The 40,454-nt window shown below is 73.0% G+C and carries 31 protein-coding genes and 1 tRNA gene; 12 read left to right on the top strand and 20 right to left on the bottom strand.

Annotated features, from left to right (window positions below; genetic code table 11):
- Positions 1-54: 54 nt before the first annotated feature.
- From rho to ACFUK0_RS25285, 7 genes are all read right to left on the bottom strand, one after another.
- A complete protein-coding gene (gene rho, locus ACFUK0_RS25255) occupies positions 55-2,208 on the bottom strand; it encodes a transcription termination factor Rho (RefSeq protein WP_380253954.1) in 2,154 nt (717 codons plus the stop codon).
- A 567-nt stretch (positions 2,209-2,775) separates the two neighbouring features.
- On the bottom strand, positions 2,776-3,693 hold the full coding sequence (gene thrB, locus ACFUK0_RS25260; protein WP_380253956.1) for a homoserine kinase: 918 nt from the start codon (positions 3,691-3,693) through the stop codon (positions 2,776-2,778).
- Positions 3,694-4,162: 469 nt separating this feature from the next.
- Positions 4,163-5,251 carry a threonine synthase gene (gene thrC / locus ACFUK0_RS25265; RefSeq protein ID WP_380253958.1) on the bottom strand — a complete coding sequence of 363 codons (1,089 nt, stop codon included), beginning with the start codon at positions 5,249-5,251 and terminating at the stop codon, positions 4,163-4,165.
- Between the two features lie 8 nt (positions 5,252-5,259).
- Positions 5,260-6,552, bottom strand: a complete 1,293-nt coding sequence (locus ACFUK0_RS25270) for a homoserine dehydrogenase (protein WP_380253960.1) — start codon at positions 6,550-6,552, stop codon at positions 5,260-5,262.
- A 131-nt stretch (positions 6,553-6,683) separates the two neighbouring features.
- Positions 6,684-8,075, bottom strand: a complete 1,392-nt coding sequence (gene lysA / locus ACFUK0_RS25275; RefSeq protein ID WP_380253962.1) for a diaminopimelate decarboxylase — start codon at positions 8,073-8,075, stop codon at positions 6,684-6,686.
- 123 nt (positions 8,076-8,198) lie between these two features.
- A complete protein-coding gene (gene argS / locus ACFUK0_RS25280) occupies positions 8,199-9,860 on the bottom strand; it encodes an arginine--tRNA ligase (protein ID WP_380253964.1) in 1,662 nt (553 codons plus the stop codon).
- Between the two features lie 141 nt (positions 9,861-10,001).
- Positions 10,002-10,451, bottom strand: a complete 450-nt coding sequence (locus ACFUK0_RS25285; protein WP_380253966.1) for a response regulator — start codon at positions 10,449-10,451, stop codon at positions 10,002-10,004.
- A 192-nt stretch (positions 10,452-10,643) separates the two neighbouring features.
- Here ACFUK0_RS25285 and ACFUK0_RS25290 point away from each other — a divergent pair.
- Positions 10,644-10,715 (top strand) — tRNA-Arg (locus tag ACFUK0_RS25290).
- Between the two features lie 128 nt (positions 10,716-10,843).
- Here the strand turns inward: ACFUK0_RS25290 and ACFUK0_RS25295 are convergent.
- The 4 genes from ACFUK0_RS25295 to ACFUK0_RS25310 form a co-directional block, all read right to left on the bottom strand.
- On the bottom strand, positions 10,844-11,254 hold the full coding sequence (locus ACFUK0_RS25295; RefSeq protein ID WP_380253968.1) for a PPOX class F420-dependent oxidoreductase: 411 nt from the start codon (positions 11,252-11,254) through the stop codon (positions 10,844-10,846).
- Positions 11,255-11,303: 49 nt separating this feature from the next.
- On the bottom strand, positions 11,304-12,266 hold the full coding sequence (locus ACFUK0_RS25300) for a trypsin-like serine peptidase (protein WP_380253970.1): 963 nt from the start codon (positions 12,264-12,266) through the stop codon (positions 11,304-11,306).
- Between the two features lie 239 nt (positions 12,267-12,505).
- Positions 12,506-14,002 carry an MFS transporter gene (locus tag ACFUK0_RS25305; protein ID WP_380254010.1) on the bottom strand — a complete coding sequence of 499 codons (1,497 nt, stop codon included), beginning with the start codon at positions 14,000-14,002 and terminating at the stop codon, positions 12,506-12,508.
- 289 nt (positions 14,003-14,291) lie between these two features.
- Complete coding sequence (locus ACFUK0_RS25310; protein ID WP_380253972.1) at positions 14,292-16,004, bottom strand: DUF885 domain-containing protein; 1,713 nt, start codon at positions 16,002-16,004, stop codon at positions 14,292-14,294.
- Positions 16,005-16,204: 200 nt separating this feature from the next.
- Here ACFUK0_RS25310 and ACFUK0_RS25315 point away from each other — a divergent pair, with 200 nt between their 5' ends.
- Entirely contained in the window at positions 16,205-16,978 is a 774-nt protein-coding gene (locus ACFUK0_RS25315) for a TetR/AcrR family transcriptional regulator (protein WP_380253974.1), read from the top strand.
- A 98-nt stretch (positions 16,979-17,076) separates the two neighbouring features.
- On the opposite strand, the gene ACFUK0_RS25320 is transcribed toward ACFUK0_RS25315, so the two are convergent.
- The gene (locus ACFUK0_RS25320) at positions 17,077-17,928 is read right to left on the bottom strand and encodes a fumarylacetoacetate hydrolase family protein (RefSeq protein ID WP_380253975.1); all 852 of its coding nucleotides are present in this window, start codon (positions 17,926-17,928) and stop codon (positions 17,077-17,079) included.
- Positions 17,929-18,235: 307 nt separating this feature from the next.
- Here ACFUK0_RS25320 and ACFUK0_RS25325 point away from each other — a divergent pair, with 307 nt between their 5' ends.
- From ACFUK0_RS25325 to ACFUK0_RS25345, 5 genes are read left to right on the top strand one after another with little or no spacing between them, the layout of a single operon-like run.
- Complete coding sequence (locus ACFUK0_RS25325) at positions 18,236-19,192, top strand: STM4015 family protein (protein WP_380253977.1); 957 nt, start codon at positions 18,236-18,238, stop codon at positions 19,190-19,192.
- Positions 19,189-20,322, top strand: coding sequence for an STM4014 family protein (locus ACFUK0_RS25330; RefSeq protein WP_380253979.1), 1,134 nt, complete (start codon positions 19,189-19,191; stop codon positions 20,320-20,322). Before ACFUK0_RS25325 ends, ACFUK0_RS25330 begins: the two co-directional genes overlap by 4 nt.
- Before the next feature lie 41 nt (positions 20,323-20,363).
- Entirely contained in the window at positions 20,364-21,200 is an 837-nt protein-coding gene (locus ACFUK0_RS25335) for an STM4013/SEN3800 family hydrolase (RefSeq protein ID WP_380254012.1), read from the top strand.
- Positions 21,197-22,531, top strand: coding sequence for an STM4012 family radical SAM protein (locus tag ACFUK0_RS25340; protein ID WP_380253981.1), 1,335 nt, complete (start codon positions 21,197-21,199; stop codon positions 22,529-22,531). Before ACFUK0_RS25335 ends, ACFUK0_RS25340 begins: the two co-directional genes overlap by 4 nt.
- Before the next feature lie 26 nt (positions 22,532-22,557).
- Positions 22,558-23,442 carry an STM4011 family radical SAM protein gene (locus tag ACFUK0_RS25345; protein ID WP_380254014.1) on the top strand — a complete coding sequence of 295 codons (885 nt, stop codon included), beginning with the start codon at positions 22,558-22,560 and terminating at the stop codon, positions 23,440-23,442.
- Positions 23,443-23,470: 28 nt separating this feature from the next.
- Here ACFUK0_RS25345 and ACFUK0_RS25350 read toward each other — a convergent pair whose 3' ends face one another.
- The 6 genes from ACFUK0_RS25350 to ACFUK0_RS25375 form a co-directional block, all read right to left on the bottom strand.
- Complete coding sequence (locus ACFUK0_RS25350; RefSeq protein ID WP_380253983.1) at positions 23,471-24,670, bottom strand: serine/threonine-protein kinase; 1,200 nt, start codon at positions 24,668-24,670, stop codon at positions 23,471-23,473.
- Between the two features lie 81 nt (positions 24,671-24,751).
- Entirely contained in the window at positions 24,752-25,741 is a 990-nt protein-coding gene (locus tag ACFUK0_RS25355) for an ABC transporter substrate-binding protein (RefSeq protein WP_380253985.1), read from the bottom strand.
- Positions 25,742-25,797: 56 nt separating this feature from the next.
- Positions 25,798-26,607 carry an amino acid ABC transporter ATP-binding protein gene (locus tag ACFUK0_RS25360; protein ID WP_380253987.1) on the bottom strand — a complete coding sequence of 270 codons (810 nt, stop codon included), beginning with the start codon at positions 26,605-26,607 and terminating at the stop codon, positions 25,798-25,800.
- Positions 26,604-27,620, bottom strand: coding sequence for an amino acid ABC transporter permease (locus tag ACFUK0_RS25365; RefSeq protein WP_380253989.1), 1,017 nt, complete (start codon positions 27,618-27,620; stop codon positions 26,604-26,606). Before ACFUK0_RS25365 ends, ACFUK0_RS25360 begins: the two co-directional genes overlap by 4 nt.
- Positions 27,621-27,669: 49 nt before the next feature.
- The gene (locus ACFUK0_RS25370; RefSeq protein ID WP_380253992.1) at positions 27,670-28,620 is read right to left on the bottom strand and encodes an ABC transporter substrate-binding protein; all 951 of its coding nucleotides are present in this window, start codon (positions 28,618-28,620) and stop codon (positions 27,670-27,672) included.
- Positions 28,621-28,745: 125 nt separating this feature from the next.
- Positions 28,746-29,924, bottom strand: a complete 1,179-nt coding sequence (locus tag ACFUK0_RS25375) for an LLM class flavin-dependent oxidoreductase (protein WP_380253994.1) — start codon at positions 29,922-29,924, stop codon at positions 28,746-28,748.
- 719 nt (positions 29,925-30,643) lie between these two features.
- Between ACFUK0_RS25375 and ACFUK0_RS25380 the strand changes: the two genes are divergently transcribed.
- Entirely contained in the window at positions 30,644-31,681 is a 1,038-nt protein-coding gene (locus tag ACFUK0_RS25380) for an amino acid ABC transporter permease (protein ID WP_380253996.1), read from the top strand.
- Positions 31,678-33,633 (top strand): FAD/NAD(P)-binding protein, encoded by a 1,956-nt coding sequence (locus tag ACFUK0_RS25385; protein WP_380253998.1) that lies wholly within the window; start codon positions 31,678-31,680, stop codon positions 33,631-33,633. Before ACFUK0_RS25380 ends, ACFUK0_RS25385 begins: the two co-directional genes overlap by 4 nt.
- On the opposite strand, the gene ACFUK0_RS25390 is transcribed toward ACFUK0_RS25385, so the two are convergent.
- Complete coding sequence (locus tag ACFUK0_RS25390) at positions 33,628-34,488, bottom strand: hypothetical protein (RefSeq protein ID WP_380254000.1); 861 nt, start codon at positions 34,486-34,488, stop codon at positions 33,628-33,630. The two genes, ACFUK0_RS25385 and ACFUK0_RS25390, sit on opposite strands and share 6 nt — an antisense overlap.
- A 133-nt stretch (positions 34,489-34,621) precedes the next feature.
- On the opposite strand from ACFUK0_RS25390, the gene ACFUK0_RS25395 reads away from it, so the two are divergent.
- Entirely contained in the window at positions 34,622-36,919 is a 2,298-nt protein-coding gene (locus ACFUK0_RS25395; RefSeq protein WP_380254002.1) for an FdhF/YdeP family oxidoreductase, read from the top strand.
- A 59-nt stretch (positions 36,920-36,978) separates the two neighbouring features.
- On the opposite strand, the gene ACFUK0_RS25400 is transcribed toward ACFUK0_RS25395, so the two are convergent.
- Complete coding sequence (locus ACFUK0_RS25400) at positions 36,979-38,688, bottom strand: NlpC/P60 family protein (RefSeq protein WP_380254004.1); 1,710 nt, start codon at positions 38,686-38,688, stop codon at positions 36,979-36,981.
- A 274-nt stretch (positions 38,689-38,962) separates the two neighbouring features.
- On the opposite strand from ACFUK0_RS25400, the gene ACFUK0_RS25405 reads away from it, so the two are divergent.
- On the top strand, positions 38,963-40,135 hold the full coding sequence (locus ACFUK0_RS25405) for an anion permease (protein WP_380254006.1): 1,173 nt from the start codon (positions 38,963-38,965) through the stop codon (positions 40,133-40,135).
- A gap of 11 nt (positions 40,136-40,146) precedes the next feature.
- Positions 40,147-40,383, top strand: a complete 237-nt coding sequence (locus ACFUK0_RS25410) for a hypothetical protein (RefSeq protein ID WP_380254008.1) — start codon at positions 40,147-40,149, stop codon at positions 40,381-40,383.
- The last annotated feature ends 71 nt before the right edge of the window (positions 40,384-40,454 follow it).

The raw sequence follows: 40,454 nt of genomic DNA on the forward strand, positions 1-40,454 counted from the left end.
GCCCCGGACCGCGGGTGCGGTCCGGGGCTTCCGGGTACGGCTGCCGATGCTCTGTCAGTCGCCGGACCCGGGGGTCGTCTTGGCGATCTGCATCAGGAACTCGGCGTTGCTCTTGGTCTTCTTCATCTTGTCCAGCAGCAGCTCGATCGCCTGCTGCGAGTCGAGCGCGTGCAGCACCCGGCGGAGCTTCCAGGTGATGGCCAACTCCTCGCTGCCCAGCAGGATCTCCTCCTTGCGGGTGCTGGAGGCGTCGACGTCGACGGCCGGGAAGATGCGCTTGTCCGAGAGCTTGCGGTCGAGCTTGAGCTCCATGTTGCCGGTGCCCTTGAACTCCTCGAAGACGACCTCGTCGGCCCGCGAGCCGGTCTCCACCAGCGCGGTGGCGAGGATGGTCAGCGAGCCGCCGTTCTCGATGTTGCGCGCGGCGCCGAAGAACTTCTTCGGCGGGTAGAGCGCGGTCGAGTCGACACCACCGGACAGGATGCGGCCGGAGGCCGGCGCCGCCAGGTTGTAGGCACGGCCCAGACGGGTGATCGAGTCGAGCAGGATCACCACGTCGTGGCCCAGCTCCACCAGGCGCTTGGCACGCTCGATGGCCAGCTCGGCGACCACGGTGTGGTCCTCGGCCGGGCGGTCGAAGGTCGAGGAGATGACCTCGCCCTTCACCGACCGCTGCATGTCGGTGACCTCTTCCGGACGCTCGTCGACCAGGACGACCATCAGGTGGCACTCGGGGTTGTTGGTGGTGATCGCGTTGGCGATCGCCTGCATGATCATCGTCTTGCCGGTCTTCGGCGGGGCGACGATCAGGCCGCGCTGGCCCTTGCCGATCGGGGCGACCAGGTCGATGATCCGGGTCGTCAGCACGCCCGGGTCGGTCTCCAGGCGCAGCCGCTCCTGCGGGTACAGCGGGGTCAGCTTGCCGAACTCGGGACGGCCGCGGCCGCTCTCCGGGTCCATGCCGTTGACGGAGTCCAGCCGCACCATGGCGTTGAACTTCTCGCGGCGCTCGCCGTCCTTGGGCTGGCGCACGGCGCCGGTGATGGCGTCACCCTTGCGCAGGCCGTTCTTGCGGACCTGGGCGAGCGACACGTACACGTCGTTGCTGCCCGGCAGGTAGCCGGACGTCCGCACGAACGCGTAGTTGTCGAGGATGTCCAGGATGCCCGCGACGGGGATCAGCACGTCGTCGTCGTTGACCTGCACGTCGGGCTGGCCGACGTCGAAGCCGTCACGGCGGGTGCCGCGGCCCCGGCGGTCGCGGTAGCGGCCACGGCGGCCGCGGCGGCCGTCGCCGAACTCGTCGTCGTCGTAGCCGCCCTGCTGGGCCTGCGGCTGGCTCTGCTGGCTCTGCCGGCTCGGCTGCACGTCGCTCTGGGCGGCGGCGGGCTGCTGGCCGGACTGCGGCTGGCTCTGGCCGCCCTGGCTGCTCTGCCCGCCCTGGCGCTCGGCCCGGTCGCGGCGGTTGCGGCGGTCGCGGCGCGACTCGCGGCTGTCGGCGTCCTGCCCGGCCTGCGCCTCGGCGCCCTCCTGGCGGTCAGCGCCCTCGCGGCGGTCACGGCGGTCGCGGCGGTCACGGCGGCTCTCGCTGCGACCGTCCTCGCCGCGGCTCTCGAAGGCGCGGCTCTCGCCCTGGCGGGCGTCGGCCTGCTTGGCCTCCGCCTGCTTCGCCTCGGTGGCCACGGACGCGGCGGCGGCCTCGTCGGCGGTCGGGGCGCCGGCGGCCGAGGTGGCGCGGCGGCGGGTGCGCTCGGCGCGGGCCGGCGCGGAGGCGGTCTCGGCGGCGGCCTGGACCGGGATGTCGATCTGGGCCTGCGCCTCGGCGGCGGGGGCCTCGGCCTGCGCGGCGCGGGTGCGGCGGGCCGGCTTCTCGACCGGGGCGGCGACGGCGTCGGCGGCCGGGGCGGGTGCCTCGGCGGGCGCGGCCTTGACGGCGCGCTTGGCGGCCGGAGCGGCCGGGGCGGCGCCGGCGAGCAGCGGGTCACCGCCGCTCTTGTCCTTGATGGCCTCGATCAACTGGCTCTTGCGCAGACGCCCGGTGCCGCTGATACCCAGCGTCGAGGCGAGCTTCTGGAGCTCGGCCAGGACGAGGCCGTCCAGTCCGGCGGCGGCGGCGCGACGGCGTCGTGCCGGGGCCGCGGGGGCGGCGGCTGCGTCCGGCGCCTCGGCGTCCGGGCGCGCGCCCATCAGATCGGTGGTGTCGCTCACTAAGGGTCCTTCCCTGGAGCGGACGTCGGCCTGTCTGGCTCGGCGACCGGTTGTGCTGTCCTGACCGACGCTCGTCTGCGTCGGCCCGAGGCTGTGGTCCCCCGAATGAAGGTGCCAGTCGGGAGGAGGGTGCGATGTGCGGTGCGTGAAGCACGGGTGGTGCTCATTCGGCGCGGTGGGCCGGTCTCTACCGACCGTGCTGCCTGCGAATCCCGGGCCCCCGTTGTGAGACGGCCGCCCGTGCTCCGCCCTGCCGGGCCTCAGGTAGGAGGCCGCGGGTGGGAGTCAGGTGCCGTCACGGCTTCGGGATGCGGCCTCAATCGCGCAGGCAGGCTGCGTACGCGCTGTGGTGGGCTCCCGGAGAATCGTCGTCCCGTGCATCGCCCTGATTTCACGGAAGCGAAATGCTGGGATAGGGACGCGGCGCACCGAGCCCCGGAGGGCACCTGGTGCAGCAATGAGGTTAACACTACCGACCCCCTCAGACATTCCCCAGCCTTGCGCTTGCCAATCGTGTCCGTACGTCCGGTCCGGCCGGCTCGCCCGCACGCCGGGCGGACCGGCGGTTCAGACGTCGAGCGGGAGCACGGACGCTCCGGTGCGGTCGAGTTCGAGGCGGTGCGCGGCGAAGCCGGGGCCGGCGAAGCCGAGCAGCTTCTCGGCGCTGTCCTCGGTGCCGAGCGCGAGCACCGTCGGGCCGGCGCCGGAGATCACCGCGGGGATGCCCTCGGCGCGGAGCGCTCCCACCAGCCCGGCGCTCTCGGGCATCGCGGACGCCCGGTAGTCCTGGTGCAGGCGGTCCTCGGTGGCGGCGAGCAGCAGCCCGGGCTGCCGGGTGAGCGCCTCGACCAGCAGGGCGGCCCGGCCGGCGTTGGCGGCGGCGTCGGAGAGCGGGACGGTCTTCGGCAGCAGGCCGCGGGCCGTCTCGGTGAGCACCTCGGTGGACGGGATGAAGACGACCGGCACGACCTGCGCGGAGGGCTCCAGCGTCACGGCCTTAGCGGAGTCCTCGTCCGTCCAGGCGATGGTGAAGCCGCCGCGCAGACAGGCGGCGACGTTGTCCGGGTGGCCCTCCAGCTCGGAGGCGAGGGCGAGCAGCGCCTCGTCGTCCAGGGCGGACGGGCCGCCGATGGTGACGGCGCGGGCGGCGACGATGCCGGCGCAGATGGCGGCGGACGAGGAGCCGAGGCCGCGGCCGTGCGGTATCCGGTTCGCGCAGACCACTTCGAGGCCGCGCGGCTGGCCGCCGAGGCGCTCGAAGGCGGCGCGCATCGAGCGGACGACCAGGTGGCGCTCGTCGCGGGCGAGGGTTTCGGCGCCCTCGCCGGCGATGTCGACGGAGAGCCCGGAGTCGGCGACGCGGACGACCACGTCGTCGTACAGGCCGAGGGCGAGTCCGAAGGCGTCGAAGCCGGGGCCCAGGTTGGCACTGGTCGCGGGGACCCGGACCCGGACGGCGGCGGCACGGAACGCAGGACCGGCCATGGGCTGGACCCTCCTGGGGAACTAGGCGCTGTCGCGCGATGGGGGCGTCCCCGGGCGGGGCCCGGGGGAGCGCTGGTGCGAGCTGACGGTGGGGGTGGGCGCTGGCAGGCAGCCCGGCCTGGCGCGGGCGGCGGTCGATCGGGGCGGGGTCTGCGCGACAGGGCCCCGGCGGGGCGGGCGGTCACAGTCGATGCCGCGGCCCTGGGGACGGGTCGGGCCCGGGGCATGTGCCACACGGCCGAACCCAGAGTATCGAAGAGAAGTTCCAGAGCGGTACACCCCACCGCCGATCGGTCCGGTGTGTTGCCGGTTCTGGCCGGAATGCGCGCCGTAACGGCAGGGAGAAGAGCTGGGAAATTGACACAAAAGTGTCATCCGAAGACGCCGGTGGGCCAACCCCCGAAAGAGTTGGCCCACCGGCGCTTTCAGGCCGCCGCAGAGGCGGGCGGCGGCGGCCCGCCGTCGCGGGTCAGTCCAGCAGGCCGAGCCGGCGTGCGGCGGCCTCGGCCTCGATCGGGACGACGGGGGGCTGCGGCGCACCGGCCACCGCCCAGTCCGGGTCCTTCAGGCCGTTGCCGGTGACGGTGCAGACGATCCGCTGGCCCGGGTCGACCAGACCGGCCTCCGCCTTGGCCAGCAGGCCGGCCACGCTGGCCGCCGAGGCGGGCTCGACGAACACGCCCTCCTGTGCGGCCAACAGGCGGTAGGCGGACAGGATCTGACGGTCCGTCACCTTGTCGATGAGGCCGCCCGAGTCGTCCCGCGCGGCGATCGCGTAGTCCCAGGAGGCCGGGTTGCCGATCCGGATCGCGGTCGCGATGGTCTGCGGCTTGAGCACCGGGTGACCGTCCACGATCGGGGCCGAACCGGAGGCCTGGAAGCCCCACATGCGCGGCAGCCGCGAGGAGAGGCCGTCCGCGGCGTACTCGCGGTAGCCCTTCCAGTACGCGGTGATGTTGCCCGCGTTGCCGACCGGCAGGACGTGGATGTCCGGGGCGTCGCCCAGCATGTCCACGATCTCGAAGGCCGCGGTCTTCTGGCCCTCGATGCGCACCGGGTTCACCGAGTTGACCAGCGCCACCGGGTACTTCTCGGACAGTTCACGCGCAAGAGTGAGGCAGTCGTCGAAGTTCCCGTCCACCTGAAGGATCTTCGCGCCGTGCACCAGCGCCTGGCCCATCTTGCCGAGCGCGATCTTGCCCTGCGGCACCAGCACCGCCGACACCATCCCGGCCCGCACCGCGTACGCGGCGGCCGAGGCCGAGGTGTTGCCGGTGGAGGCGCAGATGACGGCCTGCGCGCCGTCCTCCTTCGCCTTGGAGATCGCCATCGTCATACCGCGGTCCTTGAAGGACCCGGTCGGGTTGGCACCCTCGACCTTGAGGTACACCTCGCAGCCCGTGCGCTCGGAGAGCACCTGCGCGGGGACGAGCGGCGTGCCGCCCTCCAGCAGGGTGACCACCGGAGTGGAGGCGCTCACCGGCAGCCGGTCGCGGTACTCCTCGATGAGGCCGCGCCACTGGTGGGTGTGCGCAGCTCTGTCGATCACTGCGTTCATGGTGCTTCCTACTCCCCTTCAACCCGCATGATGCTGGCCACGCCCCGCACGCTGTCGAGTGCGCGGAGCTTGTCTACCGTCGCCGAGAGCGCGGCGTCGGTGGCGCGGTGGGTGACCACGACGAGCGAGGCGTCGCCGTCGCGTCCCTGCTGGCGCACGGTGTCGATGGAGACGCCGTGCTCGGCGAAGGTGGACGCCACCTGGGCGAGCACCCCCGCACGGTCGTCCACGTCCAGGCTGACGTGGTAGCGGGTGACGACCTCGTCCATCGGCTTGGCGGGCAGCCGGGTGTACACGGAGTCGCCGGGGCCGGTCGAGCCGGCGACCTTGTTGCGGCAGACCGCCACCAGGTCGCCGAGCACCGCGGAGGCGGTCGGCGCGCCACCGGCACCGGGCCCGTAGAACATCAGCCGGCCGGCCGCCTCGGCCTCGACGAACACCGCGTTGTACGCCTCGCGGACGGAGGCCAGCGGGTGCGTCAGCGGGATCATCGCCGGGTGCACGCGGGCGGTGACGGACGTGCCGTCGGCCGAGCGCTCGCAGATCGCCAGCAGCTTGACCACGCAGCCCATCTGCTTGGCGGAGGCGATGTCGGCGGCGGTCACCTCGGTCAGGCCCTCGCGGTACACGTCCGCGGCGGTGACCTTGGTGTGGAAGGCGATGCCCGCCAGGATCGCGGCCTTGGCGGCCGCGTCGAAGCCCTCGACGTCGGCCGTCGGGTCCGCCTCGGCGTAGCCGAGCGCGGTGGCCTCCTCCAGCGCCTCCGAGTAGCCGGCGCCGGTGGAGTCCATCTTGTCGAGGATGAAGTTGGTGGTGCCGTTGACGATGCCGAGCACCCGGTTGACCCGGTCGCCGGCGAGGGACTCGCGCAGCGGGCGGATCAGCGGGATGGCGCCGGCCACCGCGGCCTCGTAGTACAGGTCGACACCGGCGTCCGCAGCCGCCTGGTGCAGCTCCGTGCCGTCCTGGGCGAGCAGCGCCTTGTTGGCACTGACCACCGAGGCACCCTGTTTGAAGGCCGACAGGATCAGGTGTTTGGACGGCTCGATACCGCCCACCACCTCGATCACCACGTCGATGTCACCCCGGTTGACCAGGGCCTCGGCGTCGGTGGTGAGCAGATGCTCGGGCACCCCCGGCCGGGCCCGGCCGGCCCGGCGGACGGCGATGCCGGCGAGCTCGACCGGCGCGCCGATGCGCGCGGCGAGGTCGGCGGCGTCTGTCGTCATGATGCGCGCCACCTCGGAGCCCACCACACCACAGCCCAGCAACGCCACCTTCAGCGGCCGCGTACGCATCATCCGACTCCGCTCTGCATTCTTCGTGTGTTCCGGCGCCCGATCGGGTCGGGCGCAGGACTTCGGTCTGTACCAGTCTCCGGGACTTTCCGTACGGATCTACGGTCGTTCCATGATCTGAGACAAGGATTTCGTCATCCGATATCGAGACGCAGGAGATCCTCCTCCGTCTCGCGCCGGACGATCACCCGCGCGGCGCCGTCCCGGACCGCCACCACCGGCGGCTTCAGGGCGTGGTTGTAGTTGCTCGCCATCGAGCGGCAGTACGCGCCGGTGGCCGGGACCGCGAGCAGGTCGCCGGGCTCCAGGTCGGCCGGCAGGAACGCGTCCCGGACCACGATGTCGCCCGACTCGCAGTGCTTGCCGACCACCCGGACCAGCATCGGCTCCGCGTCGCTCGTGCGCGACACCAGCGCGACCGAGTACTCGGCGTCGTACAGCGCGGTGCGGATGTTGTCCGACATGCCGCCGTCCACCGACACGTACGTCCGCAGGCCCTCCAGCGGCTTGATCGTGCCCACCTCGTACAGCGTGAACGCCGTCGGGCCGACGATCGCCCGGCCCGGCTCGACGCTCAGGCGCGGGGCCCGCAGATCGGCGGCGGCGCACTCGCGGCGGACGATCTCGGCCAGCGCGGCCGCGATCTCGGCCGGCTCCCGCGGGTCGTCCTCGCTGGTGTAGGCGATGCCCAGGCCGCCGCCGAGGTCGATCTCCGGCAGCTCGACGCCGTGGGTGTCCCGCACCTCGGACAGCAGCCCGACCACCCGGCGGGCCGCCACCTCGAAGCCCGCCATGTCGAAGATCTGCGAGCCGATGTGCGAGTGGATCCCGCGCAGCTCCAGGCTCGGCTGGGCGAGCACCTGGCGGACTGCCTCGGCCGCCGCGCCGCCGCTCAGCGACAGGCCGAACTTCTGGTCCTCGTGGGCGGTCGCGATGAACTCGTGGGTGTGCGCCTCGACGCCCACCGTCACCCGGATCAGCACCGGCTGGCGCACGCCCTGGCCCGCCGCGATGGCCGCCAGCCGGGCGATCTCCGCGTACGAGTCGACCACGATGTGCCCGACACCGAGCTTGACGGCCTGCTCCAGCTCGTCCGTCGACTTGTTGTTGCCGTGCAGCGCGATCCGCTCAGCGGGCATCCCGCCGGCCAGCGCGACGGCCAGCTCCCCCGGGCTGCACACGTCGAGGTTCAGGCCCTCCTCGTGCAGCCAGCGGACGATGGCCTTCGAGAGGAACGCCTTGCCCGCGTAGTACACGTCCGCGCCCTCGCCGAAGGCGTCCCGCCAGGCCCGCGCGCGGGCCCGGAAGTCGTCCTCGTCCAGGACGTAGGCGGGGGTGCCGAACTCGGCCGCCAGCGCCTTCACGTCGAGCCCGCCCACGGTCGCCACGCCGGCGGCGTCCCGCGCGACCGTCCGCGACCAGACCTTCGGGTCCAGGGCGTTCAGGTCGCTCGGCGGGGCCTGGTAGTGCCCCTCGGGCATCACGTCGCCGTGGCGCGGGCCTGCGGGGTGTGCGGAGCGGCTCATGTCCTCTTCCTCTGACGTACTTCCGGGCGGTTCGGGCAGTTCTGCGGAAACTCGGCCGGCTCTATGGAAAGGGGCGGCGACGGCCCGGATGGACCGTCACCGCCCCGACGCGCGTGGGGGCGGTTACATCCGCTCGGGGGCTGTGACGCCGAGCAGGCCGAGGCCGTTGGCGACGACCGTCTGCGCGGCCTCCACCAGCCAGAGCCGGGCACGGTTCGTGTCCGTCATCTCCTCGTCGCCCTTGGGCAGGAACTGGCAGTTGTCGTACAGCCGGTGGTAGACGCCCGCCAGGTCCTCCAGGTAGCGCGCGACGTGGTGCGGCTCACGCGTCTGGCCGGCCTTGGCCAGGATGCGCGGGAACTCGCCCAGCGCACCGAGCATGTCGCTCTCCCACTGGGTGGCGAGCAGCTCCGGTTTGAAGTCCTCGGCCGCACCCTTATCGACGCCCAGCTCCCCGGCCTTGCGCGCCACACCGCACATCCGGGTGTGCGCGTACTGGACGTAGTAGACCGGGTTCTCGTTCGACTGCCTGGTCAGCACGTTGATGTCGAGCGTGATCGTCGAGTCGGTGGAGGAGCGCGCCAGGGTGTACCGGGCCGCGTCCACGCCGATCCAGTCGACCACGTCGTCGATGGTGATGATGTTGCCGGCCCGCTTCGACATGCGGACCTCCTCACCGTCACGCAGCATCTTGACGAACTGGCCGATCTTGACCTCGATGTTGCGGTCCATGTCGTCGCCCGCACAGGCCGCGATGGCCTTGAGCCGGTTGACGTAGCCGTGGTGGTCCGCACCCAGCATGTAGACCGAGACCTCGGCGCCGCGGTCCCGCTTGCTGAGGTAGTACGCGGCGTCGGCGGCGAAGTAGGTCGTCTCGCCGTCGGCCTTGATCAGGACGCGGTCCTTGTCGTCACCGAAGTCGGTGGTGCGCAGCCAGATCGCGCCGTCCTGGTCGAAGACGTGGCCCTGCTCGCGCAGCCGCTCGATCGCCTTCTCCACCGCACCGGAGTCGTGCAGCGACTTCTCCGAGAACCAGGTGTCGAAGTGCGTGCCGAACTCGGCCATCGACCGCTGGATCTCGGCGACCATCAGCTTGAGGCCCTCGACCCGGAAGGTCTCCAGCTGCTGCTCGACCGGCAGGTCGAGCACCCCGGGGATGCCCTCCACCAGCGCCTTGGCGATGTCGGCGATGTACTCGCCGACGTAGCCGTCCTCGGGCGCGGGCCGGCCGTTCGCGGCGGCCTGCAGCGAGGCGGCGAACTTGGTGATCTGCACACCGGCGTCGTTCAGGTAGTACTCGGTGGTGACGTCGGCGCCGGTGGCCTTGAGCACCCGGGCCAGCGAGTCGCCGACGGCCGCCCAGCGGACGCCGCCGATGTGGATCGGGCCGGTCGGGTTGGCCGACACGAACTCCAGGTTGATCTTCAGGCCCTTGAGCGCGTCGTTGCGGCCGTACGCGGCGCCCGCCTCGACGATCGTCCGGGCCAGGTCGCCCTGGGTGGCGGCGTCGAAGGTGATGTTCAGGAAGCCCGGGCCGGCGATGTCGACCTTGGCGACCCCGGGCAGCTCTCGCAGGCGGGCGGCGACCAGTTCGGCGACGGCTCGCGGCGGCATGCCGGCCGGCTTCGCGAGCTGGAGGGCCACATTGGTGGCGTAGTCGCCGTGGTCCCTGTTCTTGGGCCGCTCGACGGTCACGTGCTCGGGCACGGTGACGGTCAGCTCGCCCGCCTCGATGGCGGTACGCACTGCGGCCTGGACTGCCTGGGAAAGCTCTGCGGGTGTCACGACGCCAAGCGTAGGCGAGACGGGGTGTCCGCCCGCCACCCGTTTACCCGTTGAGACGGCGGACGGCGTGCCGCCCCCCGCGCCCCACCGGCACCCGACCGGCACGCCGTTGACGTTTCGCGCCACCGGCAGCCGTCGCCGTCAACTCCGATCTGTTCGCTGAGAGCGGAATTCCCCGGGCTCCCCGATGCGACCCGCCCCGTCCCCGAGACCGAAGGTGAACCCGGCCGCCCGGGCACCGCCCGCACGCAACCCCATCAGGCGGTGCACCAGGGCCACCAGATCCGCCGGATCGAACGGCTTGCCCAGGTAGCCGTCCACCCCGACCGACTCCCCCCGGTCCAGATCCGACGGCGTGCAGGCGCTCACGATCGCGATCGGCAGCCGGCTCGTCCGCGGCGCCGCCCGCAGCCGGGCCGCCGTGCGCAGCCCGTCCAGCCTCGGCATCATCACGTCGAGGGTCACCACGTCCGGATTCACCGAGCGGACCACCTCAAGGCATTCGGCACCGTCAGCGGCAGTCACCACCTCGAAGCCCTCAAGCTCCAGGTTGACTCTGATCAGCTGGCGGATCACCTCGCTGTCGTCCACCACGAGGACCCGCCCGGACACTCCAGACACCTCACCGAGGGTAGCCGGGCGCCCACCACCCCGTCCGGGCTTTCCGCACTTCCGTCCCCCGGCCCCGACCCGCCCGACGCACCCCCGGCAAACCCGTGCACGGACAGAGCCGGCAGCCTGGTAATGTTCTCCACGTCGCAGCAAGCTCGCGACACACTGCAGGCCCCCGTAGCTCAGGGGATAGAGCACCGCCCTCCGGAGGCGGGTGCGTAGGTTCGAATCCTACCGGGGGCACTTCGCAAGAAGTGCTGAAGAGGCCCAGCCCAGCGGGTGGTTACCGCGAAGCTGGGCCTTCGTCATTCCCGGACGCCCTGCCGGTCTGACGCCCGCTCACCCCGCCGCCGGGCCCGGCACGAGCGCGTTCAGCCGGCGGCGCTGCCGAGGACGCGTACCGGGGTGATGCGGATGACGACGCGGACGTGCTCCGGCGGGAGGTCCAGGTACTCCTGGCCGGCGCCGGGGCCCTCGTACTGTTCGGCGAGGGTGACGGCGAGGCTGCGGCCGAGGTCCTCGGTGACGGTGGCGGTGCCGCGTACCTCGGCGTACTGGAGCGGGTCCTCGCGGTCGAAGACGGTGAGGCTGACCCGGGGGTCGCGGCGGATGTTCTTCTCCTTGCGGCGGCCGGCGGCGCTGGAGACGAGCAGGTCGTCGCCGTCGCGGCCGGCCCAGACCACGGAGGTCTGCGGGGCGCCGTCCGGGTTGAGGGTGGCGAGGACGGCGGAGTTGGGGGCGTCGAGAAGCTTGCGCACGGCGTCGTTGAGAGCGTTCGTCATGGCGCGACCCTAGGGCGCGGGCCGCGCGGCGGTCGAGCGGCCGGACGGGTCAGGACGCCTGGGCGACGGCGGTCGCGTAGAGGCTCGCGACGGTGTGGTCGAAGTAGGCGCTGTAGGAGGTGTCGGGGGTGTCGCCGCCCTCCTGGTAGCCGCCGATCAGGCCGATGACGGCGCCGGTGGCCGTGCTGATCCAGGGGCCGCCGCTGGTGCCGCCGGTGTAGGCGGGGCAGTCGATGGCGCGCTGGTAGGTGTCCTGGCGGGTGGTGGCGTTGACGCAGGTGATCGGGGTTTCGCCGGAGTTGGGGTAGCCGGTCAGCCGGACCTGGGAGGTGAACGCCTCGCCGGTGCCGAGCGGGTTGGCGCCGACGACGTCCTCGATCTCGCGGCCGTCGGCGGCGGTGGCGACCTCCAGGACGGCGAAGTCCTCGTCCTGGTCCTTGCTCCTGTCCCAGCCGGTGGTGGTGTGGACCCGGGTGACCTTCCAACTCCCGTACGGGGCGGTGCCGTCGCGGTAGCCCGGGGCGAAGGTGATGTCCCCGGAGCTGCTCAGGCAGTGGGCGGCGGTGAGCAGCAGGTTCCTGGTCGGACTGTGCACGACGCTGGCCGTGCAGAAGTGCTTGCCGGACTTCACGGCGCCGTCGAACAGCGCTCCGACCTTCGCCGAGGCGGCGTCGGCGGGGGCGTCCGAGGTCGCGCCGAGTTGCGCGGCCGCGGCGGCCTTGGTCGCCGCGGGCGTGGGCGTGGTCGTGGGCGTGGTCGCGGTGGCCGTGGGGTCGGCGGTCGCGGCGGGGGCCGGCGAATCGGCGGGTGCGGGGGTGTCGGAGCCGGGCGAGGCGGTGGCGGTGAGGACCGCGTCCGCCGAGCCGGTGCCGGTGCCGGGCGCGGCGGCCCCGGAGGTCAGGACGTGGGTGCCGGTGAGGACGGCGGCCACGGCCAGGGCGGTGCAGGCGGTCAGCAGGGCCGGGCGGAGGATGCGGCGGCGGCGTGCCTCTCGGCGGCGGTGGTGGCCCATCCGGTGCTCGGCTCCTGCCCTTGGTGGGTGCATTGACCGTCCCGACTATGGGGGGCGGAGCTGGGAGGGCCGTGATGCCCGGCTGAGAGCCTGCTGAGAATCCGCCGCCGGGCCGGACGGGCCGGCAACGGTGCTGGTCGGGCCCCTGCGGGGCGACGGGCGGGCGTGGCCGGGGCGGTGCGGCCGGTGTGCACACCGGCGCTCGCACCACCCCTGCGCGCCGCCGCCCGTCGCGGGCGTCAGGACTCCGATCTCAGCGAGTCGGAGCTCCGGTTCGCACTCCGGGTGGAGAGGGCGTCCGCCCCCTGGGCGGCGGCGTCGGTGCCGTCCGCCGCGGCCTCCCCGGGTGCCTCCGGGTGGCCTTCGGCCTCCCCCGGTGCGGGCCGGTGGTTGATCATCAGGAACGCGATCAGGGCCGCGAGCAGCAGGATCACCATCGCCACCGTCGTCGCGACGGCGTACCCGTGCACCGCCCCCTGCGCCTGGACGAGCGGGTCGGCAGCGGCCCGGGAGGCGATGTACGTCGCCGTGACACTGGCCGCGATGGTGTTCAGCAGCGCCGTGCCGAAGGAGCCGCCGACCTGCTGGGCGGAGTTGATGGTCGCCGCCGCCGCGCCCGTCTCCCGCGGCGCGACGCCGAGGGTGGCCAGGCTCATCGAGGGCATGAACACCATGCCCATGCCGAAGCCGAGCAGCAGTTCGCCCGGCAGCACGGTGGCCGCGAAGGAACTGGTCACCGTGATCTGGGTCAGCACGGCCAGGCCGCCGGCGGCCAGCAGCAGGCCGGTGGCGATCAGGTTGCGCGACGGCACCCTGGTCATCAGCCGCGCGGCGATGCCGGTCGAGCTGATCACGATCGCCCCGGTCATCGGCAGGAACGCGACACCGGTCAGCACCGGCGAGTACCCCTTGATGATCTGCAGGTAGTAGGTCAGGAACAGGAAGACGCCGAACATCCCGATCATGGCCAGGCCCACCGACAGGGCCCCGCCGCCACGGTTGCGCTCGGCGATGATGTGCAGCGGCAGCAGCGCGTGCGGGGTGCGCTTCTCGACCAGCACGAAGAGCAGCAGCATCAGGACGCCCAGGCACAGTGAGCCGAGCACGAGCCAGTCGCCCCAGCCCCGGTTCACGGCCTCGGAGGTGCCGTAGACGATGGCCAGCAGGCCGCCGCAGCCCAGGAAGGCGCCCGGCAGGTCCAGCTTCACCCGGCGGCCCTTGGCGATGTGGTCGGCCTTGAGGAGGTAGAACGCGGCGATCGCGGTGACGATGGCGATCGGCGTGTTGACGAACAGGCACCAGCGCCAGTTCAGGTACTCGGTCAGCAGGCCGCCGGAGATCAGGCCGATCGCGGCACCGCCGCCGGCGATGGCACCGAAGATGCCGAACGCCGTGCTGCGTTCCCGGGGATCGGAGAACGTGGTGGAGAGCAGGCCCAGTGCGGACGGCGCGAGCAGGGCACCGAAGGCGCCCTGGAGGGCGCGGGCCGCGAAGAGCATGGTCGGGCCCTGGGCGCCGCCGCCGAGCGCGGAGGCCGCGGCGAAGCCGAGCAGGCCGATCACGAAGACCCGTTTACGGCCGAAGAGGTCGCCGAGCCGGCCGCCGAGCAGCAGCAGGCCGCCGAAGGCCAGGGTGTAGGCGGTGATCACCCACTGGCGGTCGGCATCGCTGATGCCGAGGTCTGTCTGGGCCGACGGGAGCGCGATGTTCACGATGGTGATGTCGAGCACGATCATCAGCTGGGCGACGGCTATGACCGCCAGGGCCCACCAGCGGCGGGAGTCCGCCGTTCGACCGTCGGGGGGAGGTAGCGAAGACACTGGGAGAGCCTTCCGGAGGGTTCGGAGAGGGCACGCAGTCGCCTTCCAGCCAAACTCTCGGGCGGGCGATTGGCAAGGAAAATTGGGGTCAAATGAGATCAATTGGGACTTTGGCCCCAAACCTCTCATTCCCTGGTCCTCGGCCCCGGGTGGGCGGGGGCCCTGCCCTGCCCCCGCCCACCCGGGTCCACCCGGTCCGCCGGTGCTACAGCGCGGCCAGCTCCGCGACCAGGTCGTCCAGGCCGAGCGAGCCCTGGGAGAGCGCCGCCATGTGCCAGGCCTTGAGGTCGAAGACCTCGCCGCGCGCCTCGTGCGCCGCCTTCGCCGCCGCCCGCCCGCGCAGCCAGGCGCGCTCACCGAGCTTGTAGCCGATCGCCTGCCCCGGCATCCCGAGGTAGCGGACGAGTTCGCTGTCCAGGAAGTCCGCGGACAGGCCGCAGTACTGCCCGAAGAACTCGCGGGCGTCGTCCGGCAGGACGGGCTCGCCGGGCTTGAACGGGGAGTCGGCGGGGAAGTCCAGGCCGACGTGCATGCCGATGTCGACGATGACCCGCAGCGCCCGCATCATCTGGGCGTTGAGGTAGCCGAGCCGGTGGCCGGGGTCGGTCAGGTAGCCGAGTTCGTCCATCAGGCGCTCGGCGTACAGCGCCCAGCCCTCCATCCCGGCGCTCACGCCGCCGAGGCTGACCTGGTAGGTCGACAGCTGGTCGGCGACGTAGTTCCACTGCGCGAGCTGGAGGTGGTGGCCGGGGACGCCCTCGTGGTACCAGGTGGAGACGAGGTCCCAGACCGGGAAGCTGTCCCGGCCGAGGACCGGCAGCCAGGTACGGCCGGGGCGGGTGAAGTCCAGCGAAGGGGCGGTGTAGTACGGCGCCGCCGCGCTGCCGGCCGGGGCCAGCCTGGACTCGACCCGGGTGACGGGCTCGGCCAGGTCGAAGTGGGTGCCCTGGAGGTCCCCGATCGCCTGGTCCATCAGCCCCTGGAGGTACTCGCGGGCCGCCTCCTCGCCCTTGATGGCGGGGCCGTCGCTCTCCAGCCACTGCATCGCCTGCATCGGGGTCGAGCCGGGCCGTACCTTCTCCGCCTCGGCCCGCATCTGGGCGTCGAGGTCGTGGAACTCGCGCCAGGCCCAGTCGTACGCCTCGTCGAGGTCGAGCTCGGAGCCCGTCCAGTAGCGGACCCAGCGGGCGTAGCGCTCCCGGCCGGCCGTGTCCGGGGCGTCGGCGACGGCCGGACCGTACACGTCGTGCAGCCAGTCGCGCAGGTCCGCGAGCGCGGCGGCGGCGGCGACGGCGATCTCGGTGAGACCGGTGCGCAGGTCCTCGGGGGCGCCCTGGACGAACTCGCCGAACCAGCCGCCCGGGGTCCGCGGGTCGAGCCACTCGTCGAACTGGCCGAGCACGGTGGCGACCTGGCGCGGCCCGGAGAGCAGGCCGCGGGCGATCCCCTCCTGCAGGGTGGTGCGGTACTCGGCGAGCGCCTGCGGCAGCCGGGCGAGCCGGCGGCCGATCAGCTGCCAGTCCTGCTCGGTGCCGGTGGGCATCAGCGTGAAGACCTCGCGCACGTTGTGCACGGGGGAGCCCAGATTGCGGACCGCCCGCAGGCCCTCGCCCGCGTCGTGGACGGCGAGTTCGGCGGTGAGGCGTTCGCGCAGCAGCCGGGCGCAGCGGCGTTCGGCGTCGTCGGCCGAGGCGCCGGCGGCCTCGGCCTCGTCGAGTTCGGCCAGTGTGCGGCGGCCGAGTTCGGCGATCGTCCGGTCGCCTGCGGGTGACAGGTCCGGGAGTCTGTCGTCGTCGGGATTGATGCCGAGGTAGACCGCGGTCAGCGGGTCGAGTTCGGCGAGGGCTCGGACATAGGCGTCCGCGATGCGACGGGGGGTGTTGCCGCCTTCGTGGGAGTTGATCAGCTCTTCAACCATCTGGACATCTTTTCGCAGCGGGCCCCGAATGCAAGCCTCTTGAGGCAGACATGACCGCACGACGGCCGACGGTCCGTCGGGCAGTGCCACGCCCGGCACCGCCGCCCGCCGCCCGGGCCGGCCCGGTGCCACCCGGGGGCGCCGGGATGCGGGCCGACGAACAGGGTCGGATCACCTGGTCCGCCACTACGCTGGCCGCCATGGAAGCCAGCTCAGCGCCCGACCCGTCCGCGCCCGAGGCCCGTCCGCGCCGCACCGGTTACCGGCGCCTGCCGGTGCAGCAGCGCCGCGAACAGCTGATCGCCGTCGCCCTGGAGCTGTTCGCCTCCCGGCCCCCCGAGGAGGTCGGCCTCGACGACGTGGCCGCGGCCGCCGGTGCCTCGCGTCCGCTGGTCTACCGCTACTTCGCCGGCGGGAAGCAGCAGTTGTACGAGGCCGCGCTGCGCAGTGCGGCCGAGGAGCTGACCAGCCGGTTCCGGGTGCCGAAGGAGGGCACGCCGACCCGGCAGCTGGCCGCGGTGCTGGACAACTACTTCGCCTTCGTCGCGGAGCACGACGCCGGGTACGGGGCGCTGCTGCGCGGCGGTTCGGTGGTGGAGACGGCGCGGACCTCGGCGATCGTCGACGAGGTGCGGCGCACCGCGCTGCGCCGCACGCTGCGGCACCTGGGCGTGCGGCAGGCGGGGCCGCGGCTGACCCTGTTCGTCCGGTCGTGGATCTCGGTCGTCGAGGGGTCGTCGCTGACCTGGCTGGACGAGGGCCGGCAGATCCCGCCGGCCGACCTGCGGGACTGGCTGGTGGACGAGTTCGTCGCGATGAGCGTGGCGACGGCGCTGCACGATCCGCAGACGGCGCAGGTGCTGGCCGGACTGCTCGCGCTGGAGGAGCCGGACGGGCCGGCCGCGGCGCTCGCCGAGCGGCTGCGGTCGCTGCTGGCGCCGCGCCGGCGGCGCCCTGAGACGGCCGGACCCTGAAGCGGCCGGGCCCTGAGGCAGCCGGGCCCTGAGGCGGCCGGGCCGGTCGCCCCGGCCCCCGTGCCCGGGGCCGGGGTGAGCGCGGTGCGCGGCGCGGATCAGGCCTTGCCGAGCACCTGGCGCTGGCGGCCGAGGCCGTCGATCTCGATCTCCACGACGTCGCCGGGCTGGAGGAACGGCTTGCCCGGGTGGCCCAGGGTGACGCCGGCCGGGGTGCCGGTGACGATCACGTCACCGGGCTCCAGCACCATGAAACGGCTCAGGTAGCGGACGATCTCCAGCACCGGGAAGATCATCTCGGCGGTGGAGCCGTTCTGCCGCTGCTCACCGTTGACCCAGAGCCGCAGCGGCAGCCGCTGCGGGTCCGCCACCTCGTCGGCGGTGACCAGCCAGGGCCCGAGCGGCGTGAAGGTCTCCGCCGACTTGCCCTTGTCCCACTGGCCGCCGCGCTCCAACTGGAAGGCCCGCTCGGTGACGTCGTTCGCCACCGTGTAGCCCGCCACGACGGCCGCCGCCTCCTGGTGCGTCTCCAGGTAGCGGGCGGTCCGGCCGATCACGACGGCGAGCTCCGCCTCGTAGTCGGTCTTCTCGCTGCCGCGCGGCACCAGCACCTCGTCGTAGGGGCCGACCACGGTGTTGCCCGGCTTGAGGAACACCACCGGCTCGGCGGGTATCCGGGCGCCCGCCTCGATCGCGTGGTCGCGGTAGTTCAGCCCGATGCCGACCACCTTGCCCGGGCGGGCCACCGGCGATCCCACCCGCTGCCCGGCGATGTCGGTCACCGGCAGCGCGCCGCCGGCCACCGCGGCGGCCAACCCGGCCGGGTCGAGCCCGGCGAGGAACGCGCCGTCGATGTCGGGCGTCCGGCCCGACAGGTCGTACGCGGTGCCGTCCGGGCCCAGTACGACCGGGCGTTCGGCGCCGGGGAGGCCGACACGGAGGAGCTTCATATGACCGTCACCACCTGGTTCGTCGCATGTCTCCGGGCAGGCCGCACAGCTCACCCGGTCTATGCATCCGAGGTATATCAACTCCCGTGGCCTGCGAACCAGGGAGGAGGGATCGGCGAATTCCTATCAATCGCCACCGGGCGCCGGGCAGCCGAATCAGCCGCCCGTACGGTTGACAACTCCGGACGGGCGGCGGCACGCGGGCGGGCGTGCGGGCGGGGCGCGGTTCGGACCCCGGCCGTTCGAACTCCTGTCGGGGGTGGCTGATAGACAAGGCCCTGCCCGTCACCGTCCGAGGAGAAGCGCCATGGCGATCACCAAGCACATCGAGGAATTCCACGGCCTGCCCGTGTTCAACGTGGCCGGCCCGCTCGCCGACGGCACGCCGCTGCCCGCCCCCGGCGACGTCGCCTGGCGCCTCGACATCGACTTCGACTCCGAGAGCCACTTCGAGGAGCAGTGGAACGCCTTCCTGGCAGCGGTGGACACCACTGAGGTCCGCGCACTGGTCGTCGGCTCCTGGTGGGGCGACGAACCCATGGAGCCGCTGACCGACGCGCTGGCCCTGATCGCGGGCGCGGCCTGGCGGCTGCCCGCCCTGCGGGCACTGTTCCTCGGCGAGGCCACGTACGAGGAGAACGAGATCTCCTGGATCCAGCCGGCCGACCTCACGCCGCTGCTGGCCGCCTACCCGCTGCTGACCGAACTGGTCGTCCGCGGCGCCTACTCGACGTACGGCGAAGTGGCGCCGCCGTACCTCACCCCCCTGCGGCACGAGCACCTGCGGGCCCTGCGGTTCGAGACCGGCGGCCTCTCCGCGACCGTCGTGCGGGCGATCGCCGGCTGCGAGCTGCCCGCGCTGGAGCGGCTCGAACTCTGGCTCGGCATCGCCGACTACGGCGCCGACACGACCCTCGACGACTTCGCGCCGCTGCTCGACGGCACCCGCCTCCCGGCGCTGCGCCACCTCGGGCTGGAGAACAGCGACCAGGCCGACGGCCTCGCCGCCGCGATCGCCGGCTCCCCGCTGGTCGCCCGGCTGTCGGCGGTGAGCCTGGCGCTCGGCACGCTGTCCGACGAGGGCGCGGCCGCGCTGCTCGACGGCGGGCCGCTCACCCACCTCGACTCGCTCGACCTGCACCACCACTACCTCGGCGAGGAGATGCAGCAGCGCCTGCGCGACACCCTGGGCGCGGCGGGCGTCGCACTGGACCTCTCGCAGGCCGAGGGCAAGGACTTCCCCTACGTCGCCAACAGCGAGTGACCGCACGGCCCTCGGCCCCCGCGCCCGGACGGCTGACCGTGCTCGGCATCCCCGGCCACCGGCGGGTGACCCTGTTCGCCGCCGCTGTCCGCGCCGCCGGGCTGCCCGAGCCCGCCGTGCTGCCCTGGCCGGCCGTGCTGCGCGGCACGTACCGGATCGAACCGGGCACCGTGCTGCGGGTCGACTCCCCCGGCGAGGACGAGGCGGTGGACACGCTGCTGCGCGGCGCCGCCCTCGGCGCCGGGTACGCGCCGACCAGGGTCGAGGGCACGGCCGCGTGGTACGCCGGGGTGACCGGCGCGCTCGACGGTGTGGCCCGGGCCGTCCGGCAGGCGCCCGGCGCCCGGCTGCTGGCCGACCCCGCGGAGACCGCCGTGATGTTCGACAAGCGCCGCACCCACCGGCTGCTGGCCGCCGCCGGGGTGCCCGTCCCGCCGGCGCTCGACCAGGCGGCCGGCCCCGTCACGGGCTGGGACGACCTCCGGGAGCGGCTGGCGGCGGCCGGGCTGCGCCGGGTCTTCGTCAAGCCCGCGCACGGCTCCTCGGCGTCCGGCGTGCTGGCCCTGGAGTTCGGCCCGCGCGGGCGGCTGCTGGCCACCACCTCGGCGGCCTGGCAGGACGGCGAGCTGCACAACTCCCTGCTGGTACGCCGCTACACGGACGAGCGGACGGTCGCGGCGATCGTGGACCGGCTCGCACCGGACGGCCTGCACGTGGAGCGGTGGATCCCCAAGTCCTCGCAGGGCGGCCGGTCCGCCGACCTGCGGGTGGTGGTGGTCGCCGGCCGGGCCACCCACGTCGTCGTGCGGACCAGCACCGGCCCGATGACCAACCTGCACCTGGGCGGCGCCCGGGGCGACCTCGGGCTGCTCCGCGCGGCGGCCGGTCCGTACTGGGCCGACCTGCTGGAGACGGCCGAACGCGCGGCCGCGTGCTTCCCCGGCTCCCCGATGGCCGGGGTCGACGTCCTGCCGTCGGCCGGGTGGCGGCGCTACCTCGTCGGCGAGGTCAACGCCTTCGGCGACCTGCTGCCGAACGCCACCGGCCTGCCCGGCGGCCCCGCCGAGGGCCTCGACACCTACGGCGCCCAGGTCGCCGCCCTGCTGAACCAGCCCGGAGCCACCCTGTGAACCTTCCCGCGCACGCCTCCGCGAGCAACGTGATCCCCGACATGAACGAGATCGTCGGCAGTCACGACCTGCTCCTGGTCACCCTCGACACTCTGCGTTTCGACGTGGCCGCGGAGCTGGCCGAAGCAGGGCGCATCCCGAACCTCACGGCCGTGCTGCCCGGCGGGCGCTGGGAGCGCCGGCACTCCCCCGGCAGCTTCACCTACGCCGCACACCAGGCCCTCCTGGCGGGCTTCCTGCCCACTCCGGCAAGCCCGGACGGCCCGCACCCGCGCCTGTTCGCCGCGCGCTTCGCCGGCTCCGAGAGCACCGAGCCCCGGACGTGGGTGTTCGACACTCCCGACCTGCCGTCCGGGCTGGCGCAGGCCGGGTACCGCACCGTCTGCATCGGCGGCGTCGGCTTCTTCAACAAGCAGGGCCCGCTCGGCTCGGTGCTCCCCGGGATGTTCCAGGAGAGCCACTGGGAGCCGGAGTTCGGCGTCCCCTCGCCCGTCTCCTTCGAGGCCCAGGTGGCCCGTGCCGAGGAGGTGGCCGCCGCGCAGCCGGCCGGGCAGCCGCTCTTCCTCCTGCTCAACGTGGCCGCCCTGCACCAGCCGAACTGGTTCCACCTCCCCGGCGCCACCCGCGCCCACGGCGACAGCCGGGCCAGCCACGCGGCGGCCCTGGAGTACGTGGACCTGCACATCGGCCGCCTGTTCACCGCGATGAGCCGGCGCCGCCCCTGCTTCGCGATCGTCTGCTCCGACCACGGCACGGCCTACGGCGAGGACGGCTACACCGGGCACCGGATCGGCCACGAGGTGGTCTGGACGGTCCCGTACGCGCACTTCACCCTGGCCGCCACCACCACGACCGCCGAGGAGGCGCAGGCCCGATGACCACCACCCTCCCGCCGGTGGCGGACTCCCCGTACCGCAGTTACGTCTACGCCTACCCGCACAAGACGGCCTACCGGCCGCTGCCCGACCGCCCGCTGCTCCGCGAGGTCTGGGCGGGCGAGCCGCAGCACGCGCTCTCGCTGTACCTGCACGTCCCGTTCTGCGAGGTGCGCTGCGGCTTCTGCAACCTGTTCACCCGGATCGGCAGCCCGGACGGCCTCACCACCGCCTACCTGGACGCGCTGGAGCGGCAGGCCGGCGCGGTGCGCGAGGCACTGGACGCCGACGCCCGGTTCGCGCTGGCGGCGTTCGGCGGCGGCACCCCGACCTACCTGACCGCCACCGAGCTGGAGCGGCTCTGCGACATCGCCGAGCAGCGGATGGGCGCCGACCTGCGGGCCGTCCCGCTCTCGGTGGAGGCCTCCCCCGACACCGCCACCGCCGACCGGCTGGAGGTGCTGGCCGCCCGCGGCACCACCCGGCTGAGCCTGGGCGTGCAGTCCTTCCTCGACGAGGAGGCGAAGTCCGCCGTCCGCCCGCAGAAGCGCGCCAAGGTGGAGGCGGCGCTCGGGCGGATCCGGGCGGCCGGCTTCCCCGTCCTCAACATCGACCTGATCTACGGCATCGACGGCCAGACCACGGCGAGCTGGCTGCGCTCACTGGACGCCGCGCTCGCCTGGGAGCCCGAGGAGCTGTACCTCTACCCGCTGTACGTCCGCCCGCTGACCGGCCTCGGCCGGCGGGCCGGCGAGCACGGCTCCCGCGACTGGGACGAACAGCGCCTGACCCTGTACCGCGCGGGGCGGGACCACCTGCTGGCGCTCGGCTACCAGCAGGTGTCGATGCGGATGTTCCGCCGGGGCGGCTCGCCGGACGCCGGGACGAGCGAGTACAGCTGCCAGACCGACGGCATGGTGGGCCTGGGCTGCGGCTCCCGCTCCTACACCTCCGGTCTGCACTACTCCTTCGACTACGCGGTCGACGCCGGCGAGGTCCGCTCGATCATCGACGACTACGTGGCCACCACCGACTTCACCCGGGCCGAGGTCGGCCACCGGATGGACGGCCGGGAGGCGCGCCGCCGCCACCTCGTCCAGTCCCTGCTCCAGGCCGAGGGACTCGACCTCGCCGACTACCGGCAGCGCTTCGGCAGCGGCCCCGACGCGGACTTCCCCGCCGAACTCGCCGCGCTGGCGGCCGCCGGCCGGCTCGCCGACGCCCCCGGGCGGCTGCGGCTCACCCCCGAGGGCCTGGCCCACTCCGACGCCGTCGGCCCCGACCTGTTCTCGCCCGCCGTCCGGGCCCTGATGGCCGCCTACGAGGCGAAGTGACCGGGCACCCGGTGACCGACCTCGGCCTGCCCGGCTTCCACCCGCCCGGGCCCGACCCGCTCGACCTGACGGTCCTCTACCGGGGCCCGCTGGCCTCCTGCGACTACGACTGCCCCTACTGCCCGTTCGGCAAGCGCCGGGACACCCCGGAGCAGCTGCGCGCCGACCGCGCCGCACTCGACCGGTTCGCCGGCTGGGCCACCGCCGCCGGGCAGCACGGCGACACCCTCTCGCTGCTGTTCACGCCGTGGGGCGAGGGCCTGGTCCGCTCCTGGTACCGGGAGACGCTGGCCGCCCTCAGCCGGGAGCCGCACATCCGCCGGGTCGCGATCCAGACCAACCTGAGCTTCCGCACCGACTGGCTGGCCGGCGCCGACCTCGGCACCCTCGCCCTGTGGGCGACGTACCACCCGGGCGAGGTCACCCACGAACGCTTCCTCGCCAAGTGCCGCGAGCTGAGCGCCCTCGGCGTCCGGTACAGCGTCGGCGTGGTCGGCGAGCCGGAACACCTGGCACCGGCCCGCCGGCTGCGCGCGGAGCTGCCACCGGAGGTGTACCTCTGGGTCAACGCCGCCGAGGGCCGCACCTACACCGACGCGCAGGCCGCCGAGTGGACGTCGCTCGACCCGCTCTTCGGCTACAGCCGCGACCCGCACCCGAGCGGCGGCCGGGCCTGCCGCACCGGCCGGTCGGTCATCTCGGTGGACGGCGACGGAACGGTGCGGCGCTGCCACTTCGTACGGACCGGGCTGGGCAACCTGTACGACGGCTCGTACCGCGCCGCCCTCGGCCCCCGCCCCTGCGAACTAGCCGTCTGCGACTGCCACATCGGCTACGTGCACCTGGAGACACTGCCGCTGTACGACGTGTTCGCGGGCGGCGTCCTGGAGCGGATCCCGGCGGGTTGGTGAGGCGCACCGCAAACGGCCCGCCGGCGCGTCAGCCGTGCTGGGGGCTGCCGGCGAGCAGTGCGGCGAGGGGTGGCCGGGCGGTGGTGCCGGGGCCCCGGCGGGTGGCCTCGGCCTGCCAGCGGGCGAGGTCGCGGGCGGCGTCCGCGCGGGCCTCGGGGTCGGCGGCGAGGGCGGGGAGCAGGTCGCGCAGGAGGGCGGTGGCGGCGGCCGGTTCGCCGGAGCGGGCGAGCCAGACGGCGAGGTCGTGGCAGGTCCGCAGGGTGCGGGGGTCGGTGCGGCCGCAGACCCGGGCGAAGTCGGGGATCAGCGTGTGCAGCAGCCGGACGGCTTCGGCGGGCCCGCCGTCGACTCCGCGCTGCCAGGCCTGGTCGGCCCGTTCCTTGAGCTCCTCGGGGGTCGGGGCGGGCGGGCCGGCGGCGATCTCCGCGAGCCGGCGGCGGACTTCGGCGGCGTCCGCGGGCCGGTCGGCCGGGTCCTTCGCGAGGAGCTGGAGGATCAGGGCGGACAGTGCGGGTTCGGCGCCGCGCGGCGGGCGCGGGGTCTCGTGGAGGTGCTGGTACATCAGGGAGACGGCGGTCAGGGCACCGAAGGGCCGCTCCCCCGCGGTGAGTTGGTACAGCACGCAGCCGAGCGCGTACAGGTCGGCCCGGCCGTCCACATGGCCACCGGACCAGCGTTCGGGCGACAGGTAGTGCGGGCTGCCGATGACGCTGCCGGTGCTGGTCAGCCCGGCGGCCGTGGTCTCCAGCCGGGCGATGCCGAAGTCCAGCACCTTGGCCTCGCCGGCCTCGGTGATCATGATGTTCTCGGGCTTGATGTCGCGGTGCACGACGCCGGCCCGGTGGGCCGCGTCCAGCGCGCCGCAGACCTGCCCGGCCCACTGCAGGGCCGAACGGCGCTCGGGCACCCCGGACTTGAGGACGTCCGCGAGCGAGCGGCCGCGCACGAGTTCCATCACCAGGTAGTGGGTGACGAGCCCGGCGCCGCGCACCTGCCCGAGGTCGTACAGGGTCACGATGTGCGGGTGCGAGAGGTTGCCGACCGTGCGGGCCTCGGCGACGAAGCGCCGTACCTCCCGTTCGTCGGCCGCGTTCTCCTCGGAGATGACCTTCACCGCGACCGGGCGGCCGACGGTCTCGTCGAAGGCCTCCCAGACCACCCCGAAGCCGCCCTTGCCGATGCCGCCTACCAGTCGGTAGCGGCCGTCCAGCACATCGCCGACCCGCATGCCCTGCCCCCCGAGTCCACCGGATTCGAACGGTGTTCACGATAGCGGGCGGGGCAGGGCTTGCGGGTCGGCGACACCGGGCTACGGCTTGGTCTTCGGCAGGCCGGGCGGGTTGATCTCGGAGGTCTTCACCGCCTCGTTGTCCAGGCCCCAGCGCTTGAGCACCTGGTCGTAGGTCCCGTTCTTGATGACCTCGTTGATCGCCTCGTTCAGCGACTTGACCAGGCCGTTGTCCTTCTTGGTGGTCGCCGCGATCTTGCCCAGCACGTCGGCGCCGCCGCCGGAGTAGGTGCCGATCACCTCGGTCTCACCGGTCTGCACGGCGTGGAAGGCCGCGGCCGGGTTCGGGCCGAGGTAGATGTCGATCCGGCCGGAGGAGAGGGCCAGGTAGTAGTCCGAGGCGCTCTGGAAGTACTTGATGTCGACCGGCTTGAGGCCCGCCTTGACGTTCTGGTCGTTCCAGTCGATCAGCAGCTTCTCCTGGTTGGTGCCGGAGGCGACCCCGATGCTGTGGCCGGCCACGTCCGCCGGTCCGGTGACCTTCCAGCCGCTGCCCTTCTTGGCCTCGAAGCCGAGGATGTCCAGGCGGTAGGTGGCGAAGTCGTACTTCTCCTTGCGGGCCTCGGTGACGGTGATGTTGGTGAAGCCGGCGTCGTACTTGCCGCTGTCCAGACCGACGAAGACGTTCTCCCAGGAGACCGGGTTGAGTTCGACCTTGAGGCCGAGCACGTTGCCGACCAGGTAGGAGAGGTCGGCCTCGACGCCGATGATGGTCTTGTCGTCGGTGGCGTGGAAGCCCAGGGGCGGCACCGTGCCGATCGAGTCGACGACCTGTAGCGTTCCTCGCTTTCTGATCTCCTCCGGCACGAGCGCGGCGATGGTATCCACCTTCGGCGTGGTCACCCGGTTCTGATCAGCCGTCAGGTTCACCGTGACTCCGTTCGGGGCCACCGCGCCCTTCGACGGGGCCAGGTCCGCAGAGGCGTTGGACGAGCTGCCGCAGGCGGCGAGGGTGAGGGCGGCGGCGAGCGAGGCGGCGGCCGAGACGAAGGCGCGACGGGGTAGGGACATGGCGGAACTCCTCTGTGGAGGGCGGGAAAAGGGAGGGGTGTGGCGGAACCGGGGTGCTACAGCACCTTGGAGAGGAAGGCGCGGGTGCGCTCGTGCTGCGGGTCGTCCAGCACGGCGGCCGGGGTGCCCTGCTCGACGATGACCCCGTCGTCCATGAAGACCACGGTGTCGGCCACCTCGCGGGCGAAGCCGATCTCGTGCGTCACGACGATCATGGTGGTGCCGGTGCGCGCCAGGTCCTTGATCACGTCGAGCACCTCGCCGACCAGCTCCGGGTCGAGCGCCGAGGTCGGCTCGTCGAAGAGCAGCACCTTGGGCTCCAGCGCGAGCGCCCGGGCGATCGCGACCCGCTGCTGCTGGCCGCCGGACAGCTGGCGCGGGTAGGCGTCGGCCTTGTCGGAGAGTCCGACCCGGGCGAGCAGCGCGAGCGCCGCCTTCCGCGCCTCGGCCTTGGGCTGCCGGCGCGCGCTGACCGGGGCCTCGACGATGTTGTCGAGCACGGTCAGGTGCGGGAAGAGGTTGAAGTTCTGGAAGACGAAGCCGATGTTGGTGCGCTGGCGCAGCACCTCGCGCTCCTTCAGCTCGTGCAGCTTGCCGCCCGAGCGCCGGTAGCCGATCAGCTCACCGTCGATCGAGACGAAGCCCCGGTCGAGCTTCTCCAGGTGGTTGATGGCGCGCAGCAGCGTGGACTTGCCCGAGCCGGACGGGCCGAGCACCACGGTCACCGAGCCGGCCGCGACGGTCAGGTCGACGCCGCGCAGCACCTGGAGGGCGCCGAAGCTCTTGTGCACGCCGCGGATCTGCACCACGGGATCGGCGGCGGATGCGGCGGCGGATTCGACAGCGGCGGCGGTGGTGGCGGTCATGAGCGGCCTCCGGTGGACGGTGCGGTGCTGGACGGTGCGGTGCGGCGGGTCGCCTGGATGTGCCGGACGAAGCCGCGGGCCCGCTGGAGCGGGGTGGGCGGCGGGGTGCGCTGGGCGCCCCGGGCGAAGTACCGCTCGACGTAGTACTGGCCGACCGACAGCAGCGTGGTGAGCAGGATGTACCAGAAGGTGGCGACCATCAGCAGCGGCACCACCCGGCCGGTCCGGCCGTAGATCACCTGGACCTGGTAGAAGAGTTCGCCGATCGCCATCACGTAGACGATCGAGGTGCCCTTGAACAGCGAGATGACCTCGTTGGCGGCGGCCGGCAGGATGCCCCGCATGGCCTGCGGCAGGACGATCCGCCAGGCCTGCCGGAAGCGCGGGATGCCGAGGGCGGCGGCGGCCTCCAGCTGGCCGGTCTCGACGGCGATGATGCCGCCGCGGATGATCTCGGCGGCGTAGGCGGCCTGGTGCAGGGCGAGGCCGAGCACTGCCGCACCCATCGCGCCGAGGATGCCGATGGTGTCGAAGGAGACCAGCGTGGGCCCGAACGGGATGCCGAGGCCGAGGCGCTTGTACAGGTACGAGAGGTTGAACCAGAAGACCAGCTGCACGATCAGCGGGATCGAGCGGAAGGCCCAGATGTACGCCCAGGCGATGGTCTGCAGGATGGGGCTGCGCGACAGCCGCAGGGCGGCGATGCCGGCGCCCAGCAGGAAGCCCAGGACCGTTCCGTAGAACGTCAGTTGAAGGGTGACCCAGACCGAGCGCAGGATCGTCTCGGTGGTGACGAAGGCCCGGAAGGTCGCCCAGTCCCAGCCGGGGTTGGTGGCCATGCCGTGGATGAACTGGGCGACCACGACGGCGGCGAGGAGGCCGGCGGCCCAGCGCCACGGGTGGCGGGCGGGGACGACCTTGAGCGAGGCCAGGTCCTCCGGGAGCTGTGTTCCGGCGGTCGCCGGTGGTGCGGGGAGCGGTACGGCCGCGGCCGTACCGGTGGTGAGAGTCATGGGGGGATTCCTCCGAAGCGCGGACACGGGATCGAGCGCGGACACGGGATCACGGGTGCTCGGGCGGGCTGATCTGGGACTCCTTGATCGCGGAGTCGGTGACGCCCCACTTCTTCAGGATCCGGTCGTACGTGCCGTCCTTGATCAGCTGGTTCACGGCGCCCTGGAACGCGGGGGTCAGCGGCGAGCCCTTCTTGAAGGCGAAGCCGACGTCGAGGCGGTGGAACTCGCCGAGGAACTTCGTCCCCGAGGCCTCCTGGGACGCCTGGTAGCGCAGGCCGTTGATGGTCGACATCAGGACGTCGATCCGGCCCTGCTGGAGGCCGGTGAGGATCGCGCCGTTGTCGGAGAACGCGCTCACCTCGTACGGCTTCTTGCCGGCGTCGGTGCAGATGTTCTTCTTGCTGTTCAGCGTCGTCTCGAAGGTGGTGCCGGCGCCGGTGCCGATCTTCAGGCCGCAGAGCTGGAGCAGGTCGGTGACGGGCTGGACGCTGGTGTTGTCCTTCTTGACCGCGAAGCCCTGGCCGTCGTCGATGTAGGTGACGAAGTCGATGGTCTTCAGGCGGGCCGTGGTGACGCCGAAGTTGCCGGTGCCGAGGTCGTACTTGCCGCTGTCCAGCGCGGGCAGGATGGTCTCGAACTTGGCCTCCTCGCGCTCGACGGTGAGGCCGAGCACCTTGGCGACGGCGTCGGTGAAGTCGATGTCGATGCCGGCCGGCTTCTTGACCGCCTGGTCCGGGTAGAAGGCGGTCGGCGGGGCGCCGACGGCACTGCCCACCTTGAAGCTGCCCGTCTTGCGGACGTCCTCCGGCAGCAGCGCGGCGATGCTGTCGACCTTGGTGACGGAGGACACCAGGTCCTGGGCGGCGGCGGAGACGGCCTGGCTCCCGGCCGGGGCGGGCTTGGCCTTCGCGGGGTCGGAGCCGCAGGCGCTCAGGGCCAGCACCGGGAGCAGGGCGGTGGCGGCGATCAGGCCGCGGCGGACGGTGGTGGCTCTCACGGAGGTGGCGCCTTTCGGTGGTGGCCGGCCGCTGGGGGGCGGGCCTGGATGCGGGGCGGAGCGGACGTGCGGTGGAGCGGGGGTGCTGCCCGGACGGCGGGTCAGGCCTGGCGGCGGTCGGCGGGTCAGGCCTGGACGGCGATCAGCTGGTGCCGGTCGCGCTCGGCCCGCTCCTGGCGGGCGGCCTCCGCGGCGGCCTTCTGCGCGTCCCGCTTGGCGACCTCCTCGCGGACGATCGGGATGACGTACCGGCCGAAGTCGATGGCGTCGTCGAGCAGGGCGTAGCCGCGCGCGGACAGGATGTCGACGCCGAGGTCGTAGTAGTCGAGCAGCGCCTGCGCGACCGTCTCGGGCGTGCCGACCAGCGCGTTGGAGTTGCCGGATCCGCCGGTGGCGGCCGCGGTCGGGGTCCACAGTGCGCGGTCGTAGCGCTCGCCGGCCTCGGCGATGGCGATCAGCCGCTGCGAGCCGGCGTTCTCCGGCTGCCAGGTCCTGCCCGCGTCGCCGAGGGGCAGGCGGCGGGCGAAGGCGCCGGCCTTCTTGCGCTCGTTGATGACGGCGACCGTCCGGTGGGCCTTCTCCCAGGCCAGCTCCTCGGTCGGCGCGATGATCGGCCGGAACGCCACCTGGATCTTCGGCACGTCGGTGCGCCCGGCCGCGAGCGCGGCGGCCTTCACCGTCTCGATCTGCTCGGCGGTCTGCGCGAGCGGCTCGCCCCAGAGGGCGTAGATGTCGGCCTCGGCCCCGCCGGCCGCGTACGCGGCGGCGGAGGAGCCGCCGAAGGAGACGTTCGGGCGCGGCGCCTGGACTGGGAAGACGTCGGCGACGAAGTCCTTGAAGCGGTAGTACTCGCCCTCGTGGTCGAAGGCCTCCCGGCTCGTCCAGGCCTGCTTGACGATCCGGATGTACTCGCGGGTCCGGTCGTAGCGCTGGTCCTTCGTCAGGAAGTCGCCCTCGCGCTGCTGCTCGTGGTCGTTGCCGCCGGTGATGAAGTGCACGGTGAGCCGGCCGTCGCTGAGCTGGTCGAGGGTGGCGAAGGTCTTGGCGGCGAACGTCGGGTAGGAGACGTTGGGCCGGTGGGCGAGCAGGATCTGGAGCTTGTCGAGCTTGGAGGCGATGTACGCGGCGGCGGGCGCCGGGTCCGGGGCGCCCGCCGCGTAGGCGAACAGGACGCGGTCCCAGCCGTTGTCCTCGTGGGCCCGGGCCAGGCGCAGGGTGTACTCGCGGTCGAAGGCGGCGCCGCTACGGGTGTCGGTCTCCGAGCCGTTGTTGGTGGCGGCGATACCGAGGAACTCCACGGGCATGATGACTGGCCTTTCGGTTCTCGACGCGACTGCGCCGCTGAAGGTGGGGGATGCCGGACCAGGGCGCCGGCACGGATGCGGGCACACCGGAGGAAGCCGTGGCGCGGGCCCGGCGGTGGGTGGCGGGGAGGCGGAATACGCGGCGGGCGGGGTACCCGGACGACGGCGGTACGCGGAGGAGGCGGGCTACGCGGACGGTGGGGCGCGGCGGACGCTACGGCGCGGCCGCACGGGAGGCCTTGGACGGCAACGCGTGACAGTGGAGCGGCTGGAGTGAGGGTGGCGGCAGCGTGCGCCTGTTGGGCCGTCGGCGTACGACGGCTTCCCGGCCCGCGACGGGGCACCGAGGGAGGGGTCTCCGAAGGAGAGAAGGGCCGGTCAGATCAGACGGCCCGCTGCCGAGGTCAGCCGCGACACGCCGCGGACCACACTCGACCGAAGTCGATGTGATCGCGGGTGACCAGGGGCTGCTCGGCGTACATGCGACCTAGTTGAGCAGTCAGAGGTGGAATCCGTCAACCAGCGTCCATTTCCCGGTTTCTGATCGTGACTTCCCAGCTCGGACGGCCGGTCCCGTCTCTTGACACCGACCGATCGGGCATGCGTACGATCCAGGCGGAGTGAGTGCACGCCCGGCCGCGTTGAGGGACGCGGGACGCGGCGTCGGCAGTACGTGACAGCCCCCGCCTGCCCGCACCTCCCCGCCTGGAGCGCCCCTCATGGCCACCCCGCAGGACGTCCTGCCCGCCGCCGGCCCACGGCCGCTGCCCCTCGTCAAGGCACCCGCCACGCCCGCGGACCACCTGCCGGACCCGCTGACCGACGCCCCGATCGTCGCCCGCCGCCGCCCCGGGCAGCTCGTCTCCGCCGCCTTCGCGCTGCTGCTGCTCGCGATGGCCGTCAACTCCGTCGTCCGCAACAAGGCGTTCCAGTGGGACGTGGTGGCCGACTACTTCACCTCCACCTCGGTCATCGACGGCCTGCTGCTCACGCTCTGGCTCACCGGCGCCACGCTCTCCCTCGGGTTCGTCCTGGGCACCGTGCTCGCCACCATGCGGCTCTCCGCCAACCCGGTGCTGCGCACGATCGGCTGGGGCTACATCTGGCTGTTCCGCTCCACGCCGCCGCTGGTGCAGCTGCTGTTCTTCTTCAACATCGGCGCGCTCTACCCGACGCTCGGCCTCGGCATCCCGTTCGGCCCGGAGTTCGTCACCTTCAAGACGGTGAACCTGCTCGGGCCGACCCTCACCGCCGTCATCGGGCTCACCCTGCTGGAGGCCGCGTACGCCGCCGAGGTGGTGCGCGGCGGCATCCTGTCCGTCGACCGGGGGCAGCTGGAGGCCGCGCAGGCGCTCGGGCTCGGCCGGGGCCGGGTGCTGCGGCGGATCATCATCCCGCAGGCCATGCGCTCGATCGTGCCGACCGCCGGCAACATGCTGATCAGCGCGCTCAAGGGCACCAGCATCGTCAGCGTGCTGGCCGTCTCGGACCTGCTGTACTCCGTGCAGCTCGTCTACAACCAGACCTACCAGGTCATCCCGATGCTGCTGGTCGCGACCATCTGGTACCTCGTGGTCACCACCGTGCTGTCCGTCGGCCAGTACTACATCGAGCGCCACTACGCCCGGGGCGCCACCCGCGAGGGCCTGCCGCCGACCCCGCTGCAGCGGGCCCGGGCCGCGCTCGGGCGGCTGCGCACCGCCGTGGACGCCGACGACGAGACCGCCGCACGCACCGCAGCCGGGGAGGGCCGATGAGCACGCTGGTGATCGTCGGCGCGGGGCCGCGCGGCGCCGGGCTGCTGGAGCGGATCGCCGCCAACTCCGCCGAACTCCTGCCCGCCGACAGTCCGTTGCACGTCCACCTGGTCGACCCGTACCCGCCGGGGGCGGGCCGGATCTGGCGCCACGACCAGTCGCCGCTGCTGCGTATGAACTCGATGGCCGAGGACGTCACCATGTTCACCGACGAGCGCTCGACCATCGAGGGTCCCGTCCGGCCGGGCCCGTCGCTCGCCGAATGGGCCTCCGGCCAGGAGGAGTTCGCGCCCTACCTGGAGGTCGCCGACCCGGACGTCCGGGAGGAGCTGCGGACCCTCGCGCCGACCGACTTCCCCACCCGGCGGGCCCAGAGCGCCTACCTGGACTGGGTGTTCCGCCGGGCGGTCGCCGACCTGCCGGCCCACATCACCGTCACCGTGCACCGCGACACCGTCCACGAGATCACCGGCCCGGCCGACGGCCCGCAGCTCGTCCGGCTCACCGACCGGACGCTGACCGCCGACCACGTCACCCTCACCATCGGCCACCTCGACTCCACCCCCGACCCCCGGTACGCGCCGATGGCCGAGTTCGCCGCCCGGCACGGCCGGTTCCACCTCCCGCCGGCGTTCTCCGCCGACACCGACCTGTCCGGGATAGCCCCGGGGGAGGACCTGATCCTCCGCGGCCTCGGACTGGCCTTCGTGGACCTGGTGTCCCTGCTCACCGAGGGCCGGGGCGGGCGCTTCGAGGAGACCGGCGGCGGCCTGGTCTACCGGCCCTCCGGGCAGGAGCCGGTGATCCACGTCGGCTCGCGGCGCGGCGTCCCCTACCACTCCAAGACCGACTACCGGCTGCAGGGGCCGCCCGCGCCGCTGCCCCGCTACTTCGACCAGGCCGCCGTGGACGGCGTGCTCGCCCGCTCGGGCCCGCTCGAACTGCGCCGGGACTTCTGGCCGTTGATGGCCAAGGAGATCGGCTTCGGGCACTACCACGAGCTGTTCCACGCCCACCCTGAGCGCACCACCGTGCGCTGGGAGGACTTCCTCGCCGCGTACGACCGGCTCGACTGGTACTCCCCGACGCTGGCCCAGCTGATCACCACCGCCGTCCCCGACCCGGCCGACCGGCTCGACTTCGAGCACCTCGACCACCCGCTGGCCGGCCTGGAACTCGGCTCCGCCGAGGAACTCCAGCAGTACCTGCGCGACTACATCACCGACGACGCCGCCCGCCGCGCCGACTCCGCGCACAGCGCCGACCTCGGGGCCTTCCTCGCGCTGCTCTCGCTGTTCGTCCAACTGCCCCGGGTGATGGCCTCCGGGCGGCTGACCGCCCGCTCGGTGGACGAGGAGCTCGACGGCTGGTGGTTCGGGTTCTTCAGCTACCTCGCCTCCGGCCCGCCCGGCTTCCGGCTGCGCCAGCTGCTCGCCCTCTCCGAGGCCGGCGTGGTCCGCTTCCTGGGCGCCGGCATCACGGTCGAGGCCGACGAGGCCACCGGCACCTTCCGGGCCGCCAGCCCGACCGTGCCCGGCCGCACCGTCACCGCCACCGCGCTGATCGAGGGCTACCTGCCCAAGCACGCGCTGTCGCGCACCAAGGCCCAGGTGCTGCGGCACCTGCACACCACCGGCCGGATCACCGAGGAGATCGTCCGGGACGACGAGCACACCCACCACTCCGGGCTGCTCACCATCTCCCCCGGCGACAGCCGGATCCTGGACCCGGCCCTCGACGGCGCCCCGCACCCGCGCCGCACCGCGCTGGGACCGCACACCAGCTCGCGCGCGGCCGTCGCCTTCGCCCGGCCGCGCACCAACTCCCCCGGGTTCCGGCAGACCGACGCGGTCGCCCGCGTCATCCTGCGCGACCTGGCGGCCGCCGCGCCCGCGGCCGGGCCGCCCGCCCGGCCGGTCACCGCCGGCCTCGCGTCGGCGGCCGCGTCATAGGCCCGGACCGGCCCAGCCGGCCCGCCCGAACGCCGCGGCGGCCACCTGCTCGGCCGTCAGACACTCGGGGGCCAGGAAGATGCGGTCCATCAAGTCCCTTCGACCGGTACGGCGTTCGAGGTACTTGAGGCAGGCGTCGGCCTCCTTGTCGGTCGCGAAGTCCCACACCTGGAACCGGTGGACGAGCGCCACCACCTCCGGCCAGCCGAGCCCGGCGCCGCGGCCCGCCGGGCTCGTCCCCCAGAGCTCCGAGTACCGGCCGAGGTCGAGCCTGGCCTCGTCCAGCAGCGGGTGCCCCTCCCCCAGCACCTGCTGGACCAGCGGTACCAGGTGCTGGAGGCAGGCGAGCGCGCCGGCCACATCGCCGGTGTCGGCGATCTGCAGGGCCAGGTCGTGCTGCGCCTTGAGCACCCGCTGGTCGTACGGGCCGAGGACGGCCGCCAGCTCCGGCAGCAGGGAGGACAGCTGCTGGACGGCGGCCGGCGCGTTGCCCGTGGTCCCGACCAGGACCGCCAGCTCGTAGCGGGCCTGCAGGGTGTCGGGGTCGCCCGGGCCGAGTGCCTGCACGAGGTCCGGGGTCAGCTGCGCGAGGAGCTGGAGGGCGCCGGCCGGGTCGCCGGCCTCGTCCCGGTACCAGGCCAGCTCGCGCCAGGTGGTGAGGGTGTCGCGGTCGTACCGGCCGAGCAGGGCCGCCGTCTCGCGGGCGAGCGCGTCCATCAGCACCACGGCCTCGGCGGGCCCCGCCTGCCCGGCCGCCAGCCGGCGGCGCAGCAGCCCGGCCCGGACGTCCCCGGCGGGCGCTCCGGCCGGTGGCGGTCCGGCCGGTGGAACCGCTGGCGGTACGGCTGGCGGCATGGTTCACGGCTCCTCTGCGGTGGCGGGCACCGACATTCTGCCGCCTCCCAGCGGGTGCCGGCCGGTGCGGGTGGAAGGATGGGTGCCAGGGCCGGCAGCGGAGCGGCCCGCACGATCCGGAGGTGCCCCCGTCATGGCGAAGCAGGCCCCGCAGAGCGACCCGGCCCAGGACGACCCGGAGGTGTCCGCCCCGCAGCACGCGGCGGCCGGGCTGCCGGCCGTCGGCCACAGCCTGCGGATGGCGGCCGAGCAGATGGGCGCCCGCCGCACGCTGGCCACCCTGCGCAAGGTCAACCAGCCGGACGGCTTCGACTGCCCCGGCTGCGCCTGGCCGGAGCCGGACAAGCCGCACACCGCGGAGTTCTGCGAGAACGGCGCCAAGGCCGTCGCCGAGGAGGCCACCGAGCGGCGGATCACCGCCGATTTCTTCGCCGCGCACCCGGTGGCGGAGCTGGCGGAACGCTCCGGTTACTGGCTGGGGCAGCAGGGCCGGCTGACCGAGCCGATGCTGCTGGAGGAGGGCGCCCCGGCCTACGTACCGGTCTCCTGGGAGCGGGCGTTCGGGATCGTCGCCGAGGAGCTGAAGGCTCTCGGCACGCCGGACGAGGCGGCGTTCTACACCTCCGGCCGGACCAGCAACGAGGCGGCGTTCGCCTACCAGCTGTTCGCCCGCAGGCTGGGCACCAACAACCTGCCGGACTGCTCCAACATGTGCCACGAGTCGTCCGGTTCGGCCCTGGTGGAGACGCTCGGGGTGGGCAAGGGCAGCGTCAGCCTGAAGGACCTGTACCAGGCCGACCTGATCATCGTGGCGGGCCAGAACCCGGGCACCAACCACCCGCGGATGCTCTCCGCCCTGGAGCGCGCGAAGCGGGCCGGGGCGCGGATCGTCAGCGTCAACCCGCTGCCCGAGGCCGGTCTCGAACGCTTCAAGAACCCGCAGAACGCGCGTGGTCTGGCCGGGCACGGCACGAAGCTGACCGACCTCTTCCTGCAGATCCGGCTCGGCGGCGACCTGGCCCTGTTCCGCGCCCTCAACCAGCTGCTGCTGGCGGCCGAGGACAAGCACGGCAACGTCCTGGACCGCGAGTTCATCGAGCAGCACTGCCTGGGCTTCGACGACTGGGCGGCCGACGCCCGGACGACCGACCGCGCGGCCGTGCTCGCGGCCACCGGCCTGCCGTACGAGCAGATCGAGGAGCTCGCCTCGATGGTGCTGGCCTCCCGCAAGGTCATCGTCTGCTGGGCGATGGGGCTGACCCAGCACAAGCACGCGGTGCCGACCATCCGCGAGGTGGTCAACTTCCTGCTGCTGCGCGGCAACATCGGCCGGCCCGGGGCCGGTGTCTGCCCGGTGCGCGGGCACAGCAACGTGCAGGGCGACCGGACGATGGGCATCTTCGAGCGCCCGGCGGAGGCGTTCCTGGACGCGCTGGGCAGGGAGTTCGCCTTCGAGCCGCCGCGGGAGCACGGCCTCGACGCGGTGGACACCATCCGGGGGATGCGCGACGGCCGGGTGAAGGTGTTCTTCGCGATGGGCGGCAACTTCGTCGCGGCCACCCCGGACACCGACGTCACCGAGGCCGCGATGCGCCGCTGCCGGCTGACCGTGCACGTGTCCACCAAGCTCAACCGCTCGCACGTGGTGACCGGCGCCCGCGCGCTGATCCTGCCGACGCTGGGCCGCACCGACCGGGACGTCACCGCCAAGGGGGCGCAGTTCGTCAGCGTCGAGGACTCGATGGGCATGGTGCACTCCTCGCGCGGCGGCCTGCGCCCGCCGGCCCGGGGGCTGCTCTCCGAGGTCGCGATCGTGTCCCGGCTGGCCCGCGCCACGCTCGGCCCGCAGGACAGTACGCCGTGGGAGGACTTCGCGGACGACTACGACAGCGTCCGCGACCGGATCGCCCGGGTCGTGCCCGGCTTCGACGACTTCAACGCGAAGGTCCGCCGTCCCGGCGGCTTCGCCCTGCCGCACGGCCCGCGCGACAGCCGCAGCTTCCCGACCACCACCGGGAAGGCGAACTTCAGCGTCAACCCGCTGACCGCGCCCGAGGTCCCGGCGGGCCGCCTGCTGCTGCAGACGCTGCGCTCGCACGACCAGTACAACACCACGGTCTACGGCCTGGACGACCGCTACCGGGGCATCACCGGCGGCCGCCGGGTGGTGCTGGTCAACCCCGCGGACGCGGCGGAGCTGGGCCTGGCCGAGGGCTCCCACGTCGACCTGGTGAGCGAGTGGCGGGACGGCGTGGAGCGCCGCGCCCCGCACTTCAAGGTGGTGCACTACCCGGTGGCCCTCGGCGGTGCGGCGGCCTACTACCCGGAGACCAACGTGCTGGTGCCGCTGGACTCGACCGCCGACATCAGCAACACCCCGACGTCGAAGGCCGTGGTGGTGCGCTTCGAGCCCGACAGCGGCCCGGTCTGACCGGCCCGTACGACGGACCCGCTGGACGGACCCGGGCCCGCCCGGGTCCGCCCGGCGGCTCAGCCCAGGCCGGACGAGGACGCCGAGACCGCCGAGGAGGTCGTCGAGCCCGCCGTCGAACCCGCCCCGGCGGAGGTCCCGGCCGGGGAGGGCGACTGCGCGGAGTCCGGCGAGGAGGTGGACGGCGAGGACGGCGTACCGGAACCGTCGGGGCTGCCGGTCGCGGACGGCGAGCCGGTCTCCGACGGGCTGCCGGTGCCGGACGGCGTACCGGTGCCCGAGGGGCTGCCGGACGGCGTGCCGGTCGGGCTGCCGCTCGGCGAGGCCGTGGCCGTACCGGACGCGGTGCCGGAAGCACTGCCGGGATCGGTCGGTGAGGTCGGTGCGGTCGGCGCCCCGCCCGGGACGGCCGTCGGCGTACCGGGCTCCGGGACGCCGGCCGGGGCGGGCAGCGCGGGGACGGTGCCGGGCAGCGAAGGCGCTATCGGGGTCACCGAGTCCCAGCCGGCCGGCAGGTCCGGCACCTTCCAGGCGCCGCCGCTCTCGTCCGACGCGGTCTCCGGGTCGGCCCGGACGGCGCCCAGGATCGGCATCGAGCCGATCGGCGACACCTTGATCACCGCGCCGGGGCGCGGCGCCTGCACGACCAGGCCGCCGCCGATGTACATCGCGACGTGCGTGGCACCGGCGAAGTAGATGACCAGGTCGCCGGGGCGCATCTGGTTCAGCGGCACGTGCTGGAGCTGGGCCCACTGCTCCTGGCTGGTGCGCGGGATCGGCTTGCCGGCGTGCAGCCACGCCTGCGAGGTCAGGCCCGAGCAGTCGAAGACGTCCGGGCCGGCGCCGCCCCAGACGTACGGCTTGCCGAGCTGCGCCAGCGCCCAGGCGACCGCGGTCCGGCCCGCCTGCGAGGGCGTCCGCTCGCCCTGGCCGAGGGCGCCGGAGGCGAGGAAGGCCAGCTGGGCCTCGTCCGCCTGGACCTTCTCCAGCTGGGCGAGTTCGGTGCGCTGGGCACCGGTCAGCGAGGCGACCAGCTGTTCGACGGAGTTCAGCTCGGCGGCGACCGCGGCCTTGGCGGCGTCCTGCTGGACGACCAGCGACTGGGAGTCCTTGAGGGCGTCCTCGGCCAGCTTCTGCAGCACGGTCAGCGTAGCGCGGTCGGCCTTGAGGTGGTCCAGGAAGGCCGACTGCGAGCGGCTGGCCTCGGCGAGCAGCTCGGCGATCGTGACCGCCTCGTACGGGTCCTCGGAGAGCAGCAGTTCGGCGTAGGCCGAGGCACTGCCGTTGCGGTACTGGGCGGCGGCGAGCTGGGCGGCCACGTCGGTGCCCGCGTCCACCGCCTTCTGCTGGCGGTCCACGCTCCCCTGCACGTCCTGCACGGTGGCCTGCTGCTGGGCCAGTCGGGCGACGGTGCCGTTGTACTGCTCGGTGGCCGCCTCCGCGTTGCCGTAGAGCACGTGCAGCCGCTCCAGCAGGGGGCCGAGGGTGGCCTTGGCGTCGGCGAGCGGGTCGTCGCCGGGAGCGACGGTCGGGGCGGCCGAGGCCGTCGGGACGGGCGCCGGTGCGGCGAAGGCGGCCTGGGAGACCAGCGGCAGTGACAGTGCGGCCACGGCCAGGACGGCGCCGCAGCGGAGTGCGGCCCGCACCCATGGCCGTACGCCGGTCGTCTCGGTGCGCCGCAAAGCCCCGCCCATCGGTGTGCCCTCCCGCCCCGGCAGCTCTTCGGTGTGGCTCGCCGGATCCTCGCCGATCCTGTCACGCCGTGCCACGGGCCAGACAGACCGTGCCCGTACATATTGATGAATTCTTCAGAGAGCACGGGCAGATTGTGAGACAGGTCTCAGCAAACCATCGTGAAGCGGGATGATCCGGTCAAAACACCTGCCCAGAGGCCCTGTCTCCACAACTTCACAGGATCTTCGCAACCTCCAGGACACCCGTGGAACCGCAACGCCCGGTCTAGTTCACCTTCCGTTCATTCACCATCCCTACGGTCGCCCATGACACCGACATCAGTACGGCAACTACGACGATTGTTTGGGTATGGAACACATCTCGTTCCTGGTAGCCGTCGTGATCATCACGGCGCTCGCCTTCGACTTCACCAACGGGTTCCACGACACCGCCAACGCGATGGCCACCTCCATCGCCACCGGTGCCCTACGGCCGAAGGTCGCAGTCACCATCGCGGCGGTCCTCAACTTCGCGGGCGCGTTCCTGTCCGTGAAGGTCGCCACCACCATCTCGGGCGGAATCGTCAACGAGAAGGCGGGCATCCATCCGTCGATCATCTTCGCCGCCCTGGTCGGCGCGATCCTCTGGAACCTGCTGACCTGGCTGCGCGGTCTGCCGTCCAGCTCCTCGCACGCGCTCTACGGCGGCCTGATCGGCGCCACCATCGTCGGTGTCGGCATCAACGGCGTGAACTTCACCACCGTCGTCACCAAGATCCTGATCCCCGCCGTGGCCTCCCCCGTCGTGGCCGGCCTGGCCGCCTGGGGCGCCACCAAGATGGCGTACGCGATCACCCGGCGCGGCAACGAGAAGACCGTCACCAAGACCTTCAAGACCGGCCAGATCTTCTCGTCCTCGCTGATCTCGCTGGCGCACGGCACCAACGACGCCCAGAAGACCATGGGCATCCTGACCCTGACCCTGGTCTCGGTCGGCGCGCTGCCCAAGGGCGCACTGCCCCCCACCTGGGTGATCGTCAGCGCCGGCGCCGCCATCGCGCTCGGCACCTACATGGGCGGCTGGCGGATCATCCGCTCGATGGGCAAGGGCCTGGCCGACATCCAGCCGCCGCAGGGCTTCTCCTCCGAGACGGCGGCGGCCGCGGTCATCCTGACCTCGTCCCACATGGGCTACGGCCTCTCCACCACCCAGGTCTGCTCCGGCGGCATCATGGGCGCCGGCCTCGGCGGCCCCAAGCGCGAGCTGAACTGGAGCATGGCCCGCCGGATGGTCTACACCTGGGGCCTGACCCTGCCCGCCGCCGCCACCGTGGCCGGGATCGCGGCCTTCGTCGTGGACCAGGGCACCTGGGGCGTCGTCCTGGTCGGCGCGGCGCTGGTGGCCGGCTCGGCCGGCATGTTCGTCATCTCCCGCCGCCAGCCCGTGCACGCGGACAACGTCCACGAGGTCACCCCGGTCGAGGTGGCCCCGGTCGTCCTCCCGACCGCACCCACCCCCGCCTCCACCACCGTCGCGGCCTGAGGAGCTCCCCCATGAACATCAAGTGGAACGCCCTGGCCCAGACCGCCGGGATCAGCTTCGGCATCACCGTCGCGATGGTCGCGGTCTTCGCCCTCGGCATCCTCGCCCTGTCGCGCCGCGAGCGCGCGCTCGCGCAGACCGGGCCCGGCGGCCCGGGCCGGGCCGGCCTCGCGCTGGCCGGCGCGTCCGTCTGCTTCGCCGCCTGCGCGGCGGTGGTGGTCTACGGGCTGACCCTGATCGCGGCCTGACGCACGACGGCCGGCGCACGACGCAGGCGGACGACGCAGGCGGAACAACGACAACGCACGACGGCCGGGGC

Origin of the sequence: Kitasatospora sp. NPDC057223 (assembly GCF_042669755.1) — a bacterium.
Lineage (GTDB): Bacteria > Actinomycetota > Actinomycetes > Streptomycetales > Streptomycetaceae > Kitasatospora.

Coding starts and splice junctions, on each gene's coding strand:
- ACFUK0_RS25320 (WP_380253975.1), bottom strand. CDS start 17,928: ATGAAGCTCCTCCGTGTCGGCCTCCCCGGCGCCGAACGCCCGGTCGTA.
- ACFUK0_RS25350 (WP_380253983.1), bottom strand. CDS start 24,670: ATGCGGGTCGGCGATGTGCTGGACGGCCGCTACCGACTGGTAGGCGGC.
- ACFUK0_RS25305 (WP_380254010.1), bottom strand. CDS start 14,002: ATGATCGTGCTCGACATCACCATCGTGAACATCGCGCTCCCGTCGGCC.
- ACFUK0_RS25270 (WP_380253960.1), bottom strand. CDS start 6,552: ATGATGCGTACGCGGCCGCTGAAGGTGGCGTTGCTGGGCTGTGGTGTG.
- ACFUK0_RS25325 (WP_380253977.1), top strand. CDS start 18,236: ATGGCGATCACCAAGCACATCGAGGAATTCCACGGCCTGCCCGTGTTC.
- ACFUK0_RS25355 (WP_380253985.1), bottom strand. CDS start 25,741: ATGTCCCTACCCCGTCGCGCCTTCGTCTCGGCCGCCGCCTCGCTCGCC.
- ACFUK0_RS25410 (WP_380254008.1), top strand. CDS start 40,147: ATGAACATCAAGTGGAACGCCCTGGCCCAGACCGCCGGGATCAGCTTC.
- ACFUK0_RS25380 (WP_380253996.1), top strand. CDS start 30,644: ATGGCCACCCCGCAGGACGTCCTGCCCGCCGCCGGCCCACGGCCGCTG.
- ACFUK0_RS25365 (WP_380253989.1), bottom strand. CDS start 27,620: ATGACTCTCACCACCGGTACGGCCGCGGCCGTACCGCTCCCCGCACCA.
- ACFUK0_RS25300 (WP_380253970.1), bottom strand. CDS start 12,266: ATGGGCCACCACCGCCGCCGAGAGGCACGCCGCCGCCGCATCCTCCGC.
- ACFUK0_RS25315 (WP_380253974.1), top strand. CDS start 16,205: ATGGAAGCCAGCTCAGCGCCCGACCCGTCCGCGCCCGAGGCCCGTCCG.
- ACFUK0_RS25295 (WP_380253968.1), bottom strand. CDS start 11,254: ATGACGAACGCTCTCAACGACGCCGTGCGCAAGCTTCTCGACGCCCCC.
- ACFUK0_RS25310 (WP_380253972.1), bottom strand. CDS start 16,004: ATGGTTGAAGAGCTGATCAACTCCCACGAAGGCGGCAACACCCCCCGT.
- ACFUK0_RS25395 (WP_380254002.1), top strand. CDS start 34,622: ATGGCGAAGCAGGCCCCGCAGAGCGACCCGGCCCAGGACGACCCGGAG.
- thrB (WP_380253956.1), bottom strand. CDS start 3,693: ATGGCCGGTCCTGCGTTCCGTGCCGCCGCCGTCCGGGTCCGGGTCCCC.
- thrC (WP_380253958.1), bottom strand. CDS start 5,251: ATGAACGCAGTGATCGACAGAGCTGCGCACACCCACCAGTGGCGCGGC.
- ACFUK0_RS25360 (WP_380253987.1), bottom strand. CDS start 26,607: ATGACCGCCACCACCGCCGCCGCTGTCGAATCCGCCGCCGCATCCGCC.
- ACFUK0_RS25390 (WP_380254000.1), bottom strand. CDS start 34,488: ATGCCGCCAGCCGTACCGCCAGCGGTTCCACCGGCCGGACCGCCACCG.
- ACFUK0_RS25335 (WP_380254012.1), top strand. CDS start 20,364: ATGAACGAGATCGTCGGCAGTCACGACCTGCTCCTGGTCACCCTCGAC.
- ACFUK0_RS25405 (WP_380254006.1), top strand. CDS start 38,963: ATGGAACACATCTCGTTCCTGGTAGCCGTCGTGATCATCACGGCGCTC.
- ACFUK0_RS25375 (WP_380253994.1), bottom strand. CDS start 29,924: ATGCCCGTGGAGTTCCTCGGTATCGCCGCCACCAACAACGGCTCGGAG.
- ACFUK0_RS25340 (WP_380253981.1), top strand. CDS start 21,197: ATGACCACCACCCTCCCGCCGGTGGCGGACTCCCCGTACCGCAGTTAC.
- lysA (WP_380253962.1), bottom strand. CDS start 8,075: ATGAGCCGCTCCGCACACCCCGCAGGCCCGCGCCACGGCGACGTGATG.
- ACFUK0_RS25385 (WP_380253998.1), top strand. CDS start 31,678: ATGAGCACGCTGGTGATCGTCGGCGCGGGGCCGCGCGGCGCCGGGCTG.